This window comes from Halobacillus faecis (assembly GCF_007991335.1).
Taxonomy (GTDB): Bacteria; Bacillota; Bacilli; order Bacillales; family Halobacillaceae; genus Halobacillus; species Halobacillus faecis.
The window spans coordinates 1-57,671 of the sequence record NZ_BJYD01000033.1; the positions used below are offsets into that span (position 1 = coordinate 1).

Below are 57,671 nucleotides of genomic sequence, written 5' to 3' on the forward strand. Positions count from 1 at the left end.
TATAGTTAGATAATGTTCTGGCCTTCCAGAATGACAATGGCAAGGATAAGAACGATGATGATGATGAATACGATGGAGAGTGGGCGGGAGACATTTGCTCTTTGAACCTCCTCCCAGCGAACAGGTCGAATTCCGCTGAGCGAAAAGATGGATACAGCAGCCAGCAGGATCGACATGATGTTCACCGTAACTAATAAGAAGGCCCCATACGCCGCTGCCATCGATCCATCGCCGATTGACATCCCCAACGCGACCGATGGTGGAAGCAAAGCTACAGCTACCATAACCCCGACCAAGTTCCCTGATAAACGATTTAAAAAAGCGAGCGCTCCAGCAGCTCCAGACGCCACCCCTAATGGAATGTCGATCAAAGTAACCTTCGTCCGATCCAGGTATTGAGCGTTTTCCATTCCAACATCAGTAAAATAACCGAAGGCTATGGAGATCAACAAGACGATCGCTACTCCATACAGAGAACTCACAGCTGATTGTCCAAGCCCTTTATAATCACCAAGAATCGCAAAAAAAGCAACCGATATCACTGGCCCAATCATGGGAGCAATGACCATCGCCCCGATGACCACCGCTTCACTATCTTTTATGATACCAACAGTAGCTACAATCGCTGATAATAAGATAAGTAAGGAATAATTCATTGTAATATGGCCGTTTTTTTCAGCCGCATTCATCAATTCATGCCGGCTGGCTCGAAGAAGGCGGGATTTTTCCTCTTCGTTGTCTTCCTTTTCTTCTTTTTCTTTGGTTTCTTCGTGTATGGTTTCCTTGGAAATGTATGTTTGCACAGGGATGAGCAGTGTCTCAAACCCTTCAACTACATTGGAAACCTCCTCTAAATAGTTGAGAATCTCTTCTACTTCATTTTTTTGAACGAGGATTCGTACGAGCATCCTTTCTTCTGATTCGCTTGAAACCCAATACGAACGATGATCATACTTTTTTAACTTCTCATTGATGGAATCGAAGTGTTGATCAGGAATGTACACTTCAATTAATTGCAAATTCATACTCTTCACCTCTATTTAACCGCTCTTTAAAAAGTTGATGATTCCTGCGTATTAGGATTCTCGTGGGATCAAGGACTTTTTCATCCTTCTGCTCTGTTCCAAATACAGAAGTATCGAACCTCCTTCATAATGTCTCCTATTTTTCACATACTAATTCTACCTAGAGAAGAAGAGAAAGGAGGTTCCTTTATGTCTCTCCAACTACCGATGAAGAAAGAAGAATATTTGTCTTCGTCCAAGGATTTGCTTAATCAAAGTCCGGATCTCGTCCAGAAAGTGTTTAATCATGGAGGCCAATGGATCAGTGTCCAATTCATTCACTATCAGGTGAATAAAGAACAACTGGAAGACGAAATTCTAGAAGTCATCACAAAATCCTCTCATTCCTGGACAAATGATGACTTGATGAATAAAATCCCTATGGCTTCAACGAAACAAGAGAAAAAGATGGATGCAATTATTGAGCAGATGATTCATGGAAGTGTCTGCATTTATATAGAAGGTGAAAAGGAAGCGACACTCTTCGCACTGCCTCAGCAAGAGCACCGTTCCTTAAACCAAGCAGAAACAGAGTCGCTGGTCTTCGGCCCTCAGGTTTCGTTTACTGAATCGCTTATGACAAACCTTAATGTCATACGTTGGCGTTTAGATACACCAGATCTTGTTACAGAAAAATTAATTGTTGGTGAGCGGATCCAATCGGAAATACGAATCGTGTACTTGAAATCCCTCGCCAATACAGAAAATGTAGATACCATGAGGCAACGGATTAGAGATCTACAAGTCTCTGAAGTAGAAGACACGAGCGTTCTTGGACAATTGATTGAAGACTCATCCAGTACAGTTTTCCCTCAGCTGATTTTCACGGAACTGCCGGATCGCTTTTGCAACGCGATTTCTAAAGGACGTGTAGGCGTGATGGTCGACAAAAGCCCGACCATGTTGATTGGCCCCATGAATCTTTTCGGCTTTTTCGAGTCGACGGAAGATTTGTATATGCGGTGGAATATGGGGAGTTTCATAAGGTTGCTTCGTTTCATATCTATGGCTCTGTCCATCATTTTGACACCGATGTATGTAGCTGCACTGACGTTTCACTATGAAATCATACCAAGTACCCTGCTAGTATCATTGGGTCAATCCAGGTCGACGGTTCCCTTCCCTCCCGTTTTAGAAGCTCTTTTACTTGAAATTCTAATTGAATTGCTGCGGGAAGCAGGAGCCCGCTTACCTACGAAGGTCGGTCAGACAATGGGGATCGTTGGCGGTATCGTTCTCGGCCAGGCGGCTGTAGAAGCTGGATTCACAAGCAACATCCTCATTATTATTATTGCTCTTAGTGCCTTGGCCTCTTTCACCGCCCCAAGTTATTTAATGGGAACAGCCATCCGGATCATCCGCTTTCCCATGATCCTTCTGGCGGGTGCCTGGGGTATTATCGGTATTGTATTTGCCTTGTCTTTTCTGGTCATCCACTTGTTAAAGCAAAAATCATTGGGGCGTCCGTACTTGTCCCCTATTTATCCACTGCAATGGAGTGATTTCAGTGAATCTATATATCGAGTGCCTTTTCAAAAAAATGCAAAACGGTCGAAGTCCCTCATGACCAAAGACGAGTACAGATATAGTGAATCAAAAGCAGAAGAACGAAATGATGTGGATCGTCTATGAAGACGAACATCCCCTTCCATCCTGATCATACCGTTCAAGCCTTCTACCTTTTCTTTATCATCCACACCTCTCAAATTGGAGCGGGATTGATGGGAGTTCCGAGAATCCTTGTGCTTGAAGCGGGAGTGGATGCCTGGGTTTCCGTATTAGTCGCGGGGCTTTACCTTCATTTCATTGTTTTCATCATGCTGCAAATCTTAAAGTCTTATGAGAATGCCGACATCCTCGGAATTCAACAAGACTTGTTTGGCATATGGATTGGGAAAGCGCTGGGAACCGTTTATGTGCTCTATATTTTTCTTCTCCTTTTGACGGTGATCAAAAATTACATTGAAGTGGTACAGGTGTTTGTCTTTCCAGAGATGCCGATCTGGCTTATGGCTCTCTTTTTACTCTCTCTCATGGTTTATAGTATTCTAGGCGGGTTCAGGGTAGTGGTAGGTACGAGCGTCGTCTTTTTCTTCCTTACCATCTGGCTTGTTTTCACAATCTATAAACCCATCACTTACATGGATTGGGAACACTTCTTACCAGTGTTTCAGACACCTGCCCCTGATTTACTAAAAGGAGTGCAGCAAGTCACCTTTACCGTGCTTGGCCTTGAGATTCTCCTTTTCGTTTATCCATTTATCCAAGATAAAAAAAGAGCGGCAATACCTGCACACGCAGGCGTCTTTTTTACAACATGCTTAATTCTTTTAGTGACTGTTGTTTCTATCGGTTACTTCAGCCCTGATCAGTTAAAATCAACCGTATGGGCAACTTTGTCCTTGTTCAAAATCATTAGTTTCTCCGTTTTGGAACGGTTTGATTTTATTGCCGTTGCGTTATGGATGATGGTAATCATCCCGAATATCGTATTATTTGGATGGATGATTGTACATTCCTTGAAGCGATTGTTCAATGCTCCTAAGAAACCAACGCTCTATGGATTGGCCTTTCTCTTATTTCTTACTTCCATAACAGCTGAAAAAAGGGTCTCCCTCAACGAGCTAACCGACTGGACGGGGCAGATTGGATTTTGGATTGTTTTTGTCTATCCATTGTTCATTTACGTGATGGTTCTATTAAAAAAAATAATGAAAAAGAGGAATGCTTCATGAAATGGTCCTCCATTCTGATCATCGTTTTCCTACTCGCTGGTTGTATACCAAAGTCTTACATCGAAACCTTAGGAATTATTACAGCTGTCGGATATGATTTGACTGAAGACCAACGAATTCGGGGCACACTCGTCATGTACCAGTTCGACACGGATCAATCGAGCACATCTCAGGTCGTAACAGGGGAAGCAGATACATCGAAGGGGATTCGTTTTGCCACAAGCCGGCTTACAAGTCATCAACTCGTATCCGGTCAAGTAAGACTTGAAATATTCGAAGATGAGCTTGCTAAACGAGGAATGATGAAGTACATGGACACCCTTCAAAGGGATGCGGCCATATCGGACATGGGTTATTTAGCTACAAGTTCCGTGCCGTCAGAAGAACTGCTGAAATCAGAAAATGACGAAGATCGGCCCAATACGGGGAATTACATTCAGGAACTTATTAAAAAAAGCATCAGTGAAGAAGCCATCCCCAATGCTGTACTGACCAGCTTCCTGCATGACTATTATGACACTGGCAAAGATCCCATCCTTCCATCTCTTACACTTGAAGACAATAAAGCGGTGATTAACGGGATCAGTTTATTCCAGGATGACCGCTATGTCCATACAACTTCTCATGAAAATACATTCTATATCATGTTGATGAAACAACAGTTCGACCATGGGCAATTTCAAGTCCAACTGGCAGATGATGCATTAAAGAAATACCACAAGAAGGAAAGCATCGACAAGCCAGGCGAAGGAGCCCTGCATGTTTCGATTCATGAGCTAAATTCAGAACATGAGATCCATCCATCAAAAGGAGATCCGACCAAACAATCATTCACACTGAAGATGGAAGGTCGTTTGTTGGAAATCACGCAGGATATCGACTTGAAAAATAGAGAAGCTGTAGAAGCGTTGGAAAAACAAATTGAGAATAAAGTAAAAGAACACCTTCAAGAAACGTTGCAGATTCTGATTGACCATCAAGTGGACCCGGTCGGTTTCGGGGCTAAATATAACACCCAAAACAGAACAAATCGAGTGACAAAAGAAAATTGGCGCCAACAAATCCCAAACCTTGAAGTTGATTTTGACGTATCCTTTAAACTTCTGCGCTATGGGATTTCCGAATAAAGATAAAAACCCATGTGAAAAAGGTTCGCCTTTATCACATGGGTTTCATTTGACGTACTTCGTTTGTCTTTCTACGGGTATCCATCGCTACCTGACCCTTAGGAAGGAAACATCAACAAGTCCAAAGACCACCCTTGTCAGTTAGGAGGAAATCATCGGGCTGTCTGCCAATCATATAGAGACGATGGAGAGGTCTCGTCATAGCTACATAAAGCATTTTCAAATCCAGTTCATTTTTTTCATAAGCGTGTTCGTAACAATAGAGAAAAACAACATCAAACTCCAGTCCTTTGGCAAGGTAGGCAGGGAGGATGACGCGATCCCCCAACTCATCCGTGTTCTCTTCCATGATCTCGAAGGAAGGAAGTTCATGGGCGAGCTTCTCCGCCTCCTGTTTTGTTTTTGTGACAAAAGCGAAGTTGTTCATACCTTTTTTGACCAGATCATTGATCAACTCATGAATGTCCCCCTTCCGATACTCTCCCCTGAAAAGAAAAGTAGGCACATCCCCATGTCGGACCACAGGTTCTGCTTTCGGAAGTGCATCTGGCATATCGTCTAAAAGCCGATTAGCTAAGTTCATGATTTCAATTGTCGTCCGGTACGTCTTTTGCAGAGTGAGGTAGTTGGCCGTCGGGAAAATATCGATTTGCAGTGTTTCCCAATTCTCTAATCCACGGTAATGATAAATCCCTTGCGCCAAGTCTCCTACTATAGTGAACAAATCGGTTTGAAAAGCCTTTCTCAAACTGAAAATTTCCATAAAACTATAATCCTGCGCTTCGTCAATGACCACTTTCTTTGCACGATCGTCAGGATCAAGACCTGTGATAAAGGTCTTCAAATACAACAGAGGCGCTAAATCTTCCGCACAAAGCTTCCCGGTTGCGTGCACCTTTCTCGTATCCTTTCTCATTTGCTCCCATTCAGAAGGTTCATCTCCATAAGCGGTTGGAAAGGTCTCCTCTTCAAAAAGCTGCTGATAGATTGTCCATACATCTACTTCCGGATACTTCTTCATATAACGATTGACCGATGACCTGGCTGCTTTCTTTATTTCATCCAGCCTTTCCTCTTTCCTTGTAATCAAAAAACTGACACGGATTTTTCGTTTCTCCGCATCCTTCATCCCATAGAGTGCATCGTCAAGGGCTTCATCATATTTGGCAGCCATTTTTTCCAGGATCCGCTTCTTTTTTCTTTTCAATTCACTTTGCAATACAGCCCTTATTTTCTGAACGCGCACCTCGTAAGGAAAATAACTGTATTCTTCAAAGAACAAACGATTGATGGCTTTTGCACTTTTAATCTTAAACCCTGCGAGCGTAAAATCACCCTCTACCTTATAGGACTTCTTCCATTTTTGCAGATAGCGATCCAAGATTTCTTTGAATCTTTTCGATCCTTTCATCCGTGCTCCTTCAATAGAACTGCGATCCCCGGATTTTTCCACCGCATTCATAAGCACCTCATGCTGAGTGACGACAGGCAGACGAATTCCGGTAGCCTGTAGAACAAAATCGGTAAAGGTCGTCTGTCTTGCTCGATCTACCCCAAGTTCAGGCAAAACTTCAGATATGTACTGAATAAATAAGCGGTTGGGAGCAAGAATGAGCATCTCTTCTGGACGGAAGATTTCTTTCATTGTATATAGAAAATAAGAGATCCTGTGAAGAGCAATCGTTGTTTTTCCACTTCCTGCAGCCCCTTGCACAATAATCGGCTTACGTAAATCGGCACGAATGATTCTATTTTGCTCTTCTTGAATGGTGGATACAATTTCTGTCAAACGCTTTTCGGCATTCTGAGTTAACGAGTCCTGAAGCAATTCATCTTTTGTGGTAAGGTCGATATCACGGTAATCCAACAGCTCCCCATCTTCAATCTGATACTGTCTTTTTAAGGAAACATCTCCTTCGTATCTTTCTCCCAACGCTTCGTAACTCACTTCCCCCAGGCGGCCTTCATAATAGACATTCGCTAGAGGAGAACGCCAATCTAAAATGATAGGGTATTGAGTTTCTCGGTCAAATAATGACGTCTTACCAATATAAAAAATTTCTCGATCGGGCTTTTCTTTTTGATGAAAATCAATGCGGGCAAAATACGGCTTGTTTCGTAGATGTTTGAGGTTTTCCAGTTGTTCTTTGGACATTTTCATGAAATTCGCATGAGAAAGCATTTCTTGGTACCTGAGACTGCTGTCTTTGAAGCTGAGGTTCTCAAGGGTGTCTTCCTGGCGCTTCTTCAGTGATTCCTGACCTGTTTCCTGTGAGGTGATCAGTCTGTCCATATACGTTTTTGTAAAAGACAGACGGTCTCGTTCTTTTTCAAATTCCGTATGCTTTTCCGTCATTTAAGCCATTCCTCCTTCTTTTTATTCTGCACGGTTCACAGAACATTCTTCTAATGGAATGACGAGTGAGCGCTGGCCCAACATGCAGTTTTTCAAAGCAACGAGTCAATAAGATACCATATCCACGTTGGAAGCGCAATCATTAATGAGTTCGTTTTATGTAAGTAGGCTCCGTTACGAAAGACGACTTATGTAAGGGCTCGGAATAGCATGATGTAAGATAAAATAAAAAGCCGTTTAGTTTAAGGGTGCGCTTTGTTTTGCGCTTACACCTAAACTAAACAGCTATTAAAAAGGCACCCTAGGGTCTGTTTTTGTTCTCCACATATTTCGGCAGATGCATCTCAAATATGAAGAAAGAAAGAATACGCAAAAGTACAGGATATAAGGCCAGAAATCCTACCAAATCCCCGATTCCCCCAAGAAGGTTGGTAAAAAGAAGAACGATGGCCAGAACAAGCATGAGAAAAACAGTCACAAGGCCTACTCTTCCATTGATAGGCGTCCACGCTCCTGCTATTGTCCTTGTATCCTGTTCCAGCAGTTCGAAGCAACGGTAGTGATAAGGACGTATTCTGAACCAATTGGATGCTGTGACAAGTTCGTCACGGTCCTGAATTTTTTTGTAACAATACCGACAGATGTTTGTGTTCACGAAATCTACTCCTGATTGAGATATTTTTTCATTAGCAAACACTCGTTGCCTTTTTCATTATATCGCAAAACATCCATAACTCTAAGCATTAACGTAATTCCGCGTCCACTCTCATCCAAGTCTTCTACACTTGGAAACCAGTGCTTCATGTCACCTGTCACCTGATAAGGCCTCCAGTCAAACCCGTCTCCATGATCATAAACTCTGATGAGTAACCGTGAATGGAGAAAATGGATTTTCAATAAGACGGGATAATCTGTTCTCTCTTGATGGCCATGGGCCCACGCATTCCATACAGCTTCAGTAATCGATGCATCCACAAGAAGTTGATCGTTCCCGTAGTATTTGGCAAGATATGGTGAATATTTACGTCGGACATCTCTCAGTTCTCTCGGATGTCTGATATTGGCTTCTATAGATGCCTTCATCATTCAGCCTCTCCTCTTCTAAGTCCATGAATTGCAACCATTGGACTTAGTAAATGGATTTGTTCCCTTTTCTATTCCCTTTATCCAAATCACTTAAAAGGGGAAGTGTTAACTTTTTCATAAAAATGGAAAAATGATGATGGATGAGAGGACAACTTTTCTTGTTTGACATTCACTTCTACGTCACTTGCCTTATAAGAAGGATCCCTTACTTTTTCCTTTCATGACTTTGGATGATGTCCATTACTTTTTCCTTCGTTTGTTCACTTTGATAGCTTTGCATGGATCTAAGAATCTGATCACGATTGTTGATCAGTTGACGGAGATCATTCAATAAGGTTTCATTTGTGAGCTCCTCTTCCTCTCGTTTCATCGCATATCCTTGTTTAACAAAAGAGTCTGCATTCAAAATTTGGTCTCCGCGACTTGCTTTTCTTGATAATGGAATGAGAAGCATCGGTTTTTTCAAAGCTAAAAACTCAAATATAGCGTTTGACCCTGCTCTGGAGACGATATAGTCCGTAGCAGCAAACAAATCCTTCAGCTCATCTTGGACATATTCGAACTGGGCATATCCACGTTTGTTGATGGACGTGTCTTTGTGCCCTTGCCCACAGATGTGAACAATCTGAACCTCCTGGAGCAATTCATCTAAATTATCGCGTATCGCATCATTGATTCTCTTTGATCCTGTACTGCCTCCCATCACCATTACCACAGGTTTCTGCTTGTGGAATTCACACAGGGCTAAACCTCTAGAGCGGTCTCCTTCAAACAGTTCTTCGCGGACTACGGCCCCGATATATTCACCCTTTCCTTCCGGCAGATGTTTCATGGTTTCAGGAAATGTAGCCAGGATTTTTTTTGCAAACGGGAAGGATAGTTTATTGGCCAGACCCGGCGTATAATCCGATTCATGAATAACGGTCGGAACGCTCTTCAAGCGTGCCGCCATAACGACAGGTACGGAGACAAATCCCCCTTTTGAAAAAATGACCTGGGGCTTCCGTTTCTGGATGATGCGGAGAGATTGAGCTAATCCTTTCAACACCTTAAAAGGATCCTTGAAGTTTTCCTTCGACATGTACCTTCTCAGTTTTCCTGTTGAGATGCCGTGGTAGGTGACTCCATCTAACGGCTCAATCAAATTTCTTTCAATCCCACTATAGGATCCAATGTAATCGACGGTATATCCTTGTTTTTGAAATTCTGGAATAAGCGCAAGGTTCACGATGACGTGACCCGCTGTCCCTCCACCTGTAAATAAAATCCTTTTTTGACTCATATGTTAATCAACGTCCTTTCAGAGGGCTTCTTAAGTAATTCTGGATGTGTTACTATGCTATAATCCTCGTATTCCTCTAAAGAGAATTGTACCAGAAAAGAGTGTGGCCTATGTACGAAACAAAAACTTTAAAAGAAAAAATCAAACTGTTCAGCGTTATCCTCATTCCGATCCTGATTACACAAATCGGAATGTACTTGATGAACTTTTTCGATACGATTATGGCTGGTCAATCCGGCCCTGATCAACTGGCGGGAGTAGCGATAGGGTCAAGCATATGGATGCCTGTCTTTACAGGATTGAATGGCATTCTCATGGCTATTTCCCCAATTGTCGCTCAATTAAAAGGGGCAAAGAAAGAAAATGAAATCTCTTATTCCGTTAAACAAGGGATTTATTTATCCATCCTTTTGGCGGGAGGAATAGGAACACTCGGGTTCTTTTTATTGGATCCGATCTTGTCTTTATTAGATATCACTCCAGAAGTCCGGCATGTAGCAAAATATTACTTATTGACACTGGGAATCGGGATTGTGCCCTTGTTTGTCTTCAACATCCTTCGGTCATTTGTAGATGCCTTAGGTCAAACCAAAGTTTCAATGGCCGTCATCCTGATGACACTGCCGATCAATGTTCTTTTTAATTATATGTTCATATTCGGTCGATTGGGTGCCCCTGAACTGGGAGGGATTGGTGCGGGAGTAGCTTCTGCTCTAACCTATTGGGTATCATTAGTCATTCTTGTTACCATCATTCACAAACTCCGTCCACTAAGAACCTATAAGATTTTCCAATCATGGATTTCTCCTGAATGGAAAGAGTGGTGGGCACAATTGAAAATTGGCATTCCCATCGGTTTTGCCATCTTTTTTGAAACAAGTATTTTCGCTGCCGTCACATTTTTTATGACGGCTTATGACACGAATACGATTGCCGCTCACCAGGCAGCCATTAATTTTGCCTCTCTTCTCTATATGGTTCCCTTGAGTATCGCCTTTGCATTAACCATTGCCGTTGGATTCGAAGTTGGGGCAGAAAGACACAAAGAAGCGAGAACTTATTCTTATTTAGGAATTGCATCAGCTGTAATGATGAGCGTCTTTGCAGGTCTGATTTTATTTTTGTTCGATGATGCGATTGCTAGACTCTACAGCACAGATGAAAGGGTAATTGAATTAACTAAGAATTTCATCATCTATGCTATCTTCTTTCAGCTGTCGGATGGATTCGGCGCACCTCTGCAAGGGATTCTACGTGGATATAAAGATGTGAACATTACGCTTGTTATGGCGTTCATTTCTTATTGGGGCATTGGTTTGCCGAGTGGGTACTGGCTTGCGAACTATACGGCCCTCGGCCCTTACGGATACTGGTTAAGCTTGACGATCGGCTTAACCGCAGGAGCCATCACCCTTCTCATCCGTATGCTGTACATCCAAAAAAGAAAAACCCAAACCAGCACTGCTTCCTAGAGAATTGTAATTAACAATCTAAGAGGATTCTTGAAGATTCTGTGGGAGTAGGTTCGCATGAAAAGCGATCGGAGACACGAGCGTGTGTGTTTTTGTACGATCTAATTCAAAACACGGCAAATCGTAGTTCCCCTGACCTTGACCCCGTATCTAAGGGCAGGAACTGTCATTCATTATATCAACCAGGCAAGGCTTCCTTTAATAATGCCAGGTATGGGCTCCTAACAAAAGTTTCAAAACGAAATCTTCCACAATAGGGAGCAAATATTGGTTATGAAAAGAAGCGTCCTGGTGAGGGACGCTTCTTTTGTTTTATTATAGGTGGTTACTTGTTTAAGTTAAGAACAATCAAGCGTTCCTCTGTCATGTCTTCAATCGTGTATTTCGGACCTTCTTTGCCCCACCCGCTGTCTTTCACACCACCGTAAGGCATGAGGTCAACCCGGTATTGGGAGGAGTCATTAACCATTAAACCTCCCACTTCAACATTCTTAGCTGCATAAAAAGCAGTATCGATATTCTGTGTGAAGATACCGCCTTGAAGACCATAAGGGGAGTCATTCACTTCTTCGATACAAGAGGAAAGGTTGGAAAATGGAATGATGCTCACGACGGGAGCGAATATTTCTTCACAAACGACTTTCATATCTGGTTTTACATTTGTTAAAACCGTCGGGTGAAATAAAGCAGCCTCACGATTGCCGCCGTGGATGATTTGGGCTCCTGCTGCCTTCGCTTCCTCCACCCATTCTTCGGCACGTGCGGCTTCTTCCTCGCTGATCATAGGACCGACATCCGTATTCGGGTCGTTCGGGTCTCCTACATTCAACTTTTCAATGGCTTGGATGAACTTGGCCTGAAATTCTTCACGTACCTCTTCATGTACATACAAACGTTGGACAGAAATACAAACTTGCCCGGCAAAGGCGTAACTTTTAGCGGCTACGTTTTCTGCAGCTGCATCAAGATCCGCTTCTCTATCAATAATAACTGGCGAGTTATTTCCGAGTTCCAGGACGAGTTTGTTCAGCCCTGTATTTTGTTTTAACTTCAATCCGACTTCTGCACTTCCAGTAAATGTGTACAAGTTAATTCGCTCATCTTTCATCATTTGGTTGCCGACCGTTGAGCCTGAACCAACCACCACATTCAGAAACCCTTTCGGAAGTCCGGCTTCTTCGAACAACTTGGCCAATTTCAAAGCAGAAATCGGTGTTTTACTTGCAGGCTTCAAGACCACCGCATTCCCTGCCGCTATAGCAGGGGCAATCTTATGTGCCACAAGGTTCACCGGAAAATTGAAAGGGCTGATGGCTCCGACAACTCCCACCGGGACCTTGATCGTAAAAGCCATACGGTTTTCAGACCCTGGCGCTGCTTCTACTGGAACACCTTCCCCGTGAATCCGCTTCGCCTCTTCTGCAGCTAGTTCAAAGGTCTGAGCCGCCCGGTCTACCTCTGTTAACGCTTGTTTGATCGGCTTCCCGGCTTCCATCGTAATGACTTTTGCCATGTCTTCCTGGTTCTCTTTCAATCGTTCACTTACACGTTTCAATATTTCAAAGCGTTCATAAGGAGACATGGCATGCTGTTTATACGCATGCGTCGCTGCTTCAATGGCAGCATCCACTTCTTTTTCAGACGCTTTAGCCACCTGCGCAAAGGTTTCCTGTGTGTATTTGTTCCATACGTCCAGTTGATCATTGGTGTCTATCCATTCCCCATTAATATAGAGCTTATGACGATCCATGAACCTCTCTCCTTTGAAATAGAATCTACGACTTTTCCTATTCCCTTATTCACGGTTGGGTAACACGCACGGATGCTTATAAAACAAAAAAAAGTCTGAATGGAGGAAACCCTCCATTCAGACTTTTCGGCACTTTATAGGAATAATCCTGCAATTGTTGCAGAAAGCATAGAACCTAGAGTCGCACCGATAAGAAGCTTCATACCGAAACCAGATACTCGTCCACCTTTTTCCGCATCGATCCCTTGAACCGTACCAGCAATGATACCAATCGAGGAGAAGTTAGCGAAACTTGTAAGGAAGACCGTTACAATACCAACGGTTTTCTCAGATACGCTATCAAGCATGTTAGAGAATTCAAGCATCGCGACAAATTCGTTCGTTACGATTTTCGTACCCATGATTGCACCAGCGTCAACGACTTCAGCAGCTGGAATACCCATCAGCAATCCAATTGGAGCAATAATATAACCAAGGAGTTCTTGAAGCGTAAATCCGTTGAATACAGCTCCAAACACCCAGTTTACAAGCTCAAGTGATGCGATGAAGGCAATCAACATGGATGCAACGATCAAGGCGATTTTACCACCATCAAGAGCACCATTACCCATCGCTTCGAAGAAACTTTTCGCATTGGAAACATCTTGAATATCAACTTTGTCCTCTTCTTTAGAAACTTTAACCGGTGCAATAATGGATGCAACGATCAAGGCACTGAACATGTTTAATGGAAGAGCAACAAGGATATATTGACTTGGCAGCATTCCAAGGTACGCACCTACGATAGAAGCAGATACAGATCCCATTGCAGAAGCACTGACAATATACAAACGGTTGTCATTCAAGTTGTGAAACTGTGACTTGATCGCAATCAAAGCTTCTGACTGACCGAAGAAAATACTGTTTACTGCGTTGAAAGATTCAACCTTCGGCAAACCAGTAATCTTAGATAGTCCCCAACCGAGATATTTAATAATGAATGGCAAGATCTTCAAATACGTCAAAACAGATAGAATAGTTGCGAAGAAAATGATGATGAGTAGGACGTTGAAGAAGAACACGCCGTTTTCTCCTACCTCTACGCCACCTAGTACGAAGTTAACCCCGACCGTTCCAAACTCAATCAACTTGTTGAACCCGGCGGAAATCCCGTCAATAATGAGTTTTCCGATGGTCGTGTTGAACATGAAAGCCGTGATCAGCAACTGAACGGCAATCATGACAGCTACACCTTTAAAGTTAATGTTCTTACGATCGTTGGACATCAGAAAAGCGATTCCAAGAATGATCGCAACAGCAAGAATTCCTAAAAGAATACCCACAATAAGTCCTCCCCTAATTGTTAAATAAAGTATTTATGAAAATGCTTACATCAAGTAATTCCACTATGGATTTTATCAGGTTGTCAGACGTCATGCAAGGTTTATTTGTATGTAATAAATAACAAATCATGACATGCTAGTCACCCTATGCTCTAATATGCCTTTATTTATAAGGGTTTATCCCTTTTTAAGGATCTTAATATTTTTTTGTCACATGGGTATACACTTGTACACAAAAAAAGAAACGCCAAAAAGCGTTTCTTTTTCTATGACTTTTGCATTTTTCTTAATAAGAACAAGAAATACGGGGCTCCAATAATAGCAGTGAAAATTCCTGCCGGGACTTCTGTAGGTGGAAACAAGCCTCGACCCAAATTATCAGCAACCATTAAGAGTAACGTTCCCGTTAGTGCTGAAACAGGCAAAAGATAGATATGCTTATTTCCTACCAATTGACGGGCAATATGCGGAGCAATTAAACCGACAAATCCAAGTGTACCTACTACTGCTACTGAGGCACCTGCAAGAATCACCGCTATGATCAATAATAGCAGTCTTGCTTTTCGAACAGGTTCTCCGAGTCCTTCTGCGACATCGTCTCCAAGACTAAGAACATCAAGCTTTGGAGCTAGGAAAAGCGTAGCCGGAACAACAATCACAATCCAAGGCAGCAGCAGCCACACATCTGTCCAATCTTTCCCCCATAAGCTGCCGGTTAACCAGACCAGTGCTGCATTCGTCTCCAATGGAAATTTAACCGTTAAGAACTGAATTCCTGCCTGACAAATCGCCCCTAGCGCTATACCGACAAGGGCAAGGGTTGCTGGCTGGACGCCTCTTTTAAATGCGAAGATATAGAGGCCGATTGTGACTAATCCCGCTCCTATGAATGCGGCAATCGGAAGGCCGATGACAGGCAAAGAAGGAAAGAGGATGATTACAGCGGCCGCTGCAAACCCTGCCCCTTTAGTAATTCCAATGACATCCGGTGAAGCAAGAGGATTCCGAATGATCCCTTGTAGGATGGCGCCGGATATCCCTAATCCAGTTCCTACCAACAAGCTCATAATGATTCGTGGCAAACGAAAATTCTCAATAATGTACCTGTTCCCTCCTACTTCCACACCAGCGAAATAATTGAATATGGCACCGGGCGGAATCCATACAGCGCCTATACCAATGGATAGAAAAGCTCCTAACAAGACGAGGATAGAAAGAGAGATCATGATCACGACGGGATGCATCTTTTTCAATCTCATGCTGCTCGTCCCCCTCTGCTAGCCAAATATAAGAAAAATGGGGCACCCAGTAGTGCCGTCACTATACCCACCGGAGACTCTGCTGGAAAGGAAATGAACCTGGACAATACATCCGAGATCGTCAATAATGCCGCACCAAAGACGGCTGACACCGGAAGGACCACACGATAATCTGATCCCATGAGCTTTCGTACAATATTTGGTATGATCAAGCCTATAAAACCGATTGGACCTGCCACGGCTACCGAAATGCCGGCCAACAGGATGACTAAGATGGCTGATGAAGCCCGGATCCACCCAATTCTCTGTCCTAATCCCCTCGCGACATCGTCACCTAATCCGAGAATCGTCAGCCCTTTGCCTAGAAATAGTGCCCCAATGAGACCAGTCAATGACCATGGAATCATCAAGCGGACATCAGCCCATGTTCGACCATCAATACCACCAGCAAGCCAAAAAAGAACATCTTCGGTTGATGTTTCATGAAAAAGGACGATCCCTTCAATTAAAGAGGACAAAAACAAATGGACCGTAATCCCTGCCAATGCCAATTTGACAGGCGTCATCCCCCCACCTGTAGAAGAGAGTGAATAGACAATCGCACCTCCAACAGCTGCACCCAAGAATGCAAAATATACAAGCGTCGAAGACCCTAACCCAGGAAAGAGCACAACACCAGCGACCACCATTAACGACGCTCCTGCATTGACTCCAAACACTTGTGGGGAGGCTAAGGGATTGTTCGTAATGGCTTGCATGATCCCTCCAGCAATAGCTAAACATGCGCCGACAATCATTCCTACTATAGCTCTCGGTAAGCGGATGGTATGAATGATGGAAGCGGCTTTCCCGGCATCAGGAGAAACCAAGAGTTTGAACACATCAGCAAATGGAATGGCGTAGGCACCTATACTTAAACTCGCGATAAAGCTCGCAATAAGAACAAGAATGCCGCCAAAGAAAATAAGGGCCCACTTATATTTGACTACAGATGATTGCTCAGATATATGCTGCACTTGAATTCTCCTATCTATAAACTCTTTTCACCTTATCACAAACGCCAGGAAAACGTCTTCTGGTAAAAAGGAAAGAGCGAAGGGTCTGCCTCCGCTCTCTGAACAATTATTCTTCATATAAATAGTTGATGGCGTCCTCTAGAATCTTTTCAGATGAAATCAAGCCACGGAAACGGGACCACATGTTACGATCAACTTCGTGGACCTCTCCATTTTTCACAGCTGAAATATCCTGATACAATTCATTGCTTTCCCACTCATCAACGACCGTTTGATCGCCAGCGACCATATGGAACATCACATCTGGATTGAACTCAACGACCTGTTCCAGGTTAATCTTGTTGTAGCGTTCGTCTCCACTCTGGATCGCATTTTTCAAACCAATAGATTCCAACAGAGAGCCTGTGTAAGATTCCATGTTGTGGGCGAAGTAACCGCTGTCCGCGACTACTGCAGGGAGAACGGTCCTCTCCTCGTCCTCAGGTACCTGGGCTCGAAGCTCTTCCATTTTTGCCTTATGATCGGCTAAAACTTCTTCCCCTTTTTCTTCCATGCCCATGGCTTTTGATACGGTTTCAAAGCTTGAGATAATGCCTTCGTAATCAGCGGCTAGAGAAGGAAGAATGATTGTCGGAGCAATATCCGACAACTGATCATAGATATCTTTGTGCCTCTTCATATCTGCAATAATCAAATCGGGTTGAAGAGAACTAATCACTTCTAAGGAAGGCTGTTTTCTCGTCCCTACGGATGTATAATCACCGATTTTCTCACGGATCGGTTCGATGATGCGTTCTGAATCATCATCGTCTGCGATACCGACAGGTGAAACCCCTAAAGAAGCAAGGTTGTCAACGAATGAAAATTCAAGAGCCACGACCTTCTCAGGTTTGCCCGTAATTTCGGTCTCTCCCATTTCATGTTCAATCACGCGTGTATCTTCTGTGGCTTCACTGTCTTTATCCTGAGTGTCTTCTGATGTTTGATCTTCGGAAGAACTTCCACATGCAGTGACCATTAGAATAAGAGCAAGCATACAAAAGGAAAATAAAGTTTTCTTCATATGTACTACCTCCATTGTTATTGATAATCATTATCAAACACTTCATTTATCATACTTAAATTTAAGATAATTGTAAAGGAGATAACAAAAGGACTGCCGCTCCATTTGTGCGACAGTCCTTCCATTTATTGAGAAATAAACATCTGTGTCCAATAATGACCGTAACTTCCACCTTCTGCGTAACCTACACCAATCTGTCTTAAATTTGGATCTAAAATATTCTTCCTATGTCCCGGGCTGTTCATCCATCCATTGACCACTTCCTGTGGCGTTCGTTGACCCGCAGCGATGTTTTCTGCGGCACGATTGTACGAAATATTGAAATCTCTCATCATATCAAATGGTGAACCATAGGTAGGAGACGTGTGGGAAAAGTAGTTTTTATTCGCCATGTCTCTGGACTTGTATCTGGCCACGCGTGACAACTGCCAGTTGGCTTTCAAAGCAGGAAGACCGTTTTTCGCCCTTTCCTGGTTCGTCAAGTCAATCACTTGGCTTTCAACTGATTTAATGTCTGCTTTCAGAGGAATTGTCACCCTGTCTCCTGGATAAATGAGATCAGGATTGTTGAACTGTGGATTTGCATTGATGATTTCACTCAAACCAATTTTGTATTTTTTTGAGATCTTCCATAATGTATCCCCGCTCTTAACTGTGTAAGTATCCGTTGCTGCATGAGTCATGTGAGGGGTTTGCACAAACAATACCGCAGCAAAAATGATGGCGCCTAACCACATCCATACTTTCAAGTGTTCTCACTCCTTTTTTTAGTGTCAGATGTAGTTTGGCTCTCCACGCTAAAATTATGTATATAGAGGAAAAGTTTAGGAATTAAAAACGCACCCACCGGTGGTCAGTCGGTGGGTGCTATACCATAGGGGAGGTATAATCATTTTATGAATGAAACGAGCGGGCCACTTCAACCAATTGTTGTCGTGTCACACTCTGTTCATTACCTTCTTCAGGCGCCACACTGGCGCGGTAAGTCATCAAGTACGTCACTCCATCCTTTTCCCAGGTCAGTTTTTTGGAGAAACGATTATCTTCATAAACTCCTTCTACTTCTTCACTAATGAAAAGCTCTTCCGGATCTATCCAGGGAGTATCCATTTCACCTTGGGAGAATTGAATGGTCAACAGATCATTATCTGAAGTGTAAAAACTCAAATCCATGAGGTCTTTCCCTTCATCTTGGTAGATGTCAGAAACAACACTGATCGTCGGAATAGGAATGTACTCAGGCAGCTCTGGCTCAAACTCTAATTGTTCAACTGCCGAAGACACTATCTCCATGTTGTAACAGTGGTATCCACTAGGAACTGCATGGGTTTTGCTACAAGCACCGATCATCAATAAACAGAAAAATAAAATTCCAAACCTTTTCCACACGCTTCTTTCCCCCGTCAATTCTATGTTTCTAATATAGAGACGAGATGACTCCCAAAAAGGTTTCACGTGTGAAGAAAAAATTTTAATTAATGATTCCGTGCTGAATAACTTCTACTTCTACTTTTGGTGTAATTGATATTTCCGGATAGGTTTCACTCCAGTCTAATTCTTTCCATACTTCCGGGTGATAAGCTTTTACTCTTCTTCCTATCCCGAAGACATCACTATTCGCTTCTTGAAGCTGAGCGATAATATCTACCGACTCTTCGGTAAGTCTCTCTGAGAGCTTCTTGCTAATTTCCTCGATCCTCCCCTTTACATATAAGTGATCGGAAGGATATTCGGCGATTTTCACTCTCAGATCTAAGTGGATGGTGGCAGCAATCTCTCCATCTTGATTTTCGACTTTCATTTTTCGATCATTTTCAGCAATACTTACAGTGACATAATCTAAAATCTCATCTTTCCCATTGTCGTCAATTTTTTCAGTCAAACGAGCTACCCTTCCCTTCACCCCTTGCAAGAGCATATACATCGTTGTTTGTTCCGCTCCAATTTTTTCCCCGGTATAAGCTTTCTCATGAAACAATCCCATTCCGTTGAAAGTCAGCAGGCTGCCACCATCCTCTATCTTCAATAAAGGCACAGAAAAATCAATCCCAGGTTCCAGTAATTCAGCACAAAGCAGTTGCAGATTTTCACCAGTCGCATGAGTTGACGAAACAGCAGCTTCCAATAAGCCCCCGATATAATTACTGATTCTCGTCGCTCCACTATGATTCATACTTATCACATCTTTAGCCGTTCCTTCTTCAACTACAGCAAGATAAGCATTTAAGTTGCTCCGAGGATTGCGGTACATATCATCAAGAATAGGATAGACATCTTTTTTTGCAAGATCTTCCCCTAATAGAACCACTTTCACTTTTGATGGATCGTACGTTTCAGATATCATACGATCAATTTTATCTCTTGCATGCAAAGGTGTGTTCGCAGAAGTCGATACGATTTGCAAACTCTCACTTCCTGGACCTTCGGATGCTCTCCTTACAGTAGGAATGGACACCGTTTGTATGATTTCTCCATCTTCTCCTTGATCAAATCCGAGAGAAAGTACAAGTTTTACGTTTTTAAACTGTTTTTCATCCCAGCATCCCGTAAGGAACAGGGTGCATACCATACAGATTAGAAAACATTTCTTCAAGATGAACTCTCCCCCCTCCTTCTGTTTCTTATGAAGTAACTTAAAGGAACCATGATTAATGGTAGGGCAACAGAAAAGAGATAGCCGGAATAGGTCACAACCTTGTTGAATGCTTGGATTCTTGAAATATCTAAGCCAACGTATAGGCTGATGGAAAATATGATTAAACCAATAAGCATAATAAAGTGGCCCTGGGACTCCTTCTTAAATAAGTCTGACAGTCCTAAACTGGCCATGTACAGATAAGTAGCGAATGTAGTCGCCACATTGATCACCCAGACAGAGATGAAAAACAAGTCGATTCTCGCAATGATCGGCAGCGTAAAAGCCTTCAGCATATATAAAACAGGTTCTGGCACTAATGGAAGCTCACTTGTACTGAAAAAAGTAAAGCTAGCAAAAACAGTAAACAAATAAAAGGTCGTAACAAAACAGTGTGCATAAATAATGGTTCTCAATTTTTGTATATGCGATCCTTCAACCTTTGAGAAAATGACGAGCGAAACGATAAATCCAAAAAAGGAAAAGATCGCTTTATTTATACCAGCAAAAACCTTCCCCCAACCCGCTTCTAAAATGGGAAACAAATACATGAGGTGCATTTCTTTTGTAGCAATAATCATAAAAAAAACCAGTAGTCCTAACAGTAAAGAAAGCATCGTATACATACGCCCTAATACAATCAATCCTCCACTTACCATGTATATACAAACCGAAATCAACAAAAAAGAAGTAACCCATAAAGGCGTGTTGGGTAACACCCACATACTGATCATCCTGCAGAACAATAGAATGGTTAACGAGCCCACGCCGATGAAGTATAAAATATACAAGATGGAAATCGGTTTTCCTATCCACTTTGTAAATAGTTTATCGTTTATGGTGTACAAGGTATCTTCAGGAAAGTTTTTCGCTACCACCCAAATCCCAAGAAGAATAACTTGAATAGCCACGGCACCCAGCAGGAGCGAAATCCACCCATCTTGCTTCGCTACGCTGTGCAAGTCATAAGGGACAGAAAGGATTCCTACTCCAATTTGAGTTTGAATGATAACAAAGAAAAACTGTCTTCGGGACAGCTTTTGATCATTGTTTCGTGTCTGTTGTTGAGGAGGGTTGCTCTCCTGGGCTGCCTTGCTTTGATTGGTTCTGTTCATCACGATTTTTCCACTCCCTTGAAGGGTCCAAAGCTACAGGTTTAAGTGCATGGGCGTCCTTTGGTCTAAGCTTCATCATAAACATGGGCAAACGGACGAACGTATCCTTCAGATCAACGAGACTCAACGGAGCAAGGGGAGCAAAATAAGGGACGCCAAAGGAATGAAGCCTCGTCAGGTGAGTCAGTATAATTAACATCCCAAATACAATTCCTATAAAACCTAGCGTACCCGCTAGTATAATCAACGGAAAAGTTAATAAACGAAGAGCTGTACTCAATTCATTAGAAGGAACGACAAAGGATGCAATGGCTGTCAACGCAACCACAATGACCATTATATTTGAAACGAGCCCAGCCCTTACCACTGCGTCCCCGATGACAAGACCACCGACAATACCAATCGTCTGACCAATCGGTGCAGGAAGCCGTATCCCCGCTTCCCTAATCAGTTCAATGATGATGACCATGACAAGCGCTTCTACAATGGGGGGATAAGCAATTTCATTGATCGAAGCTTTTACTGGAATAATGAGTTCGTCTGGAATAACTTCAAAATGGAAACTGACAACAGAAATGTAAAAAGCAGGTAATCCTATCGCTATAATGAAACTGAACAAGCGTATCAATCGAACGAAAGTTCCGGTGAACCAACGCATATTATAATCATCCGGGGCTTGATAAAACATGAAGAAAGTCGCTGGTGCAATGAGGGTCGTAGGACTCCCCTCCGCCATAATGGCGACTCTTCCCTCGACTAAATTGGCGGCCACACGATCCGGCCTTTCCGTATTCAACATTTGAGGAAACGGAGAGTTGGACTGATCTTCAATAAACTCTTCAACATGTCCCGGACTATGAATCATGTCTGAATCAACGGAGTGCAGTCTCGTCTCAACTTCCTGGACAAGCGTAGGATCTGCTATACCATCTATATAGATGACAGACACATTCGTATTCGTCTTTTTACCCAACTTAAAGTACTTGATTGTTAAATCTCTGTGTTCCACCCTTTTGCGGATAAGGTTGATGTTTGTCATCATATTTTCGACAAAACCATCATGAGCTCCGCGGACCACTTTCTCATTCTGTGGTTCTTCAGGGGTTCTGCCAAATGAAGAAGTGACACTGAACTGGGAGATTTCCTTCTTCCCCTCTTCCATATAAATCGCATGTCCCCGCAAAAGTGTTCGTACAGCTTCTTCTAAGTCGTTCGTCTTTTTTGCGTTGGGAAGTTGGAAAACGTCATCGGTATGCCCCATTTCGAGTGGTGCAAAAATCTTTTCATGGATTTTTTCGTGTTCAGCCAAAGACTCAAAATATAATAGAGCCGCGTCACCTCTTTTTAAGATCCGTATCTTTAAATCATTGGTTTGATGAAAAGCATCTAAGATATACTTGACGTTCTCTGACAATCTTCTTGAGCATTGTACTTCTTTCTCACCCGAAGGTTCGGACATATGTCGGTCGGCTAACTTATCACGGTTATTTCTGAAAATTCGCGTAAAGATTCCCATTTTCACATCACCTAACCTTAATTTGCCACGGATAAATTGGAATATACCCAACAAATCTTGTCCTCCCCAAAAACCCCCAATAACGTTGAAGACTCAGTTGCGAGGCTTTTACAGGGGAGGTGGTGGTTAGGAAAAGGCTCATCACTGAACTAAACTCAAAAGTCTCTAAACCAACTCTGTCAAAATCAAGACATTTACTTTAATAACAAAAAAAAGTCCTACGGCATGATAGCCGTAGGACTTACTGGTTTAGTGGCCCGGGAAGAAGACCATTTGCAAAATGAAAATAACTGCGAACATATATAGCATCCAGTGAACACCTTTACCTTTTCCAGTGACCAGCTTTAGCAACGGGTACGTAATAAAGCCAAAAGAGATTCCTGTTGCAATACTCGAAGTAAGTGGCATGGAAAGGATAATGATGAAGGCCGGGAAGGCATCATCGAAAGAACCCCAGTTCACCTTTGCAAGACCGCCCATCATAAAGCAGCCGACAATGATCAATACAGGAGCTGTAATGGCTGGCAAGCCGGAAACTGCTCCAACGATTGGGGCAAAAAACATGGATAGAATGAACAAGAACGCAACAACTAACGTCGTTAGTCCCGTCCGACCTCCAGCTGCTACCCCTGAAGAAGATTCAATGTATGCGGATGAAGGACTCGTTCCGAACATAGCTCCAACGGTTGTAGCTGAGGCATCAGCCATTAAAGCAGCACGCGCTCTCGGTAGGCTTCCATCTTTGCGGATGAAACCTGCTTGTTCCGCTACACCGATCATCGTTCCTGTCGTGTCGAAAATCGTAACGAGTAGAAAAGCGAAAATGACTGTATAAAGCCCATTGCTGAATACCGCTCCAAGATCCATATCCCAGAAGACTGGGGCCGGTGGGGCCTGGATGAAGCCTTCTAGCTGGAGCTGTCCTGTGAAGTAGCCAATGATGCCTGTCACAAACATACCGAGGAACAAGCCGCCCGTCACATTTCTAGCGATCAGGATCAACGTGAAGAAAAGTCCGAATACAGTTAACAACGGACCCTTTGCCGTCAAGTCACCAAGCGTAACCAACGTTTCTTCACTAGGAACGATGATTTCTGACATTCTTAAACCGAGAAAGGCTATAAATAAACCGATTCCTGATGTGATTCCATATTTTAATGAAGGAGGAATCGCAGTAATCAGTGTCTTTCGTAAACTTGTCAAACTAAGAAGAACAAACAATATACCTGATACAAACACAGCTCCGAAAATAACAGAATAACTGACATCCTGTTGAACGACTTCTGTAACGAAGTAAGCATTCAATCCCATACCAGGAGCAATAGCTATGGGATAATTGGCAGCGAATGCCATGATCAACGTACCGACGACTGCTGCAATGATCGTCGCCATGAACACTTGCTCGAAAGGCACACCAGCACTTGAAAGAATCGCCGGATTAACAACAACGATATAGACCATCGTCAAAAATGTCGTTAATCCTGCAAGCAGCTCTGTTTTAACATTTGTATGATTTTCATTTAATCGGAACCATTTGTTTAACATTTGGAAACACCAAACTTTCCATAAGAATTACAACGTGTATTATAATATTATTTTTACGAACAAAAATCAATAGGAACATTATAAATGTTCGTTTTTATTATCACTGCATTTAAAAACCGCCTGAGGAAATCATTCCTCAGGCGGTTTTTCAGCTGATCGCTTGACTCTATACCATTCCATCATTTCTTCTGTGTCCTTTTTCTCAAGGTAGTAGCAGGAAGCAAGTGCCCTTCCTCCTCCCGAGGTTAACATGACCTCTATGCTCGAGAGGTGTGTCCTTCTTTGAAAATACGTCTGTTTTTCATAAGAGGACTGAATGCGGTACTTTTTCATAAAGTAGGTCTGTTTGATAATTCCTCTCGACCGTAAGGTAAGTTGGTCTCCAAGAACATTCCATCCTGCATCATGGTAGGCAAGCCAGCCGAGTACAGCTAAGAAGAACCCGGCCAAAATGGAAAGTAGACCATAAGGAAAAAAGAAAATACTGATGGGAATTGCTGCTACAAACCCGAACCATGAGTGACGAAGAATATAACGCAATAACGATCTTTTAGGCGGTTGATGAAAATCATCCACAACATCATAATCAGGCAGCACCTTGTTCAATATTTCCCCTACATCTGCTTTTTTGATCATTGGCAACAGACGTAACTGGTGCTCATCATTTTTCAAGACCGAACCCCCTGCACTGATTAACGTGACAGAAGCGTATCCTAAAGGTTGTCGAATTAAATTTTCTTCCATCCGGACCCCCTGGATTCGATTCAAGGGTATGGTCATCTGCTTTTTCTCCAGCCACCCACGGGTAATGATCAAATCATCTTCGTCAATAAAAACAGAAAAGTTCGCATACCTTAGAATGGTCATCACAATGGATATTCCATAAGCAACTAGTAATATCACGAGAGCCGTAAAAGCAATGACCAGTACCCCAATCTGAATCCAATCAAGGATTTCGTTGTAAATGGTCCCTACAGGTAGAAGGTCCATGAATTGAGAAAAGAAAACAGCTACCCCGGAGATAACTACTCCCGCACCGCCAGAAGTGACCGCCATCATCACGATGTCTTTCATCGACATGGCATAGACTTTTACACGCTTCGGTTCTTCCATCTCTGCTTGAGATCTTTCAGTCTCACAAGCTTCGTCATCCTGTCTGACGTACCTTCGTTTCTTCTCTTGGAAAATAACTTCTTCCAAAGAATCTGCGTCTTCTCGACGAATAGCCGTCAGTTCAGCCTCTGCTTTTTCATTTCCTGTAGATCCAGCCGTCTCAACCGAAACCTTTACGAGGTTCAACGGACGATGGAAAATACCCTCTGAGAAATCAAGACTCTGGATTCGATCAATAGGGATGTACCTCTTTTTACGGAAAATAAGCCCATATTCAATTCTCAGCTCTCCTTCTTCCATGCGGTATGTAAAGCGAAGCCAGCGAATAATCCCTGCCCCTAAAACGAGGAGCAGTACACCAATCCATATGAGCAATGGAATCCAATCCACTTCTCCACTGAAGATATTTCCATTTAAAACGAGCACAATGATCAATGGCAAAGCTGCATCCTTTAACGTCTTCACGAAGTTGATAATGGCTGAAATCGGGTGAAGTCTTTTTGGTTCAAACATCATCTTCCGCCACCCTTGCTAAGGAAGAGATGGACTGGCGCAGACGCTCCGCTTCCCGCTCGTCTAATGCCGGAATCTTATGTACCGTCGCCGCCGTAGAAATGCTGATCGTGGATAAGCGGAATTTCCTAAGTAGTGGCCCTTGTTCTGTATCTACATGTTGAACTCTGACCATAGGTACGAGCGTACGCGTCACTATAAATAACCCGTACTGCAAGTCAATCTCCGTCTCAGTTACATCATACCTCCACCTTTTCCATCGTAACGTTGGCACAAGCCAGACCATTGAGAGTACCTCCAGCAAAGCGATTCCTAGTCCAATCAGGACGATCCACCATGGCCAATCCCATAGGAAAACGGTGACGGTTAGACCAATCGTCAATAAGAGAATGATTCCCACCTGTATCCATCCATAAATGCGCCACAATGTAAGAGCACGCTGTGAAATTCGCTGTGTCGGTTGTCGTTCCATTCTTCCACCCCCTGTATAGGATTACGATTGAGCGATCGAAATGTTTCATTATTATAAAAGAAGCCGGACATGACAGCCCGGCTATCCCACTATTTCTTTCCCTCTGATAAAGCTTTGGACTTCTCTGTACAAGCAGTCATACCTTGCATGATCGCATTTCTGAACCCGGCTTCTTCGAGTTTCGTTACTCCCGCAATGGTTGTACCTCCTGGGGTGCAGACGGCATCCTTCAGTTCACCAGGGTGGCGTCCGGTCTCTTTAACCATTTGAGCCGCTCCTTGGACAGACTGAGAGACCATTTTATAGGCTTTGTCTCTAGGGAATCCTTGTTGGACAGCCGCATCTGCCATTGCCTCAATGAGCATGTAGATAAAAGCCGGAGAAGACCCGCTTACAGCTGGCACGGCATCCATCAACTTTTCTTCTACGATTTCAGCTTCTCCAAAACTTTCAAACACTTCCATCACTTCTGCTAACTCTTCCCTGGTCACGAAATCATTCGGACACAGAACGCTCATGCCTGCTCCGACAAGTGAAGGGGTGTTCGGCATGGAACGAATCACTTTCACATTGCGACCAAAAGCTTCTTTCATGGCATCAAGTGTGATCCCGGCAGCAATCGTGACCACTACGGTATCCTCGGATACTTCATCCTTAATTTCCTGGACGACCCCTTGATACACATAAGGTTTCACTGCTAAGAACAGCAGATCACTTTCTCTTGCCACTCGTTTATTTTCATTGGAAATATTAATCCCATATTCATCGGTCACAAAGTCAATCGTTTCATCGGATAAAGCCGTGGCAGCGATATCACGCGCCTTTACAAGGCCCGCATCAATCATACCCTGAATCATCGCCTGTCCCATCTGACCACAGCCGATAAAACCTATACGTTTATTCACCGTTCATCCCTCCTTGGTGATTCTTATTGTATAGGAAGATTGTCGAACGTACAATTCCATAATGGATTTCCTTCGTTTCTCTAGTAATAATTACATGTTTTTTCTAGAAAAGGTTTACAAACCCGCATGTCTTACCTATAATAATAACTGTATTCTTCATATCATAGTGAAACGCCCAAAATATCATAGCTGCTACGAAAAAAGCCGAGCTGTCTTAAGCTCGGCTTTTTTCGTGTTCTCCTTCATCTTCTTTGATCGCTTCAAGAAGCTTCTTCACTTCTTTTTTATTTTTTCTCGCTACAAGGATATACAACGTGTCTCCAGCTTTGATTTCTGTCTGGCCATAAGGAGTGATCACATCCCCGTCACGGATAATAGCATTGATTAATGCCCGATCAGGCAATTCCATATTTTCTAATTTTTGACCAACCACGATGTTTCTTTCCGTTACATCGAACTCAATCATTTCAACATTCGCTTTGCCGATAGAAATCAGCTCAAGAGAATGAATCGGATTCCCAAGCTTATCGGAAACAAGATGGAATCGTTCAGCGATCCAGGTAATGGATGAACCTTGGACCAGCGCTGAAGTAAGGACTGTAAAGAAAACAACGTTGAAGATGAGCTGGCTGTTCTGAATTCCCGCAAGCATTGGGAAGATGGCAAGGACGATGGGTACAGCACCGCGCAACCCAGCCCAGGATAAGAAGTATTTTTCCTTCATCGTAAAGGAAAAACCGATCAGACTTAAAAGGGTGGCCACAGGCCTTGCGATAAAAATGAGCACCAGAGCTATTAACAAACCATCGACCATCACAGGCCATGTGAAGACTTCTGTTGGAGAGACGAATAGTCCTAGAATAATAAACATAAGGATTTGTGCCATCCAACCAAATCCTTCATGGAAACGCAAAATGGAATAACGGTAGGCCAGTTCAGCATTACCAATGACAACAGCAGTTACATATACAGCTAAAAGACCACTCGCTTGAAGAAGTGAACTCGAACTGTATGATAAAAAGGCGAAACCTAAGGCGAACAAAGGATAAAGTCCACTGGAGTCAAGATTGATTCGGTTAAGCGATAAGCTTGCCAGGTAACCGATGCCCGCTCCGACAGCGAGTCCGGCCCCCATCTGCCAAAAGAATGAACCGATCATCCCTAATATATTGACTTGATCAATTGTGAGCAATTGAATGATAGAAATGGTCAGAAATACAGCCATCGGATCGTTTGTACCCGACTCTGCTTCTAGTGTCGCTTCAAGTTTAGGCCGGACATTTTTACCTTTTAAAACGGCAAAAACCGCAGCCGCGTCCGTAGACCCTACAATTGACCCTACAAGGAATGCTTCAATCCAACCGATATGTAAGATGAACTTGGCAGCTAAAGCTACGATGGATGTCGTAAGGACGACCCCTACTGTAGCTAGTGAAATGGAAGGAGCCACTACCGGCCGTATGTCTTTCCACTTCGTCAGCATACCACCTTCAAACAAAATCACAATCAAGGCGATGACACCGATCAACTGAGCAATTTCTGGGTTATCGAAGTAAATGAATCCAAGTCCATCATTCCCCACGAGCATTCCAACGGCAATAAACAAAACAAGAGAAGGAACCCCTAGCCTGGAAGAGAACTTTGTAACGATGATACTGACAATAAGCAATAGAGCCATCAGCATGATGAATTGATTGGACTCTAAAATTTCCTGAATCATATAAGATACTCCTTTTATTTTCTATATAGGGACATTATAACAAGGAAAACTCAGGTTTAAGTAATAAAAAACTCGTCCAGATTTTAAAAACACAAAAAAGGCCAAGCAACAAGATGTTACTTGGCTTCTTTGCAACATCAGCTTAGCATCTCTTCTACTTGTTCAGAGAAGAATTGTTTCATAGCATGAAATACATCTGCTTTTCTTCTCAAAATGTAATAACGGAACTTCGGGTGATCGATAGATTTATAAGCCTGCATTAAACTCGAGGAACGATTGTATTGGTTGACTTCTCCATAACCAAACATTTGTGAAACCTCAATGAGTTGTTCAATCAATCCCAGACAACGTTTATTGTCAGATGTTAAATTATCACCATCGGAAAAGTGGAACGGATAAATGTTGTAACGGTCCGGTGAATACTTCGTCTCGATTAATTCCAATGCCTTACGATAAGCCGAGGAGCAAATCGTCCCTCCACTCTCCCCTTTGGAAAAGAAGTCTTCCTCACTGACAACTTTTGCTTGAGTGTGGTGGGCAACAAATTCAATTTCGACCGTTTCATAATTCCGGTTCAGGAACCTGGTCATCCAGAAAAAGAAACTTCTGGCCATATATTTCTCCCACTGTCCCATAGAACCACTTGTATCCATCATTGCAATAACTACAGCTTTTGACTCCGGTTTGGTTTTTTCATTCCATGTTTTAAAGCGAATGTCTTCCGGATAAATCGGTGCAAATGACGCTTCCCCACCCAAAGCATTTCGTTTATACGCTTCAAGCATCGTCCTCTTCTTGTCAATGTTTCCAGTCAATCCTGTTTTTCGGATGTCACTGAACTCGATATCTGTGTGAATGATATTGTCTTTTTCCTTTTCATCCAAATTCGGTAAGGTCAATTCCTTAAACAAGGCTTCCTCTAACTCTGCTAATGAAATCTCTGCCTCATAATAATCTTCGCCAGCTTGATCACCGGCTCCTTCTCCATCGCCAGGCTTACCTTTCGATTGTTGCGGAGCTTGAGCAACAACATCTCCGACTTCACTATCTCCTTCACCTTGTCCTGCATGCTTATTCTTCTCGTGATTATAACGGATCTTATATTCATCAAGTGAACGTATTGGAATCTTAACGACACGCTTTCCATTCGACATCACAATGTTTTCTTCAGTAATAAGATCTGGTAACTGCTTGCTCATCGCATCCTTCACTTTTTCTTGATGTCGCCGCTGATCGTCGTAGCCTTTCCGATGGAGGGACCAGTCGTCTTCGGCGATTACGAAACTCATCTCTTCATCCATGTAATTCCCTCCTAATCGAGTATTACTCTATCGTATGCAGGTCCACGGTATTGGATGAAAGATATTGAGATATACATGGATTATTTGTTTCTTTCGCCTAAATTGTCTATCTTTTCACAATCAGATTGATAGTCCATGTGGTAAATATGTTGTTAAAGTATATGACGGGATTGTGTAAGACTTGATTTCTAGACATCTCCAGGAGGTTAGGGGCTCCGGGATAAGGTTCGCTTTCCGTGGGTGAGTGATGATGATGTGCCTCCTCGAGCTAATTGTACTGACCCCGTATCCATGGCCAGAAAGTGTGATCCATTATTTCAATCAGGCCAGACTTCCTTTCAGGGAGCGTTTGTGGATTTGAAGCAAAGAAAACCCCCTTCCACGGAAGTTGTGGAAGGGGGTTTATTTTAGCCTTCGAGCAATAGATCGAATGGATCTTCAATCATTTCTTTAATTCTGCGCAAGAACTGTACCGCATCTTTTCCATCTACGATTCTGTGATCGTAGGAAAGAGCAATGTACATCATCGGACGAGCTTCGATTGTGTCATCCGGCATGACTTTCGCACGTTTTTCAATGTTGTGCAATCCAAGGATTCCCACTTGAGGTGCATTCAAGATTGGTGTGGAAAGCATAGAACCGAATATTCCACCGTTCGTGATTGTAAATGATCCACCTTGCAAGTCCTCAAGACCCAGCTCTTTGTTACGTGCTTTGGTCGCAAGGTCAGCAATTCCTTTTTCAATACCGGCAAAGTCCAGACGATCCGCATCACGGACAACAGGAACGACGAGACCCTCGTCTGTTGATACCGCCATACCGATATCATAGAACTGTTTCTTAATAATTTCATTGCCTTGAATTTCTGCATTGAGTAATGGGAATTCCTTCAATGCTCCAACTGCAGCTTTTGTGAAGAAGGACATGAATCCTAATTTGATGTCATGTTTCTTAAGGAAGGATTCTTTACGTTCACTTCTTAGCTTCATAACATTGGTCATATCTACTTCGTTGAAGGTTGTAAGCATCGCAGATTCCTGCTGGGCTTCAACGAGTCTCTTAGCGATCGTTTGGCGTCTGCGGGACATTTTCACCCGTTCGACTGGTTTATCAAACTCTGTTTTCTTCGTTTCTTCTTTTTTCTTCTCCTGCTTCTTAGGGTTGTCCTCAGAAGAAGACTTGGAAGAACCTTTAGATTCTTGCTTATTTTCTCCTTTAGCAGCTGCATCGACATCTTCCGGACGGATGCGGCCAAGGGGATCGCGAGCAGAAATCTCACTTAAGTCAATTCCTAGTTCACGCGCACGTTTACGAGCAGCAGGAGTAGCAATCACGTCTTTAGAATCTTTGCCGGACGTCTCTTTTTTCTCCTCAGAAGCTGGTTGCTGCTTGTCTTCTTTGTTGGATGCTTCTTTTTCTTCTTCTGGTTCGGACTCTTCCTCATTAGAAGATGTATCTTCATCAGTGCCTCCGGCTTCGCCGTTTTCATCGACTTTAGCAATTACATCGCCGACTTCAACGTCGTCTCCTGCTTCTCTCAGCAACTCAGCAATGACACCACTGGCATCAGCATTCACTTCAACGTTTACTTTATCTGTCTCAAGCTCGAGAATTGGATCGCCTTTTTCAACTTGATCCCCTTTTTTGACGAGCCATTCTGATATTGTACCTTCTGTTATGGATTCAGCTAATTCAGGAACTTTAATTTCCTTCATTTGTTTCTCCTCCTTTAGACATCTGTAGCGCTTCATGAATGATTCGATTCTGCTCCGTTTTATGGATGTTCGGCTCGCCTACGGAAGGGGAGGCACGGTGCGGACGACCGACAAAGCGGTGGATCTGCCCCTTTTTCAACAGCTTGTGCAATATCCCTTCGACGAAGTACCAACTACCCATGTTCTGTGGTTCTTCTTGGACCCATACTAATTCTTCTAAATTCGGATAAGACTCTAACATTTCAGCTAATCGTTGCTCAGGGAACGGGTAGATTTGTTCGATTCTTACAGCATCGATCGTCTCAAAGGTCTGATCGGTACCATCTACCGTATCTTCAATATCGACCATGATTTTCCCGCTTCCGAGAAGGAGTGTTTTCACTTTTTCTTTATCCTTGTTTTCAGATAAAATAGGCTGTTTCATAATCGGCTGGAATCGTCCTGTACTGAACTGTTCCCCGGAAACTGCCACGCGCTGATTTCGCAACAAACTCTTCGGTGTCATCAACACAAGAGGGCGTGCTTCTTCCTGATTACTGATTGCTGCTTGTCTTCTTAACAAGTGGAAATATTGGGCAGAAGACGTGACATTGGCAACCGTCCAGTTATTTTCAGCAGCGAGCTGCAGGAATCGCTCAAGACGTGCACTGGAGTGCTCCGGTCCTTGACCTTCGTATCCGTGAGGAAGCAAGAAGACCATATTGGACATTTCGCCCCACTTGGCACGACCTGCTGATACGAACTGGTCAAAAATGACTTGTCCAGCATTAGCGAAATCACCGAATTGTGCTTCCCATAGCACAAGAGATTCCGGAGCCTGGACACTGTAACCATACTCAAATCCAATAACTCCTGCTTCAGACAACGGGCTGTTATGAATATCAAAAGACGCATTCGCCTGTTCTAAACCATGCATTGGACAATACGTTTCTCCTGTTTCTACATCATGAAGAACAAGATGACGGTGGGCAAATGTTCCACGCTCCGTATCTTGACCTGTAATTCGAATGGGACGGCCATCTTCAAGAATCGAAGCAAACGCCAAGGCTTCGGCTGTCGCCCAGTCGACCTTCTGCCCGTCATCAAGCATTTTACTGCGTCTTTGAAGAATTTTTTCAAGCTTCTTGAAGCCATTAAACCCTTCTGGACGTTTCAACAGGCCTTCATTCAATCCTTTAAGACGTTCAAGATCGATCGCTGTGTCGATTTCATCAAGGTTTCGTTCGACTCCACTCGGACGATCTTTCACATCAGGAGAAGACGTTTCATGCTCGTTCATATTGTTATAGATGTCGCGGAGTTTTTTCTCTACTTCCGCTTTCATATCATCAAGAGCGCCATCTCCTACGACAGATTCTTCCTGGAGCTGCTTTTCAAACACAGCCGCAGCCGTAGGGTGTGCATCTATTTCTTTATAAAGTTTCGGTTGGGTAGATCGTGGCTCATCCATTTCATTGTGACCAAAACGGCGGTAGCCTACGAGATCGATTAAGAAATCTTTATGGAATTTCTGGCGGTACTCATAAGCAAGGGCCATAGCTGATAAACAAGCTAGCGGATCATCAGCATTCACATGAACGACAGGAATTTCAAACCCTTTGGCAAGGTCACTCGCATATCGTGTAGAGCGTCCATCTTTCCGGTTTGTTGTGAATCCAACAAGGTTGTTAGCAATAATGTGGACCGTTCCACCCGTACGATAACCAGGGAGGTCACTCATATTCAAAGTTTCTGCTACAACACCTTCACCGATGAACGCGGCGTCACCATGGATCAACAGGCCGAATGCCTCGTCCTCATCCATTTTGGCGTAGCCTGGCTCTGATCGGTCATCCTGAGCCGCACGTGTGAAGCCTTCGACTACAGGGTTGACGTATTCCAGGTGTGATGGGTTATGGCTAAGAGTCACACGAGTAGCAGACTGTTCACCGTTTTCAATTTCTCTTCTCGCACCAAAGTGATACTTCACATCACCTGTCCAACCGTAGTTGATTCCCATGGAACCTTCCGATGGCATTAGTTCCTTATCAGGAGAAAGGTGGAATTCAGAAAAAATGCGATCATAAGGTTTGCCAAGGATATGCGCAAGTACATTCAAACGTCCACGGTGGGCCATGCCCATCATGATATTTTTAATCTTGTCACCTGATGCTGATTGAATGATATGATCAAGCATCGGCACCATCATGTCCAAGCCTTCAATTGAAAATCGCTTCTGCGCAACAAATGTTTTAGCAAGGAAATTTTCAAAGCCTTCGACTTCAGCAAGTCGGTAAAGCAGGTGTTTCTTCTCTTCATCTGTCAATGACACCGTATAGGAGCCAGTATCTACTTTATCCTGAAGCCATTTTCTTTCATCTTCGTTATTCACATGACCGAATTCAAAAGAAATGGTCCCTGCATAACGTTCTTTTAGTGTTTTGACTACTTGAAGTGCGTTATCCAGTTTCATTGGGGCATCAGGCCACACCCAATCAGCCGGAATTTCTTTTAAATCTTTTTCCTGTAGTCCATATGTTTCTAATTCAAGCAAATTTGTTTTAGGTCGCTCATCACTGCCTACCGCATAAATATTCGCTTGCAGATGACCATGACGACGAATAGCCTCAACAAGTTTCAAAGCTGAGGTAATTTTAGCTATGTCCCTTTCAGAAGGTGAAGCAGATCCATTGGTTGAAGGAACTGGTTCGCTTCCCATCCATTCAGGAGCCCCGTGCTCATCAAAAATTTCCTTCAAGGAAGGATCGACAGCACTAGGATCGTTTTCATATTGTTCGAATTGTTCTTCGATGTACCCCATGTTGGGGCCATGGAAATTTTCCCAAAAGTTTTGAGTGGAGCCTTGTTTAGACACGTAGAATACCCCCAAGTAGTTGTTGGCTAATGTTTCCTCGAAAACGTTTCCAAGTCCATATACTATTATAGAATTGAAACGCTTACGTATTCAACAAATTTCGCTTAATTTTTTAATGAATGTTCAAATCCATTCCATTATAACAAGAAAGACGCACCGATGGGTACGCCTTTTTCACTTTTTGCCACTAAAGTGATATATCGTTTTGTTATTCTTCGTCCTCCAAGACGCGATAAGCCATGTCATAAAATTTCATTTGGCTGTTAATGGGTTGTGCGTTTTCCGTACGTTTGACATGCTCATACGATCCGTCATTCTTTTGTTCCCTCGCTTTGACATTGTCATTCAGCATGACCGATAGTATCTTTTGCAGTCGACTTTTAATCTCTGGTTCATGGATGGGGAATAAGAGCTCAACACGCTTGACCATGTTTCTTGTCATCATGTCAGCAGAGGATAAAAAGACGCGATCATCTCCATTATGGTGGAAATAATAAATCCGGCTGTGCTCAAGGAAACGACCGACGATACTAATGACACGAATGTTATCACTGAACCCCTGGATTCCAGGGCGAAGGCAGCAGATCCCACGCACGATCAAATCAATTTGCACACCTGCTTGAGAGGCTTCGTAAAGCTTCATAATTAAATTTTTATCCGTCAGGGAATTCATCTTTGCTATAATGCGTCCATTGCCATGCTGTTTTTGAAAACGGATTTCATTATTAATATACCGTATAAAGTCATTTCGTATATCAAACGGGGCCATCGACAGGTGGTGAAATTGTGGTTTTTCGGTGAACCCGCTTAAATAATTGAAAAAGTCTGTGGCATCAATCCCGAATTTCCGCTTCGCTGTGATGATTCCCATGTCTGTATAAAGCGATGCTGTCTGATCATTGTAGTTCCCTGTTCCCAGGTGAACGAAACGTTCAATTTTCTCGTTCTTCTTCCTGACTACCAAGGTGATTTTGCTGTGGGTTTTCAAATAAGTCATTCCATAAATCACATGACAGCCCGCTTTTTCAAGTTCCTTGGCCCATTGAACATTGTTTTCTTCATCAAAACGCGCCTTCAGTTCTACAAGTACAGTGACTTGTTTTCCTTTTTCCGCTGCGCGCTTAAGGGCATCAATGATAGGTGAATCTCCACTTACCCGGTATAAGGTCTGTTTAATGGCCAATACGTGAGGATCGTCCGCTGCTTCTGCTACGAAGTCAACAACAGGTTCAAACGATTCGAACGGATGGTGGAGGAAAACATCACGCTCCATCACTTGATCGAAGATATTTTCATCACTACTCAGATCCCGTGGAGGCTGAGGCATGAGCGTTTCGTAATAAAGGTGATCCTTAACGTCTTCAAACGTTTTATGGAATTTGAATAAGAAAGTTAAGTCCAGTGGTCCATTTGTGATGTACAAGTCATCTTTATGAATTTCCAGGACTTTCAACAAAAAGTTGATCAATTTCTCGTCATACTTTCCATCTCGGACTTCCAGCCGGACTGCCGCTCCCCACTTCCTTTTCTTCAATTCTTTCTCAATCTCTTTTAGTAAATCACGTGCACCTTCTTCATGAATCGTCATATCGGCATTTCTTGTTATTCTGAATTCTGTGATCGATTCAACTTCATACCCTTTGAACAATTTGCTCATAAAATGGCCGATGATTTCCTCCAATAGAACGTATTGATACTTATCCTCGTGATTCACAGTTACGAACCGATCCAGTACGGAAGGGACTTGGACAATCGCCGTTTTCGTTGCTCCTTCCCGATCAAGTTCGTCGCGGATGACGACAGCTAGATTGATGGACTTATTCAAGAGCATTGGAAAAGGACGATAGGCATCTACCGCCATTGGGGTCAACACAGGAAAAATTTCTTCATCAAAGTAGGTTTCAAAACGTTGGATCTCTTCCTTTGTCAGGTCATCAATAGACAAAATGGAGATCCCCTCTTGTTCCAATTCCGGTTTCATCGACTGATAGGCCGCATATTGTTTTTCCACATTTCTGTGGTTCATCTCAGCGATCTTCCTCAGCTGCTGCTTCGGCGTCAAGCCCGCTTTGTTTTCCGGTTTATTGAAACCAGCTTTGACTTGGTCTTTCAGTCCCGCGACCCGCACCATGAAAAACTCGTCAAGATTGGAAGATACGATAGCTAAAAATTTCAACCGTTCCAGCAAAGGGTTGTCCATATCAAGAGCTTCATCCAATACCCGCTCATTGAAGCCTAGCCAGCTGAGCTCTCGATTGTTATAAAAAAGTGGATTGTCCAATTCTTTTGTTTTTTGTTCTGTTGACATTACGCACACCCTTTACACATGTATTCACATTCAGCTTAGTACATCACTATATTCCACATTTAAAGGCAAAGTTAACTTTTTGTAAAAAAATGATTAAATATGTCGAAAGCTTAGATGAGAAAAAAGAATGCCAAAAAAAGCAGCCCGGGACGGACTACTTTTTATTTTTCACAAAAAAGAGCTCAATAGTCTTCTTCAAGGACTTTTCCAAATGTTTTTTCTGCTTTTCTGCTTGATATTCTTCAGGCATGTAAGCACCGTTACAATAGAGTGTAACACGGAGGTCCTCCCCATCATTGGATAGCTCCAGTTTTTCCACTGTTTGCCTGCGAGTGCTGTCCAGACTATAACAAAACTTCAGCATCGAACCGAGAAGGCGGATTTTTTTCCGTTCATCTTTCAAAAACCACTCTTTGTATGGATCAAGAAATTGCTTGAAAACCGTCTTGTTTTTAAAAGAGGCCATCAATGCCATCCGTAGTCTCTCCATATGCATGAGTCCATCAATCGTACGGTTAGCAAGTAGATAAAAAGTATGCTGAGAGCTTGATTCATTATCAATATATTCACCAAGATTGAAGACATAGCTCGCTCTTTTCACTTCCTGCCAGTCCCTTTTCCTAAGAGAGCCGATCCCACGATCATGGAGCTGATGGAACAAATCATGGGCAAGGTGCTGAACATGCTGGATGTGTTTCACATTCAGCTCATAATCACTGATGAGTTCCTGGATGCTCTCCTCTAACACATTTGGAAATAAGGCTGTTCCCATATCACTCGTTAACTGTTCGAAAAAGACACCATCACGCAATCCTTTTCTGCTTAAGATGAAACCTGAAGCATGGGCCGTATCATATAAAGAATGGAAGACTTCAGTTGCGGGAAGGATGATGTCCGCACGGTCCTTCGATAACCCTTCAACCTTCTGTAACTTTTTCATATTCAAGGTGAAAAGATAGTTCTTGATAAAAGCGAGGTCACTGTCCTTCATTTTATATTGATGGAGACCTGCAAGCGGGTATTCTTTCAAGTTCTGATCGATTTGGACGAGGTTACGTGCGCCACCCCCAATTCCGATCAAAGGAACGTTCTTTTTCTTGAGCCAAGGAAGAGATTGAAATTGTTCAACCAAATATTGACGAAGGTCGGACATCTCTTCCTCTGTAGGAAGGTCCTTTTTAAAGAAATCTTGTTTAAGTGTTAACGCTCCGAATGGGAAACTATGGGATTCGATCAATTCCCTGTCCTTAAAATATGTAACTTCCGTACTTCCTCCACCGATGTCGACAGTAATTCCTTCTGTCACAGGAGTCGAATTGACCACAGCCAAATAACCATAATAAGCTTCCTCCTGATCAGAAAGGATGCGCATATCGAATCCTGTATGTTCGGATACCTGGTGAATGATTTCAGCTTGATTTTGTGCTTGTCTGATGGTAGCGGTCGCTACACAGACCATTTCCTCTAAAGGGTAAGACTCTGCGACTTCTTTAAAGCTTTTTAATGTGCTTAAAAGGATTTGGATACCTTCCGTTGATAAAAGGCCATCGTCCATGAGGTGATTCCTCAATCTGGCAACGGCTTTCACATTTTCCACTTCCCGAAGACGTCCACCTTTTTCCCTCAAATAAATGACTAGACGCATTGTGTTCGATCCGACATCAATAATTGCGTAATAACTTTTGGCCATCGTCTCACCACACTTCATTTTTTGCCATTATACCACAAGAAACCGCCCTCTTAATATAATAAGAGAGCGGTTGGGTGTTTGTTATTATCTATTCAGTAAGCTACCGACATACTTCAATAATTCATTGGCAGAGCTTGAGTTATATCCGTGTTCATCGATAAGAGTCGCGACAACTTCATTGATCTTCTTAAGTTGCTGCTCATCCGGCGTCTTCGTAGAAGTCGTGATTTTCACAACATCTTTGAGGTCTGCGAATAACTTCTTCTGAATCGCTTCGCGTAACCGCTCATGAGACTGATAATCGAACTTCTTGCCTTTACGAGCATAAGCGGAGATGCGGATTAAGATTTCTTCACGGAACGCTTTCTTCGCGTTTTCTGATACACCGATCTGTTCTTCTATGGAACGCATGAGGCGCTCATCCGGATTCAATTCTTCTCCTGTCAGCGGATCTCTAAGCTTGGCTTTATTACAGTACGCCTCTACATTATCCAAGTAGTTATCCATTAAAGTGACCGCAGACTCTTCATAGGAGTAGACAAAAGCTTTCTGTACTTCTTTCTTCGCAATTTCGTCGTACTCTTTTCTAGCAAGGGAAATGAAGTCAAGATAACGTTCTTTATCTTCGCTGGAGATGGAAGCGTGGCTTCCGAGACCATCTTTCAACGAACGGAGAACATCCAGTGCATTGATCGACGTCAACTCTTTCTTAATGATCGTAGAGGAGATGCGGTTAATGACATAACGAGGGTCAATGCCGCTCATGCCTTCATCCGCGTGCTCTTTTTTCAACTCCTCCACATCAACATCGCTGAACCCTTCTAAAATCTCACCATCATACAGACGCATTTTCTTTAATACATCGATAGACGCTTTCTTAGACTCTTTCAGGCGAGTCAAAATCGTAAACATCGCAGCGACCCTCAGCGTATGCGGGGCAATGTGAACATCCCTGATATCACTTTCGCGAATCATCTTTTCATAGATACGTTCTTCCTGACTTACTTTCAAGTTATAAGGAACAGGCATGACAATCATCCGGGAATGCAAGGCCTCATTTTTCTTATTGGCTATGAAAGAACGATATTCCGCTTCGTTCGTATGGGCGATGATCAGCTCATCTGCCGAGATGAGGGCAAAACGTCCAGCCTTGAAGTTTCCTTCCTGCGTTAAGCTGAGCAAGTGCCATAAAAATTTCTCATCACACTTCAGCATTTCCTGGAACTCCATAATCCCACGGTTCGCTTTGTTCAATTCACCGTCAAAACGATAGGCTCTAGGATCTGATTCGGAACCATATTGAGCAATCGTAGAAAAGTCGATGGAACCCGTCAAGTCTGCAATATCCTGGGACTTAGGATCAGAAGGGCTGAACGTTCCAATGCCTGTACGCTTATCCTCTGAGAAAAAGATACGTTCAACTAAAACGTCTTCAATCCTTCCCCCATACTCTGTTTCCACTCTCATGGTATTTAATGGAGATAGACTGCCCTCAATCCGAATTCCGTACTCTTCCTGAAAATCTTTACGCAGATGGTTCGGAACAAGATGTAAAGGGTCCTCGTGCATCGGACAACCCTTGATCGCAAAGACAGCCCCTTCATCCGTATGCGTGTATTTCTCCATCCCACGTTTAAGTAGATTAACAAGCGTTGACTTACCACCACTGACAGGTCCCATCAATAAAAGGATACGTTTTCTAACATCCAGTCTTCTTGCTGCAGGGTGGAAATATTCTTCTACAAGCTTCTCCATGGCCTCATCCAAGCCATAGATATCCTCATCGAAAAACTTGTAACGCTTATGATCGTGCTCTTCTGCTACTCCCGCACTTTTAATCATATTGTAAACGCGGGAATGGGCGGATTGAGCTAAATACGGACGCTCTTTCAGCAATTCCAAATATTCTGAGAATGTACCTTCCCATTTCAGTTCTTCTTCTTGTTCCCGGTGGTCTTGTATTTTCTTTAAAATGTCCACTTCGCGACCTCCCCCGTCGTAAGAGACGAATTTTAATACATCCTATGCCTGGCTACTGTAAAACATGTGTAAATGAATACGAAATGCGGAGGCATCCTGGTAGACGCGACAAGCATAAGACAAACGGTGCAGTGGTGCGTTCTTTCACCACGGAAGCGGTTGACTTATGTCTCGAGCGGCTGGATGCCGGAGCTGGACACAAAACGAGAAATGTGGAGGCGGCCTGGTTAGACACGACAAGCATAAGACAAACGGCGCAGTGGTGTGTTCTTCCACCACGGAGGCGGTTGACTTATGTCTCGAGTGTCTGGCCGCTACAACTGAATAAATACGTACAAATCCTGCTCATTGACTGCGGCTGCCTGAGGAACATAACTTTTCCAATAAAAAAACGTGATTGAAAGACAACTTAGAATTGAGGGAAATGCCCTCTTATCCACCCTATGGCCTCTCTCGTCCATTCATGACAGAAAAAAGAGGACTAACATGGAAGTCAGTCCTCTTCGTAATCCTTTTCTTGAATATACCTGCGCCTTTTAGACAATCCCATAATCAAAAAAGCAACGAATAGAAACAAATTGAGCCAGCGAAAATCATCATAAAATATAGCTAATAATGCCCAAATGGCCGCACTGATTAAGAAAAGGATGCTGGAAATCAACGTTTGGCTCACAATCATCCCTCCTTCCTTTATTATAAATCAATAGACCCGGATTGTATGTCCATTTTTTCGCAATGAGCAAGTAGTCCTAAAGAATGCGTGATCCCTTGATTAGTAAATTTTGACACGATGATATCCCCTTGTTAGAATTGTTACGAATATTTTAATAGGATAAAGTGCTTGCTACACAAAAGAAAGAAGGACTGCAAATGGAAACATGGTACTTTGTCGATTCAGGTCATTGCTCCCCTGCTATGAACATGGCATTGGATGAAGCCTTAATGAATTGGCACCGCAATGGAGACATTCCTCCTGTACTCCGTTTTTATGGATGGGAGCCTGCTGGATTATCTGTAGGATACTTTCAAAAAGTCAAAGGAAAGATTGATTTAGAGGGAGTTCAGAAGCATGGGTATGAACTTGTTCGCCGTCAAACGGGAGGACGAGCTGTCCTACATGACAATGAACTCACATATAGTGTAATTGTGTCAGAAGATCACCCCGATATGCCGGACTCTGTGAAAGAAGCCTATCTTGTTCTATCCAAAGGTTTGCTTGAGGGATTCACAAACCTTGGCATCCAAGCAGAATTCGCTGTTCCGGATGGAAAGTTAGATGTCGCAGGATCCGCTGTATGCTTTGAAGAACCTTCCTGGTATGAACTGATTGTTGAAGGTAAAAAAGCAGCGGGAAGCGCACAGACAAGAAAAAAAGGAATTATCCTTCAACATGGATCCATCCCCATTGATGTTGATGATGTTAAACTATTTGATATGTTTATCTATAAAAATGAACGCATTAAAGAACGCGCTCGAAAAGCCTTTGGAGACAAAGCCGTAGCCATCAATCAGATTGTCGAACAACCAGTAACCTTTACTGAGACTAAAAGCGCTTTTAAAGATGGGTTTGAAAAAGGACTGGGGATTAAGCTAGAGCCTTTTACACTGACAGATGCACAATGGAGCGAAGTCAGAAAGATTGCCGAAGACCGTTATGAGACCGACGAGTGGAACTACGCTCGCTAACGAATAAGGAGTGAACAAATTGGCCAAAGATCAAGAGTACATAAGAAAACCAGAATGGCTGAAGATTAAAATCAATACGAACAAATCCTACACAGGCTTGAAAAAGCTGATGCGTGAAAAAAAACTCAATACTGTATGTGAAGAAGCTCGTTGTCCAAACATTCACGAATGCTGGAGTGAAAGAAAAACGGCGACTTTCATGATTCTTGGAGATACTTGTACACGAGGGTGCCGTTTCTGCGCAGTTAAAACAGGTCTCCCTAACGAACTAGACTGGGGCGAGCCGGAACGTGTTGCTGATTCTGTGGAAATCATGGGCCTTAAACACGTGGTCGTGACGGCTGTAGCACGTGACGATTTGAAAGATGGTGGTGCAGCCGTCTTCGCGGAAACAGTAAAAGCAATCCGCCGTCGTGTCCCTGGATGTACCGTTGAAATCCTCCCTTCTGATATGAAAGGGGATTATGAAAGCCTCCACACACTTATGGATGGAGAACCCGATATCTTCAACCATAACATCGAAACGGTAAGACGCCTGACGAAAAAAGTCCGTGCCCGCGCGATGTACGATCGTTCTTTGGAATTGTTGAAGCGTGTGAAAGAGATACGCCCGAATACTCCGACTAAATCAAGCATCATGGTCGGCTTAGGTGAAACGAAAGAAGAAATCGTTGAAGCGATGGACGACCTTCTTGCCCATAACGTGGATATCATGACAATCGGTCAGTATCTACAGCCGACGAAAAAGCATTTGAACGTCGAGCGTTACTATCACCCGGATGAATTTGAAGAGTTGAAAAAGATCGCACTGGAAAAAGGATTCAAACATTGCGAAGCAGGTCCTATGGTCCGTTCTTCTTATCACGCGGATGAGCAGGTAAACGCTACATCTGCCCAGCGCCGGATCAAGTATATGCAAGGATACGAATCCCAAGGAAAAGAACTCGATACAACAAACTTCTAAAAAATGACCCCTCATGAAATCAATCATGAGGGGCTTTTATTTTACCATGGTCCTCCGTAATAAGGAGGTCGGTTATACCCATATCCTGGTCCACCGTATCCGGGTCCTCCACCGTAGTAAGGTGGTGGCGGAGGCGGGGGTCCAAATCCTCCATAAAAACCTGGCGCAAGAGCTCCACCCAGGAAACCACCGAGCAGTCCGCCAGCAAAAGGCCCTAAAAAGAAGAAACGTTCATCTTCATCGCGGAAATCCTCTTCAATTTGGTACGGATTGTAATAATATTGGTAATGGTTCATTCATGCTCCTCCAATCCATCCTTGGTTATTCACCTACCCTTCACTCTATGTAAACGCCCGCCCTGACGTATAGGCAAGTGTCATCAAGCAAAGGATAATTTTAACTGGACAAACAATTCACATCCCCAGATAATTAGGGTATAATATAATTAATCATGCTTGTCTGGCTACATAAAGGAGGATCACTCATGAATCTTACATTGATTATTCTTGTCTGTGTCGCATATCTTACCGCTATTTTTAGTGCCGGATATGATACAAAACCAGGTACGCCAAAAAAATAAGCCCTTAAAACGCATCCGATATGGATGCGTTTTTTTGTGTTTGATTTGTAGGGGTTGGCCCTTTAAGGTACCAGGTACACAGAACGTCAGGATTGGTGTCAGATTTGCTGTTCAAAGAAAAAGACGACCACGATCGGCCGCCTTTCCGCTTCATTTGATTAAATTCGGGTGACCTTGTTGTCTCAGTGCTTCAAAAAGAATGATGGAAGCCGTATTAGACAAGTTCAATGATCTCACCTGGTCAGTCATGGGTATTCTCAAACAACGGTCCTCCAACCCTTCTAACAGGTCTTTAGGAATCCCGTCACTTTCACGTCCGAAAACGAATAACAAATCCTGCTCCACATCACTGAAGTCAAAATCCACATAAGACTTCGTGCCGAAATTCTCAATATAGTAAAATTCCCCTTCAGGAAATGCATCATAAAGTTGTTGGATGGAATCATAATAATTCACATTGACCTTATGCCAATAATCCAACCCTGCACGGCGGACCATTTTGTCGTCTGTCGAGAAACCGAGGGGACGAATCAGGTGCAGTTCCGAATTTGTAGCAAGACATGTGCGGGCGATATTGCCCGTATTTGCCGGGATTTCCGGTTGAAAGAGTACAATATGGTTAGGCATGCGTTTCACCTCAGTCTAATCTTAGTCAACTAGGCTATTATACCATACTCTTCACCCGTCGATTTTATAAAATTTGTACTGAATATCAGGAGTGTAGGCTGTAGAATCTTCATACGCCCAATAGCGGTGCCGGCTGTTGGATGTGTGAGCATTCACAAGCGGCATGCCATTGGCGTCTTTTTTGACGACGAAGGTGTTGTGATCAAACCTTCCATCCCCCTGAAAATCATAGCAAATGACATCACCTGGTGAAAGTTGCTCGGCAGAAGAAACCTCTGTTGCTGTGAGCCCTTTTCTCGCTCCTCCCAAATACCACCGGAGTGCATGCGCAACCGTCCAGCTATAGCTCCAATTTCCACTTCCATACCACCAGCCTCTTGTACGGTTCGGTGCTCCCCATGGTGTCGCTCCACCTGCCCGTATACACTGGGATACATAATTCGTACAATCGACATCAAAACTTCTATAGGCTGGATTGTAACTGTCCCACCAACGATCAGCATATCGAACAGCTTCTCTGCGGTTATAAGTGAATCTTGAGTGTTCTCGATCTTGATCCGTTGTGAAATCCATAGGGAGAGGCTTGGAAATCTGGTTTCCTTCAAGCCTCTCTGTCATCACTTTATGGTCCAATAACTCTTCTCCCATGAACCGTGCATTGCCATGATAATGACCTTCTTCTAAGAAATCATATCGTCCTGACTTGATAAGAAGTGATAAAGTTAAAAGATACTGAACGTGCGTTTGATTCTCATAAGCGACGCGGTGATATGGATGTATGTTAAACGTCAGGCGCTGCAGGCGCTGCCCGCGTTCCTCAATACCGTCTATTTTTTTTCTTAACCATTGGTGATCTTCCTGTTCGAACAGACGATCCATGATTCTTTCCCAGTAAACTTGCAGTTGATATGTATGACTCATGCCTCTCCCCTCCTTTTACATCTTATGAAAATCAAAGAAGGACATGAACATCAAAAAAGCAGCCCCCATTAAATTGGAGCCTGCTTTATTGATTTTGTTTAATCGTTTGATGCTCTTTTTCAAATTCCAATAGTTTCTGCTTTTTATCTAAACCGCCGGCATAACCGACTAACTTGCCGTTACTTCCAATAATCCTATGACAAGGGACAATGATGGAAAAGGGGTTTTGGTTCACCGCTCCTCCTACTGCTCGGATTGCTTTTGGAGCATGCATGGAAGAGGCGATATCCTTATATGATCTGGTTTCCCCGTAAGGGACATGATGGAGAAGCGTCCTCCATACTTGTCGTTGAAAATCAGTGCCGTAGCAGTTCAAAGGCACGTGAAATTCGTTGCGATGTCCTGCAAAGTAATCGGAAAGTTCTTTTTTCGTTTGTGCTACATATTTGTGTTCGGGGTCATACACCAGTTCGCCTTTGAGGAAATGCTTCTTTTTCCAAGATTGATAGGTAGTGAGCCGGTCTTCATAATGACCGTAGTCAATTCGGCAGACGCCTTCATCATTCGCTAGAACAGTCATTGGGCCCAAAGGAGTTTCGAATGTGTCATAGTATAAGAACGATTGATGGTTCATATTCAACCCCTTCTTCTTTAACATTTTTTTCTATTATACAAGAGCTTTCTTATATTGAAAAGGTACATTTGGTTACTGTTCTTGAAATTGGACGCCCTTTTCCATTTCATAAAGCACTTGTTCATCCTCTTCTTTTCCCATCGCTTCTTCGATGGCTGCAAAACATTCCGGTTTGCCAATCTTCCCAAGCCCCCAGGCTGCTGTTCCACGAATGACAGGTCGTGGGTCTTCCTTCATTAATCGAATCAACTCATCGATTGCCGTCTCGTCACGATAATGCGCAAGAGCGAGAATCGCGTTTCTTTGAATCGGTTTCTTCCCACGCCATGACCCTGAAATAAAACCGAACTTCTCTTTGAATTGACGGTTTGAAATGGATAACAGTGGGGTCAACTTAGGTTTGACGATTTCCGGATCTGGTTCAAATTCTTCATGATTATGAAAATCCTTCTTCCGGTTTTTAGGGCAAACGGTCTGGCACGTATCACAGCCATATAATCGGTTTCCGATTTTCGTGCGGAACTCATCCGGAAGGAATCCTTTCGTCTGAGTTAAAAACGCAATGCATCGATTAGCATTCAATTGACCGCCCTGGACGAGTGCATCCGTCGGGCACGCATCAACACAAATGTTGCAGTCTCCGCAACTGTCATCGACCGGTTCATCCGGGGCAAAGGGGATGTTCGTTACCAGCTCTCCAAGATATACATATGAACCAAATTCAGGAGTGATCACGGCACAATTTTTCCCACTAAAACCGATGCCCGCCCGCTCAGCTACCGCGCGGTCTGAAAGCTCTCCCGTATCGACCATGGACTTCAATTCCACCTCTGGGAATTTTTCTTGTATGAAGGCTCCCAAACGGTGGAGGCGATCACGAAGAACATCATGATAATCCTGTCCCCAGGAAGCTCGGCAGAAGATCCCACGCCGCTCGCCTTTTTTACTTTTAGGGGCATCGTGCATTTTTGAAGGATAAGCCAGGGCGATAGAAATGATGGATTGAGCACCGGGAAGCAGCCGACCGGGCTCCGTCCTCTCTTGCACAGACCCTTTTTCAAAGCCGGACTGATAACCAAGTTCCTGCTGACGTTTCAGTCGCGCTTTTAACTCACCAAAAACATCGGCAGAAGCAAACCCGATTTTATCAATTCCAATTTCTTTACTATATGCAATGACTTCCTCTTTGAATTGATGAAAATCCACCCTGACGCACCTCCCTTCTATCTTAAATCTTTCACTTTCGCTGTCCGGATCCGGTTCAGTGTAGCTGCAATTTCAAAACGTCTCGGTCTAGCCAGCTCTCCTGGATGCTGGTCTTTGAACGGGGCAAAGGAAGCGAGCCCTTCTTGATCCAATTGATGTTCAATCGTATCCAGTAGTTCATGAAGAGAATTTCCACGCTTCAGCACGCCTTTTTTATCTAAATGAAGCAGGATATCAGCAATCATCCTTGTCTGAGATGCATCTACAAGCTGTTCCACATGATTGAGCGCGATGTCTTCAGGCCCCATTAAAATTTTATGCATTCCTTTGGCCTGGACCTTTTCTTTCTTTCCTTTACGAGTTTGTAAGCTTTGAGGTAAGAAGGAACGTTTCGGCACAGCTCCAAAAGCATCATCATCCGATTCCATGCGGCCATTTGGGTACTTACTTGCGATTTGTTTCGCTTTTTCCGTAACATTATGAGGAATATACTGATCCATCATGATGACCTCATCAGCAACTTGAAAGTAATCCCCAGAACCACCCATAACAAGAATTGTAGAGACTTCCAATTCATCGCGCATCTGTTTAATTTTATCAATGAAAGGGGTAATCGGCTCTTTCTCTTTCACAACAAGCTCCTGCATGCGCTCATCTCGAATCATAAAGTTCGTAGCACTCGTATCTTCATCAATCAGAAGACTGGATGCCCCTGCTTCTAAAGCTTCCACTACGTTCGCGGCTTGTGAGGTACTGCCACTGGCATTTTCCGTTGAGAATCTTGTCGTATCTGTTCCATGGGGAAGGTTTTTAATAAATGGAGAAATGTCCACTGTCGATACTTGACGTCCATCTTCCGCTCTTACTTTTACTGCAGAAGGATCGGTCAGCACATATTCACGCCCATCCCCTTCTACATGAGGATACACGCCACGCTCCATCGCGTTCAACAGGGTACTTTTACCATGATAACCACCGCCAACGATTAACACAATTCCACGCTTCAATGCCATTCCTGTAATAGGCTCTTCTCTGTGAGGAAGATCAATCGCTACCCGGTTTGTCTCAGGGCTTTCAAACGGTACAGCCTCCCGCATCGGTCTCTGGCTGATGCCGCTCTCTCGCGGAAGAATGGAACCATCAGCCACAAATGAGATCCAACCATTTTTCTTCATTTCAGCAAGGATTGTTTCATGTTGATCTGCGAGTTGGCATACCGAATCAATTTCTTTATCTTTTATAGCAAAAACAGACTGGTTCATGATTTCTGGAAGAATGGAAAAGAAAAGCTTTTCGGCTTGTTTCCCATTGATCTGTCTACCATTAGCCGGCAGGCCTACCGTTAGACAAACGGTCACATCCTCGGCGTTTAAAGAAACCGACGTCCGTTCCAAAATTTCCTGTCCTGGTTGATCGATCGCAATCATACCACTTTTCCCTGAACCTTTCACACTGGTTTGAGTCTTATTAATGGTTTTCGCAACTGCTCTCGTAATCCTGTCCTCTGCATAGTATTTCCTGCGCGCATCTTTTTTCCACTCTAGAGAAGTTTCCCGTTCAGAATTCGGAATACGGATGCGTATTTTAGAAGGAGCCGCAAAAGGGTCTCCTTGAACATAGTCAATCATCAAGTCATATCTCTCGAATGAATACGTTCCTTGAATTTGTTTATAAGCCTTGTAGCTTTTACCATCGATTTGTTTCAAATGCTGCTGCAATTTTTTCATCATGGATTCCTCCCTCAAACGAATAGGTCTATTATAGGGTTTATCCAATTTTCATCAATAAAAAACGCAATGCTTCGTTACCCATTTAACGAAACACTGCGTTGGTTCACATAAGTATAAAATAATAGCATTGGAGCGGGTGAAGGGAATCGAACCCTCGTCATCAGCTTGGAAGGCTGAGGTTTTACCATTAAACTACACCCGCGTAAATTAAAATCATTATTCTTGTTTTGCTCAGGTCCAATCATGCCCCTTCCTCTTCTTGGTTATTCAAGGAAGGAAGATCCGTCGGGGCAACTCGTAGCTTATTCGGTTGAAGCTCAGCTCGTGGCTGAGGTTTTACCATTAAACTATACCCGCATAAATTAAAATCATTGTTGAGGTTCATTCCTCATCCGAGTTGTTCGGACAACTCTTATCGTTTACATTTGTAATCATAACATTCGAAATCTAGCGACGCAACATGAAATTTACGATTTTTTGTCGAAAATTAACTTCACCTTTACTTTAACAGTTTAATATATAGGTTTTCATATAGGATTCCAATAAAAGGCTGTTTCTAAACCCTAGCTCGTTCTTCCCGGTAATCTCCCTTATCCATGAAGCTTTGGTATGTGGAATGGGCGCAGAGGAATGACTCGCTCCGCCTCCCACTCTACACAAAGCCTAAAGTTTCCAAATACACCTTCCAGAAAAGTTAACCATTAAAGATTCATACCTCTCCCAAAACCGTATCAACGATCTTTAGTGTTTCAACTTTTCTTAGACTGATACACATAGATCATGGAGAACACTAGAAAAGCGATGAGGTGGATAGAGTCGATGAACAGTTTGAAGAGATCAACTAACGTAGTGGAATCCATAGGTTTCACCCCCAACAAGCATTTTAGCTGTGGTTCTGCTAAACATGTTGCTGTAAACAATAGAGCAATTTGAGTGAGTGAACTATTTTTTAAGAGATAGTGAGAAGAAGCTTTCCCTTATGGTTCCTCGTAATCTTATTTTTATACGATGCAGACATCAACATTTAAAAATAAGCAAATACTACGAATGCCATCCTTCCTTATCCTTTTCTTCAACGTAAAAAGAAACCGAGATGCAGCACCTCGGTTTCCTGAATATATAAATCTATTTTCCTTTTATAAAATCACCGTACTCTTCAATGCAGCGATTAAATGTTCAAAGTCTTCATCAACTTGCCTACGAACATCGTCCCGTTTGTAATCTTTGTTTTGTTCTTTAGAGTTTTCTGGTTCAATCAAAAGTGTACGTCCCTCCATAAAGGTGATTTCGATCTTACGTGGAGGAGTGTTTTCAGACAAACTGTAGTCTTCAAAGTATTCTTTCATAGAAATAATACGATCTGTAAACAAGGTTTCTTTTTTCAAAGCCATGTCCTGGGAAAGGCTGAGCACCGTTAACGTCCGATCATTACGATTCACAATAAACAGTTGTTGTTGGTCAGAATCGATGACCTCTAACAAACGGTATTGATCTGATTCAAATACCTCTTCCGTAAACTCAAGAATTGCCGCCGTCTTCAAATGACTTAACTCTTCCGTACCCAATCTTTCTTTTAGATGAGTGGACATGTATGAGTGACCTCCTTAATAATTTGTTCATTCTACTCATCCCCTTTACCTTGTATGTAAAAACATAAAATGAGAAAAATAAACAATTTTTACCATAACGAAAAAGGGGGTGGGGTTCCGAAGGGCTGATTCATTCGACAAACCCTCCCTTTTTCTACATTTTTAGATAAAGAATACAAATAAAAGGACACCCACTCCTCATCTATATTTTAAATAAGAGGGGCATCCTTCTCCGTTCGTTATTACAGACGCTCAGAAAGAGCTCTAAATGATTCTACCGCTTCTTTGTAATAAGTAAACTGGCGACTTTGAATCGTTTGCTCAAGTTTCTTGAGAGCTGTGGAGGCTAGTTGTTTTAAATCTTCATGACTGGTCATCTTTATCAGCTTTTTAATCATCACTTGCTTTTCTTTGGTGTCTTCCTCTACTTCCTTCCATTCTTCATCTGTATCGATGTGATGTTCTCCTAAGTCACCCTCTACGCCCCGTCCAAGACCATCGATCAATTGTTTCATTTCTTCATTGTCATCCATACTATTCCGAATAGATCTGATTGTTCTGGTATCAACAAGTTCTTCTTTCACTACCGCTTCCATTTCTTCAGGCTCTGCTTGATCTATAATCACCGTTTCGTAGGATTGCCGATCATCACTTGGCAGGGCTTGGACCTTCACACTCTCTTGTTGATCGACTTCCGTTAGTTGCCACACTCCAAACCCTAGTGCTAGGACACCAAGAATGGAAGTTCCTTTTACAAACTTACTCATTTTCCATCCCTTTCTCTATCTGATTTTTCTATAATTTTATATTTTCCGACACTTCATTGTAACGTAATTGTAACATTCCATGAAATAACAGTAAATAAAAAAAGAGAAGCTATCTTTAAGCTTCTCTTCTTGACTCAATTTATAGGTTTTCTAAAAATAACCGAATGACATCTGCACCGCCGATGAATGTCCCTAACGAACTTCCGATATTCGCAAGTACAACAACAAGAAGGATTCGAGTCACTTTATTGTTCCAAAATCCTTTGACACTTGTTACATCGTCAGACAATGTTTCAAAGTCCGCTACATTTGGACGACGGAAGTAGGCTTGTACAATTCCTGCAAACCAGCCTGCTGCAATCAAAGGATTCAATGAAGTAATCGGAGCCATGATAAATGCAGACACAATGGCCAAAGGATGCGCAAGGGCTGCGGCTGCTCCTAATGCGGAAAAAGATCCGTTCCAAAGCACCCAGCTTATGGTTTGTTGTGTACCCGCAGCCGGATTCGAAAAGAAAGTGTAGAGAATGATGGATACAATCAATACCGGGATACTCCACCCAATGATTTTCGGCACCTTTGATTTCGGGGGCCTTTGTTTCAGCTTCTTCAAATCGTGTTCTTTATGGATTTCTTCCTTGATTCCAGGTACATGAGCTGCTCCAAGGATTGCGACGATCTTTTCTCCTGGGGCATCTTTAATTTTCTGTGCAAGGTATTGGTCCCGCTCATCAATGAGTGGTTTCTTCAACTTCGGAAAGTTATCTGTCAAATCCTGGAGCATTCCATCCAGCATATCTTGAGATTTCATCTTTTCCAATTCTTCTTCAGAGATTTTATCGTTACTGAAGATGCCATAAAAGATGGACAATAACAGCTTCATCTTTCCTCCGAAGCCGATGTTGCCCCATATCCTTGAAAAAGTAATCTGGATATTTCGATCAGCTAGCACAAGCTCTGCTCCGACTTCTTCAGCTGATTCTATTCCCTGGATCATTTCCTGACCCGCTTGAATACCAAACTGCTTGGCCATTCGACGTTGAAAAGAGGAAATCGCTAAGTTGACGAGCAGCAAAGTCGCTTTTTTGTTCTTAATGACTTCAAAAATATCTGTGTTCTTCCAACGGTCACCATCTTGGATGGACTGAAATCTTTGTTCATCAAGTTCGACACACACCGAGTCCGGTCGTTCTTCTTCGATAACCGCTTTGACTTGTTCAGCACTTGCTTTTGAAACGTGAGCGGTGCCCACAAGAACGTATTCCTTATCATCTATATGAATTCTCGTAATGTTTTCTTCCAATGCAGACATCTGAACCTTCCTTTTTTGCTTTCCGTTTATTTGCTCTCCCCTCTCATATTAAACTAGATGAGCCCAAATGAGAATGCTTTCGACTAAAAACATGTCATTGACAAGCACCTTGAGGAAGGATAGAATCTCCTATAATTATATAAACCAATCCACCTTGCGTATAAATTTGGAAATAAGGTCCAAATGTCTCTACCGAACCACCGTAAATGGTTTGACTACGAGAGGGATATTCTTATCCTTCTCTTAATATCTGCACACGCGAAGGCTTTAAAAAGAGGAGGAGTAGAAAATGAAGATTGAAGCACTTACGAAAAAAATAAAGGTAGCCAATAAAGAATGTCCCGCCGATGTAGTCATTAAGAATGCGCAAATCGTCGACGTTTTTAATGGGGAAATTATTCATAAAGATGTAGCGGTTGTCGATGGCTATATTGCAGGTTTAGGGGAGTATGAAGGAAAAGAAGTCATTGATGCCCAAGGCCAGTACATGGCACCTTCTTTCATTGATTCTCATGTACACATTGAATCATCCATGGTCCCGCCTTCGGAATTCGCTAAAGTTGTCATCCCCCACGGTGTGACCACGGTTATTACAGATCCTCATGAAATCGGGAACGTCCTTGGAAAAGAAGGGATCCAGTTTATGCTGAATGACGCTAAAGGCCTTCCCATGGATTTTCATTTTATGCTTCCATCGAGTGTTCCCGCCACCCCTTTTGAAACATCCGGGGCTGAATTACAGGCCGATGACCTTCGACCCTTTCTAAATGACTTACAAGTGCTGGGGCTCGGAGAAGTGATGGATTATTCATCCCTCCAAAACGCTGATCCTCGATTATTGAAAAAAATTGCACAAACGAAAGAAGCGGGTGGCCATGTCGACGGACACCTTGCCGGTTTGAATGAAGATGCGGTCAATCTATATACGAGTGCAGGCGTCCAAACCGATCATGAATGTAATACACCAGAAGAAGCACTGGCACGCCTTCAGCGAGGCATGTATGTGAGTATCCGTGAAGGTTCCGCTGCCAAAGACCTGCACGCCCTTTTGCCTATAGTGAACGAAAAGAACGCCAGGCGTTGTCACTTCTGTACAGATGATAAGCACATCGATGATCTCATAAATGAAGGAAGCATTGATCATCACATCCGTTTAACAACAGCCCAGGGTTTTGACCCGATTACCGCTATCCAAATGGCCACATTAAACGCGGCCGAATGCTATGGACTACATCATAAGGGAGCGATTGCGCCAGGCTACATGGCGGACTTCTTATTTTTTGAAGACTTACATGCACTGGAAGTGACACAAGTTTTTAAGAGAGGAAAAAGAGTGGCTTCCCAAGGAACATTAGTAAAGGATTTACAATCTTCGTCTCCAAGTTCTCAAAAAATCACAAACAGTGTTCATATTCCAAACCTTGCAAAAGAACAATTGCGTATTACAATCAAGGACTCTCAAAAAGGAAACATCATAAAAATAAACAAAAACCAAATTCGAACAGATCACCTTATTGAAAAAGTTGAGGTGGAATCAGGAACCTTTCAATCTTCTGTTAGCAAAGACCAATTAAAGTTGGTCGTCATAGAGAGACACCACCAGACGGGGAATATCGGTCTTGGGATTGTGAAAGGGATGGGACTTAAAAAAGGAGCGATTGCAACAACCATTGCTCACGACTCTCACAATATCGTAGCCCTAGGCACCAACGATGAAGATATCATCAAAGCAATCCATCACTTAAGGGAAATTGGCGGAGGAATGACCTTATTTCATGCAGGAACCCCCCTCTCCTCTTTGCCCCTACCAATCGCTGGCTTAATGTCCGATCAAGGGTACGAGGATGTAGCTCATCAATTAGCAGGCATTCACAAAGATCTGTCTACCCTTGGCTTTACCAATGACTTCAATCCATTTCTCACCCTGTCGTTCCTGACGTTACCAGTCATCCCAAGCCTCAAGCTTACGGATAAAGGCCTTTATAGCACAAAAGAAGCAAAACACATCTCTGTATCTATTTAAAAAGGAAGAAGCCAGGCAATCGCCTGGCTTCTTCCTTTTGGTTAACTGGAATTGGACTTACCCGTCATCTCTCTACTTACTTTTTCGACAATTCGGGAAAGATCTTCATCGATTCTCGCACCACTGAACCTCATGACAGTCCAGCCATGATTCTTAAGATAAGATTCTTTTTCCCATTCATCTTCCCACACATCGGAAGTAATGAGAAAGTCGTGTTCTACAGCTTCTACGGCAATTTTCAATTCTGGAAAAGCGACATCAACCGTGTACTTTTCCACCTGATAACGCAACGTAGGCTTTAAACCATAAGCAAGAAACCCTTCATATAATCTCCGGCCTAAATTTGAACTGATTCCATCCGCTCCCATTTCCTCTGGCTGCTCCTCATTTCTGACTCGTAGTGTCAGTACAATAGCAAGGATCAATAAGGTCATAAAAGCTGCATACTCGATAAACATGGTTATGTTCATATTCATCACCCACTACCATTCTATCCAAATGCCCCCTGTTCTTATTCATCGGACCTTTCAGTTTTAAGAAGAGTCAAGTGTGACAGAAAAAAAGAAGCTGAAGGAGAGCCTTCAGCTTCTTAACACTTTTATTCTTCAAATACTTTTCGGATATCAATTTCAACGGTTTCGTCTGAATCAGTATCTTCTTCAGAATCAGCTTCCTCTTCAGAACCAGCTTCCTCTTCAGATACGACTACTTGAACAGCAGAGTTTTCGGAAGCATTCAACTTCGCTTGTTCACTAGCTTTTAAACGTGCCATTGCTTCAAATTTCATTTCTACAGCATGTTCTTCGTCTTGATCCTTTTGTTCTTTAGGCTCCTCTTCTTCTTTAGATGTTTCCGTCTCTTCTGAAGTGGTTCCCTCTTCCTCTTTGGTGCCGTCTTCTTTAACTACAGAAGTATCATCTGATTCAGATTCTTCGTTTGTATCTTGATCCTCTGTGTTCTCTTCCACTTCTTCTTCATTAGAATCACTTTGTTTCTTTTCTTTAGGACCATGGACAGCAGAATTAGGCGATGCGTTTTCTTTTGCTGTTTCACTTGCTCGCTCGCTAGCCATAGAACGTGACATGTCTTTATCAGTCTCTTCTTCTACTTCTGAAGATGTTTGCTCTTCATCTGTTTTGTCCGCTACCATTGGGGCAGTTTCTTCTTTCTCTTCTACTCTCTCATCAGTAGAATCAGGAAGAACGTTACTTTCTTCTTCAGAAGCGTGGACGGCAGATTTTGAAGCAGCATTTTCGTGAGCTTTGTCACTAGCCTTCTCACTCGCTTTAGACTGTGCTTTCTTAGTAGACGTTTCCTTAACATCAGATTGTTCTTTCTGTTTCTTTGTTTCTTGCATTTCAATCACATGATCAGGTTTTCCTTTCTCATCTTTTGCGGCTTCAGTAACCGTACCACCTGCAAATATTCCGACTGAAAGTACACCTGCTGTAATCATAGATTTTACGATCATAGATTTGTTGATAAAGTTCATGATTGATTCGCTCCTTTATTTTTAGGTATTTGTAAGTGTTATAAAAAATAAAGAAGCTCTTTTAGGTGGTTCCCCTGGGGGCGCATTCATCCACTGGGTACGCAATCTGTGGTGTCTTAAAACCAATTCCGTATGGTTCCCAGCCGATTCAGAAACGAATATGTATAAATCGCCCAATAACCATTGATATGTGGAATCGCCCTGCGTCCGATCTTTTCCTGTTTTTCCGTGCACCGATAAAGAACTCTGCTGGAGGACTCCTTCATTTCACATCGGCTTTTTTCCAGTAGGATCTTCAACTGGCGCTGGCAAATCCAGTAAGATATTTTTAACCGAATGATCTCTTTTCACGTCCGTCTTTCTGTTATCTAGGGCTTTTTCATTTTCTTTTGAAGATGTGCCCTTAACTGATATCTTATCTAATTCAGAGGAATCCACCACCGAAGATTTGTGTTCCTCTTGCTTCATCTTCTCTTTTACTTTTTTATTATGTACATGCGTTTTTGGTTTCTTATGTTTTTGAGGCGAAGAGATGGGTGGGCCAGATGATTTACCCTTGAAGTCATTTCTCTTAAACTCCCTATTCTTGCCTGCCTGCGAATTGCCTTTTTTCATAGAGCGATCCGCATTTTTATTGGTTTTAGTTTTTCTGTGATCTTTTGACTTTACTTCCTTAGAACGATCAGATGCACGAGTCGTTTGAGGAGAGTCTTCCTTTATACCCTGTTCGCTTACAACTTCGCTTGAGCTATTTTGGAGCTTTTCACCAGTGGGTGATTGTTCATTTTTCTTTCCCTTATTCAAATTCTCATCAGGTATTGATGCTTGTTTTCCATCACTATTGCTTTGATTTGCCCCTACCTGCTCTGGAAGTCCAATAAGAAAAGAGAGACAAGCCACAAGAGATAGAATGACACGTCCTAACAATTCTATTCACCTCCTTTTTAACCGTTTTCAAAATCACCGCTATAGTAGTTAGATCATTCGACAATTTTTGTGACCGTTTATTTACTATTTTTTTATATAGAAAATAAGTTCGTCCAGTGAGGCTTTTTCTTGAAAGCTTAAACCACTACTTTTAATCTGATGTTCAACACGTAATTCCAGTTGCAAGTATTAATTTATCTTATGAAAATATCTTCCGACGTTTTTTGCTCATGGCACGCTAAATCAGCACGTTATTCGTGTATATTTTGTAGAGTGTGAGTGTACAAAAAAGCTTCGCA

At 42.8% G+C, this 57,671-nt stretch carries 46 protein-coding genes, 1 tRNA gene and 1 riboswitch; of the genes, 7 read left to right on the forward strand and 40 right to left on the reverse strand.

From position 1 onward, the window contains the following. Positions 1 to 5 precede the first annotated feature (5 nt). The gene (locus HFA01_RS17130) at positions 6 to 1,025 is read right to left on the reverse strand and encodes a TIGR00341 family protein (protein WP_146818522.1); all 1,020 of its coding nucleotides are present in this window, start codon (positions 1,023 to 1,025) and stop codon (positions 6 to 8) included. 189 nt (positions 1,026 to 1,214) lie between these two features. Here HFA01_RS17130 and HFA01_RS17135 point away from each other — a divergent pair, with 189 nt between their 5' ends. The 3 genes from HFA01_RS17135 to HFA01_RS17145 are packed head-to-tail and all read left to right on the forward strand — an operon-like array spanning position 1,215 to position 4,926. Beyond that, a complete protein-coding gene (locus tag HFA01_RS17135) occupies positions 1,215 to 2,696 on the forward strand; it encodes a spore germination protein (RefSeq protein WP_146818524.1) in 1,482 nt (493 codons plus the stop codon). Then, positions 2,693 to 3,799 carry a GerAB/ArcD/ProY family transporter gene (locus HFA01_RS17140; protein WP_146818526.1) on the forward strand — a complete coding sequence of 369 codons (1,107 nt, stop codon included), beginning with the start codon at positions 2,693 to 2,695 and terminating at the stop codon, positions 3,797 to 3,799. Before HFA01_RS17135 ends, HFA01_RS17140 begins: the two co-directional genes overlap by 4 nt. After that, on the forward strand, positions 3,796 to 4,926 hold the full coding sequence (locus HFA01_RS17145) for a Ger(x)C family spore germination protein (protein WP_146818529.1): 1,131 nt from the start codon (positions 3,796 to 3,798) through the stop codon (positions 4,924 to 4,926). The genes HFA01_RS17140 and HFA01_RS17145 overlap by 4 nt, the downstream gene beginning before the upstream one ends. Before the next feature lie 112 nt (positions 4,927 to 5,038). On the opposite strand, the gene helD is transcribed toward HFA01_RS17145, so the two are convergent. From helD to murG, 4 genes are all read right to left on the reverse strand, one after another. After that, positions 5,039 to 7,282: an RNA polymerase recycling motor HelD gene (helD, locus tag HFA01_RS17150; RefSeq protein WP_146818531.1), complete on the reverse strand. Its 2,244-nt coding sequence runs from the start codon at positions 7,280 to 7,282 to the stop codon at positions 5,039 to 5,041. 301 nt (positions 7,283 to 7,583) lie between these two features. Further along, entirely contained in the window at positions 7,584 to 7,937 is a 354-nt protein-coding gene (locus HFA01_RS17155; RefSeq protein ID WP_146818533.1) for a hypothetical protein, read from the reverse strand. Between the two features lie 5 nt (positions 7,938 to 7,942). Continuing rightward, positions 7,943 to 8,368, reverse strand: a complete 426-nt coding sequence (locus HFA01_RS17160) for an ATP-binding protein (RefSeq protein ID WP_146818535.1) — start codon at positions 8,366 to 8,368, stop codon at positions 7,943 to 7,945. Between the two features lie 205 nt (positions 8,369 to 8,573). Further along, a complete protein-coding gene (gene murG / locus HFA01_RS17165; protein WP_146818537.1) occupies positions 8,574 to 9,650 on the reverse strand; it encodes an undecaprenyldiphospho-muramoylpentapeptide beta-N-acetylglucosaminyltransferase in 1,077 nt (358 codons plus the stop codon). A gap of 110 nt (positions 9,651 to 9,760) precedes the next feature. Here murG and HFA01_RS17170 point away from each other — a divergent pair, with 110 nt between their 5' ends. Then, entirely contained in the window at positions 9,761 to 11,122 is a 1,362-nt protein-coding gene (locus HFA01_RS17170; protein ID WP_146818539.1) for an MATE family efflux transporter, read from the forward strand. 325 nt (positions 11,123 to 11,447) lie between these two features. Here the strand turns inward: HFA01_RS17170 and HFA01_RS17175 are convergent, their stop codons facing one another. The 22 genes from HFA01_RS17175 to HFA01_RS17280 all read right to left on the reverse strand — a co-directional run bounded on the left by HFA01_RS17175 (position 11,448) and on the right by HFA01_RS17280 (position 41,587). Further along, on the reverse strand, positions 11,448 to 12,872 hold the full coding sequence (locus tag HFA01_RS17175) for an aldehyde dehydrogenase family protein (protein ID WP_146818541.1): 1,425 nt from the start codon (positions 12,870 to 12,872) through the stop codon (positions 11,448 to 11,450). 134 nt (positions 12,873 to 13,006) lie between these two features. Further along, a complete protein-coding gene (locus tag HFA01_RS17180) occupies positions 13,007 to 14,194 on the reverse strand; it encodes a NupC/NupG family nucleoside CNT transporter (RefSeq protein ID WP_146818543.1) in 1,188 nt (395 codons plus the stop codon). Positions 14,195 to 14,460: 266 nt separating this feature from the next. Further along, positions 14,461 to 15,453: a FecCD family ABC transporter permease gene (locus HFA01_RS17185; protein ID WP_146818545.1), complete on the reverse strand. Its 993-nt coding sequence runs from the start codon at positions 15,451 to 15,453 to the stop codon at positions 14,461 to 14,463. Beyond that, complete coding sequence (locus HFA01_RS17190; protein WP_307725379.1) at positions 15,450 to 16,469, reverse strand: FecCD family ABC transporter permease; 1,020 nt, start codon at positions 16,467 to 16,469, stop codon at positions 15,450 to 15,452. The genes HFA01_RS17185 and HFA01_RS17190 overlap by 4 nt, the downstream gene beginning before the upstream one ends. 106 nt (positions 16,470 to 16,575) lie before the next feature. Beyond that, positions 16,576 to 17,532 (reverse strand): ABC transporter substrate-binding protein, encoded by a 957-nt coding sequence (locus HFA01_RS17195; RefSeq protein WP_146818547.1) that lies wholly within the window; start codon positions 17,530 to 17,532, stop codon positions 16,576 to 16,578. 125 nt (positions 17,533 to 17,657) lie between these two features. After that, positions 17,658 to 18,269 carry a SafA/ExsA family spore coat assembly protein gene (gene safA, locus HFA01_RS17200; protein ID WP_146818616.1) on the reverse strand — a complete coding sequence of 204 codons (612 nt, stop codon included), beginning with the start codon at positions 18,267 to 18,269 and terminating at the stop codon, positions 17,658 to 17,660. 157 nt (positions 18,270 to 18,426) lie between these two features. Next, positions 18,427 to 18,921, reverse strand: coding sequence for a hypothetical protein (locus HFA01_RS17205; protein ID WP_146818549.1), 495 nt, complete (start codon positions 18,919 to 18,921; stop codon positions 18,427 to 18,429). Positions 18,922 to 19,003: 82 nt separating this feature from the next. Then, positions 19,004 to 20,125 (reverse strand): Ger(x)C family spore germination protein, encoded by a 1,122-nt coding sequence (locus tag HFA01_RS17210; RefSeq protein ID WP_146818552.1) that lies wholly within the window; start codon positions 20,123 to 20,125, stop codon positions 19,004 to 19,006. Next, complete coding sequence (locus HFA01_RS17215) at positions 20,122 to 21,282, reverse strand: GerAB/ArcD/ProY family transporter (protein ID WP_246139361.1); 1,161 nt, start codon at positions 21,280 to 21,282, stop codon at positions 20,122 to 20,124. The genes HFA01_RS17210 and HFA01_RS17215 overlap by 4 nt, the downstream gene beginning before the upstream one ends. Then, entirely contained in the window at positions 21,212 to 22,798 is a 1,587-nt protein-coding gene (locus HFA01_RS17220) for a spore germination protein (protein ID WP_146818557.1), read from the reverse strand. The genes HFA01_RS17215 and HFA01_RS17220 overlap by 71 nt, the downstream gene beginning before the upstream one ends. Before the next feature lie 249 nt (positions 22,799 to 23,047). Continuing rightward, positions 23,048 to 24,343 carry an NCS2 family permease gene (locus HFA01_RS17225; RefSeq protein WP_146818559.1) on the reverse strand — a complete coding sequence of 432 codons (1,296 nt, stop codon included), beginning with the start codon at positions 24,341 to 24,343 and terminating at the stop codon, positions 23,048 to 23,050. A 129-nt stretch (positions 24,344 to 24,472) separates the two neighbouring features. Continuing rightward, on the reverse strand, positions 24,473 to 25,972 hold the full coding sequence (locus tag HFA01_RS17230) for a PH domain-containing protein (protein WP_146818561.1): 1,500 nt from the start codon (positions 25,970 to 25,972) through the stop codon (positions 24,473 to 24,475). Continuing rightward, positions 25,962 to 26,441, reverse strand: a complete 480-nt coding sequence (locus HFA01_RS17235) for a PH domain-containing protein (protein WP_146818563.1) — start codon at positions 26,439 to 26,441, stop codon at positions 25,962 to 25,964. The genes HFA01_RS17230 and HFA01_RS17235 overlap by 11 nt, the downstream gene beginning before the upstream one ends. An 89-nt stretch (positions 26,442 to 26,530) precedes the next feature. Further along, entirely contained in the window at positions 26,531 to 27,346 is an 816-nt protein-coding gene (gene proC, locus HFA01_RS17240; RefSeq protein WP_146818565.1) for a pyrroline-5-carboxylate reductase, read from the reverse strand. A gap of 214 nt (positions 27,347 to 27,560) precedes the next feature. Beyond that, positions 27,561 to 29,066: a potassium/proton antiporter gene (locus HFA01_RS17245; RefSeq protein WP_146818568.1), complete on the reverse strand. Its 1,506-nt coding sequence runs from the start codon at positions 29,064 to 29,066 to the stop codon at positions 27,561 to 27,563. A 137-nt stretch (positions 29,067 to 29,203) separates the two neighbouring features. Then, on the reverse strand, positions 29,204 to 30,367 hold the full coding sequence (gene yhbH, locus HFA01_RS17250) for a sporulation protein YhbH (protein WP_146818570.1): 1,164 nt from the start codon (positions 30,365 to 30,367) through the stop codon (positions 29,204 to 29,206). Between the two features lie 407 nt (positions 30,368 to 30,774). After that, complete coding sequence (gene odhB / locus HFA01_RS17255) at positions 30,775 to 32,082, reverse strand: 2-oxoglutarate dehydrogenase complex dihydrolipoyllysine-residue succinyltransferase (protein ID WP_146818572.1); 1,308 nt, start codon at positions 32,080 to 32,082, stop codon at positions 30,775 to 30,777. Further along, the gene (locus HFA01_RS17260; protein WP_146818574.1) at positions 32,069 to 34,936 is read right to left on the reverse strand and encodes a 2-oxoglutarate dehydrogenase E1 component; all 2,868 of its coding nucleotides are present in this window, start codon (positions 34,934 to 34,936) and stop codon (positions 32,069 to 32,071) included. Before HFA01_RS17260 ends, odhB begins: the two co-directional genes overlap by 14 nt. A gap of 208 nt (positions 34,937 to 35,144) precedes the next feature. After that, entirely contained in the window at positions 35,145 to 37,244 is a 2,100-nt protein-coding gene (locus tag HFA01_RS17265; RefSeq protein WP_146818576.1) for an RNA degradosome polyphosphate kinase, read from the reverse strand. A gap of 154 nt (positions 37,245 to 37,398) precedes the next feature. Then, positions 37,399 to 38,934 (reverse strand): exopolyphosphatase, encoded by a 1,536-nt coding sequence (gene ppx, locus HFA01_RS17270; protein ID WP_146818578.1) that lies wholly within the window; start codon positions 38,932 to 38,934, stop codon positions 37,399 to 37,401. Between the two features lie 84 nt (positions 38,935 to 39,018). Then, on the reverse strand, positions 39,019 to 40,914 hold the full coding sequence (locus HFA01_RS17275; protein ID WP_146818580.1) for a PrkA family serine protein kinase: 1,896 nt from the start codon (positions 40,912 to 40,914) through the stop codon (positions 39,019 to 39,021). 493 nt (positions 40,915 to 41,407) lie between these two features. Further along, positions 41,408 to 41,587 carry a hypothetical protein gene (locus HFA01_RS17280; protein WP_146818582.1) on the reverse strand — a complete coding sequence of 60 codons (180 nt, stop codon included), beginning with the start codon at positions 41,585 to 41,587 and terminating at the stop codon, positions 41,408 to 41,410. Between the two features lie 197 nt (positions 41,588 to 41,784). Between HFA01_RS17280 and lipM the strand changes: the two genes are divergently transcribed. Together lipM and lipA are read left to right on the forward strand one after the other, a co-directional pair. After that, positions 41,785 to 42,600 carry an octanoyltransferase LipM gene (lipM, locus tag HFA01_RS17285; RefSeq protein WP_281290524.1) on the forward strand — a complete coding sequence of 272 codons (816 nt, stop codon included), beginning with the start codon at positions 41,785 to 41,787 and terminating at the stop codon, positions 42,598 to 42,600. Between the two features lie 19 nt (positions 42,601 to 42,619). Beyond that, entirely contained in the window at positions 42,620 to 43,564 is a 945-nt protein-coding gene (lipA, locus tag HFA01_RS17290; RefSeq protein ID WP_146818584.1) for a lipoyl synthase, read from the forward strand. Positions 43,565 to 43,605: 41 nt separating this feature from the next. On the opposite strand, the gene HFA01_RS17295 is transcribed toward lipA, so the two are convergent. The 10 genes from HFA01_RS17295 to HFA01_RS17340 all read right to left on the reverse strand — a co-directional run bounded on the left by HFA01_RS17295 (position 43,606) and on the right by HFA01_RS17340 (position 52,930). Then, the gene (locus HFA01_RS17295; RefSeq protein ID WP_146818585.1) at positions 43,606 to 43,860 is read right to left on the reverse strand and encodes a hypothetical protein; all 255 of its coding nucleotides are present in this window, start codon (positions 43,858 to 43,860) and stop codon (positions 43,606 to 43,608) included. Positions 43,861 to 44,294: 434 nt separating this feature from the next. Continuing rightward, on the reverse strand, positions 44,295 to 44,771 hold the full coding sequence (trmL, locus tag HFA01_RS17300) for a tRNA (uridine(34)/cytosine(34)/5-carboxymethylaminomethyluridine(34)-2'-O)-methyltransferase TrmL (protein ID WP_146818587.1): 477 nt from the start codon (positions 44,769 to 44,771) through the stop codon (positions 44,295 to 44,297). Positions 44,772 to 44,822: 51 nt separating this feature from the next. Then, a complete protein-coding gene (locus HFA01_RS17305; RefSeq protein WP_146818590.1) occupies positions 44,823 to 45,692 on the reverse strand; it encodes an amidase domain-containing protein in 870 nt (289 codons plus the stop codon). Between the two features lie 85 nt (positions 45,693 to 45,777). Beyond that, the gene (locus HFA01_RS17310; protein ID WP_146818592.1) at positions 45,778 to 46,326 is read right to left on the reverse strand and encodes a methylated-DNA--[protein]-cysteine S-methyltransferase; all 549 of its coding nucleotides are present in this window, start codon (positions 46,324 to 46,326) and stop codon (positions 45,778 to 45,780) included. Positions 46,327 to 46,398: 72 nt separating this feature from the next. Next, on the reverse strand, positions 46,399 to 47,532 hold the full coding sequence (queG, locus tag HFA01_RS17315; protein ID WP_146818594.1) for a tRNA epoxyqueuosine(34) reductase QueG: 1,134 nt from the start codon (positions 47,530 to 47,532) through the stop codon (positions 46,399 to 46,401). Positions 47,533 to 47,549: 17 nt separating this feature from the next. Then, positions 47,550 to 49,259, reverse strand: a complete 1,710-nt coding sequence (locus tag HFA01_RS17320) for an ABC-ATPase domain-containing protein (protein ID WP_146818596.1) — start codon at positions 49,257 to 49,259, stop codon at positions 47,550 to 47,552. A gap of 131 nt (positions 49,260 to 49,390) precedes the next feature. Beyond that, positions 49,391 to 49,464: transfer RNA gene (locus HFA01_RS17325), tRNA-Gly, on the reverse strand. Positions 49,465 to 50,398: 934 nt separating this feature from the next. Beyond that, positions 50,399 to 50,851 (reverse strand): hypothetical protein, encoded by a 453-nt coding sequence (locus HFA01_RS17330; RefSeq protein WP_146818598.1) that lies wholly within the window; start codon positions 50,849 to 50,851, stop codon positions 50,399 to 50,401. A 242-nt stretch (positions 50,852 to 51,093) separates the two neighbouring features. Then, positions 51,094 to 51,618, reverse strand: a complete 525-nt coding sequence (locus HFA01_RS17335) for a hypothetical protein (protein ID WP_146818600.1) — start codon at positions 51,616 to 51,618, stop codon at positions 51,094 to 51,096. A gap of 139 nt (positions 51,619 to 51,757) precedes the next feature. Continuing rightward, a complete protein-coding gene (locus tag HFA01_RS17340) occupies positions 51,758 to 52,930 on the reverse strand; it encodes a TraB/GumN family protein (RefSeq protein ID WP_146818602.1) in 1,173 nt (390 codons plus the stop codon). A 136-nt stretch (positions 52,931 to 53,066) separates the two neighbouring features. Continuing rightward, positions 53,067 to 53,168, forward strand: a riboswitch (purine riboswitch). Positions 53,169 to 53,219: 51 nt separating this feature from the next. On the opposite strand from HFA01_RS17340, the gene ade reads away from it, so the two are divergent. After that, complete coding sequence (ade, locus tag HFA01_RS17345) at positions 53,220 to 54,953, forward strand: adenine deaminase (RefSeq protein WP_146818604.1); 1,734 nt, start codon at positions 53,220 to 53,222, stop codon at positions 54,951 to 54,953. Positions 54,954 to 54,994: 41 nt separating this feature from the next. Here the strand turns inward: ade and HFA01_RS17350 are convergent, their stop codons facing one another. The 3 genes from HFA01_RS17350 to HFA01_RS17360 form a co-directional block, all read right to left on the reverse strand. Further along, positions 54,995 to 55,423: a DUF559 domain-containing protein gene (locus tag HFA01_RS17350; RefSeq protein WP_167506268.1), complete on the reverse strand. Its 429-nt coding sequence runs from the start codon at positions 55,421 to 55,423 to the stop codon at positions 54,995 to 54,997. A 128-nt stretch (positions 55,424 to 55,551) separates the two neighbouring features. Next, a complete protein-coding gene (locus HFA01_RS17355; RefSeq protein ID WP_146818609.1) occupies positions 55,552 to 56,445 on the reverse strand; it encodes a hypothetical protein in 894 nt (297 codons plus the stop codon). Between the two features lie 267 nt (positions 56,446 to 56,712). Beyond that, a complete protein-coding gene (locus HFA01_RS17360; RefSeq protein WP_146818611.1) occupies positions 56,713 to 57,372 on the reverse strand; it encodes a hypothetical protein in 660 nt (219 codons plus the stop codon). Positions 57,373 to 57,671 lie beyond the last annotated feature (299 nt).

Bases quoted from the DNA above. Each gene is read 5' to 3' on its own strand.
- HFA01_RS17130 (WP_146818522.1), bottom strand. From the start codon at position 1,025: ATGAATTTGCAATTAATTGAAGTGTACATTCCTGATCAACACTTCGAT.
- HFA01_RS17135 (WP_146818524.1), top strand. From the start codon at position 1,215: ATGTCTCTCCAACTACCGATGAAGAAAGAAGAATATTTGTCTTCGTCC.
- HFA01_RS17140 (WP_146818526.1), top strand. From the start codon at position 2,693: ATGAAGACGAACATCCCCTTCCATCCTGATCATACCGTTCAAGCCTTC.
- HFA01_RS17145 (WP_146818529.1), top strand. From the start codon at position 3,796: ATGAAATGGTCCTCCATTCTGATCATCGTTTTCCTACTCGCTGGTTGT.
- helD (WP_146818531.1), bottom strand. From the start codon at position 7,282: ATGACGGAAAAGCATACGGAATTTGAAAAAGAACGAGACCGTCTGTCT.
- HFA01_RS17160 (WP_146818535.1), bottom strand. From the start codon at position 8,368: ATGATGAAGGCATCTATAGAAGCCAATATCAGACATCCGAGAGAACTG.
- murG (WP_146818537.1), bottom strand. From the start codon at position 9,650: ATGAGTCAAAAAAGGATTTTATTTACAGGTGGAGGGACAGCGGGTCAC.
- HFA01_RS17170 (WP_146818539.1), top strand. From the start codon at position 9,761: ATGTACGAAACAAAAACTTTAAAAGAAAAAATCAAACTGTTCAGCGTT.
- HFA01_RS17175 (WP_146818541.1), bottom strand. From the start codon at position 12,872: ATGGATCGTCATAAGCTCTATATTAATGGGGAATGGATAGACACCAAT.
- HFA01_RS17185 (WP_146818545.1), bottom strand. From the start codon at position 15,453: ATGAGATTGAAAAAGATGCATCCCGTCGTGATCATGATCTCTCTTTCT.
- HFA01_RS17195 (WP_146818547.1), bottom strand. From the start codon at position 17,532: ATGAAGAAAACTTTATTTTCCTTTTGTATGCTTGCTCTTATTCTAATG.
- safA (WP_146818616.1), bottom strand. From the start codon at position 18,269: ATGTGGTTAGGCGCCATCATTTTTGCTGCGGTATTGTTTGTGCAAACC.
- HFA01_RS17215 (WP_246139361.1), bottom strand. From the start codon at position 21,282: ATGAACAGAACCAATCAAAGCAAGGCAGCCCAGGAGAGCAACCCTCCT.
- HFA01_RS17220 (WP_146818557.1), bottom strand. From the start codon at position 22,798: ATGGGAATCTTTACGCGAATTTTCAGAAATAACCGTGATAAGTTAGCC.
- HFA01_RS17225 (WP_146818559.1), bottom strand. From the start codon at position 24,343: ATGTTAAACAAATGGTTCCGATTAAATGAAAATCATACAAATGTTAAA.
- HFA01_RS17230 (WP_146818561.1), bottom strand. From the start codon at position 25,972: ATGATGTTTGAACCAAAAAGACTTCACCCGATTTCAGCCATTATCAAC.
- HFA01_RS17235 (WP_146818563.1), bottom strand. From the start codon at position 26,441: ATGGAACGACAACCGACACAGCGAATTTCACAGCGTGCTCTTACATTG.
- HFA01_RS17245 (WP_146818568.1), bottom strand. From the start codon at position 29,066: ATGATTCAGGAAATTTTAGAGTCCAATCAATTCATCATGCTGATGGCT.
- yhbH (WP_146818570.1), bottom strand. From the start codon at position 30,367: ATGGATGAAGAGATGAGTTTCGTAATCGCCGAAGACGACTGGTCCCTC.
- odhB (WP_146818572.1), bottom strand. From the start codon at position 32,082: ATGAAGGAAATTAAAGTTCCTGAATTAGCTGAATCCATAACAGAAGGT.
- HFA01_RS17265 (WP_146818576.1), bottom strand. From the start codon at position 37,244: ATGTCAACAGAACAAAAAACAAAAGAATTGGACAATCCACTTTTTTAT.
- ppx (WP_146818578.1), bottom strand. From the start codon at position 38,934: ATGGCCAAAAGTTATTACGCAATTATTGATGTCGGATCGAACACAATG.
- lipM (WP_281290524.1), top strand. From the start codon at position 41,785: ATGGAAACATGGTACTTTGTCGATTCAGGTCATTGCTCCCCTGCTATG.
- HFA01_RS17295 (WP_146818585.1), bottom strand. From the start codon at position 43,860: ATGAACCATTACCAATATTATTACAATCCGTACCAAATTGAAGAGGAT.
- trmL (WP_146818587.1), bottom strand. From the start codon at position 44,771: ATGCCTAACCATATTGTACTCTTTCAACCGGAAATCCCGGCAAATACG.
- HFA01_RS17305 (WP_146818590.1), bottom strand. From the start codon at position 45,692: ATGAGTCATACATATCAACTGCAAGTTTACTGGGAAAGAATCATGGAT.
- HFA01_RS17310 (WP_146818592.1), bottom strand. From the start codon at position 46,326: ATGAACCATCAATCGTTCTTATACTATGACACATTCGAAACTCCTTTG.
- HFA01_RS17320 (WP_146818596.1), bottom strand. From the start codon at position 49,259: ATGAAAAAATTGCAGCAGCATTTGAAACAAATCGATGGTAAAAGCTAC.
- HFA01_RS17330 (WP_146818598.1), bottom strand. From the start codon at position 50,851: ATGTCCACTCATCTAAAAGAAAGATTGGGTACGGAAGAGTTAAGTCAT.
- HFA01_RS17335 (WP_146818600.1), bottom strand. From the start codon at position 51,618: ATGAGTAAGTTTGTAAAAGGAACTTCCATTCTTGGTGTCCTAGCACTA.
- HFA01_RS17340 (WP_146818602.1), bottom strand. From the start codon at position 52,930: ATGTCTGCATTGGAAGAAAACATTACGAGAATTCATATAGATGATAAG.
- ade (WP_146818604.1), top strand. From the start codon at position 53,220: ATGAAGATTGAAGCACTTACGAAAAAAATAAAGGTAGCCAATAAAGAA.
- HFA01_RS17350 (WP_167506268.1), bottom strand. From the start codon at position 55,423: ATGAACATAACCATGTTTATCGAGTATGCAGCTTTTATGACCTTATTG.
- HFA01_RS17355 (WP_146818609.1), bottom strand. From the start codon at position 56,445: ATGAACTTTATCAACAAATCTATGATCGTAAAATCTATGATTACAGCA.